The sequence below is a fragment of the Blastococcus jejuensis genome (genome assembly GCF_039534705.1).
Classification (GTDB): domain Bacteria; phylum Actinomycetota; class Actinomycetes; order Mycobacteriales; family Geodermatophilaceae; genus Blastococcus_B; species Blastococcus_B jejuensis.
This window is the reverse complement of record NZ_BAAAVV010000008.1, coordinates 1-55502: the sequence shown is the minus strand read 5'-3', so window position 1 is coordinate 55502 and position 55502 is coordinate 1. Positions and strand designations below refer to the sequence as shown.

Sequence of the window (55502 nt, the reverse complement as noted above, 5' to 3'; positions counted from 1 at the left end):
AGCGCCGGCTGGCCAAGCGCCGGTCGGGGCGCATCTGGGCAGGTATCGCGGGGGTGCTGTGGCTGGGCGTCGTGCTGGCCGTCGTCCTCGCGCAGGACCCGGGCGTCAACTTCGGCGCGGGGTTGCTGGCGATGGCGGCCATCCCCGCGAGCATCGTCGCCCTCGCCGAGTTCTCGGAGTCCCGCTACGCGGATCTGAACCGGTACCGGCAGGGCCCGCCGCCCGTCTCCTGACCCCGGCGGCCCCGGTCAGCGGGCCTGCTGCTCAGAGATAGAGGCCGGTCGATTCCTCGATGCGCTCCGCGGCGACGGCGTGCACGTCGCGCTCGCGCAGGATGATCAGGTCCTCGCCGTGCACCTCGACCTCGTGCTGGTCCTCGGGGGAGAAGAGAACCTGGTCGCCGACCTTCACCTGCCGGCAGCTCGCCCCGACCCCGCGGGCCTCGCCCCACACCAGTCGCTTGGCGACCTGCGCCGTCGCGGGGATCAGGATGCCGCCGGTCGAGCGGCGGTCGCCGTCCTCCTTGCGCAGCGCCACCAGGATCCGGTCGTGCAGCATCTTGATGGGTAGCCCGCTGGTGCGGGACGGCTCCGCGGCGATGTTCTCCGGCACGATGATCAAGTTACCCGTGGCCTAGGCCCAGCCGAGCTCGTGCAGGCGGTCGTCGTCGATGCCGAAGTGGTGGGCGATCTCGTGGACGACGGTGATCGTGACCTCGTCCACCACGTCCTCCTCGGTCTCGCAGATGTCGCAGATCGCCTCGCGGTAGATCATGATCCGGTCCGGCAGCGCACCGCCGTAGTGCCAGCCGCGCTCGGTCAGGGCGTAGCCCTCGTAGAGCCCGAGCAGGTCCGGCTCCTCGGGATTGCGGTCCTCCACCAGGACGACGACGTTGTCGAGCAGCTCCATCAGCTCGCTCGGCACCTCGTCGAGGGCGTCGGCGACCAGCTCCTCGAACCGCTCGGGCGGCAGCGCTTTCACCGGCCGGCCTTCACCAGCTGGTCGGCTGCGGCCGGCCCTCCTCGTAGCCCGCCGCGCTCTGCACCCCCAGCACCGCGCGGTCGTGCAGCTCGTCGACCGTGCGCGCCCCGGCGTAGGTGCACGCCGAGCGGACGCCGGCGACGATGCCGTCGATCAGGTCCTCCACGCCCGGCCGGACCGGGTCCAGGTACATCCGCGAGGAGGAGATGCCCTCCTCGAACAGCCCGGCGCGGGCCCGCTCGAAGTTCGACTGCGTCGACGTCCGCGCCTTGACCGCGCGCGCCGAGGCCATGCCGAACGACTCCTTGTAGAGCCGGCCCTGGCCGTCGTCGTGGATGTCGCCCGCCGACTCGTAGGTGCCCGCGAACCAGGAGCCGACCATCACGTTCGCCGCACCCGCGGCCAGCGCCAGCGCGATGTCGCGGGGGTGGCGCACCCCGCCGTCGGCCCACACGTGCTTGCCGAAGGCGCGGGCCTCGTCCGCGCACTCCTCGACCGCGGAGAACTGCGGGCGCCCGACGCCGGTCATCATGCGGGTGGTGCACATGGCGCCCGGGCCGACGCCGACCTTGACGACGTCGGCACCGGCCTCGATCAGCTCGCGGGTGCCCGCGGCGGTGACCACGTTGCCGGCGACGACCGGGATCTCGTGCCGGCCCGAGCCGACGACCGAGCGGACGGCCTGCAGCGCCTCGATCGCCTTCTCCTGGTGCCCGTGTGCGGTGTCGACGACCAGCACGTCGACGCCGTGCTCGAGCAGGGCCGCGGTCTTGCCCGCGACGTCGCCGTTGATGCCGACCGCGGCCGACGTGAGCAGCTCGCCCCGCGCGTTCATGGCCGGCTGGTAGAGCGCGGAGCGCAGCGCGCCCTTGCGCGTGATGACGCCAACCAACCGGTCACCCTCGACGACGGGCGCGGCGCTCACGCGGGCCTCGGTGAGGACGTCGAAGATCTTGGGCAGGTCGGTACCGGCCGGGACGGTCAGCGGGTCGGGGGCCATCACCTGCGACAGCTGGGTGAAGCGGTCGACGTCCTGGCACGCGCCGTCGGTGACGACGCCGATCGGTGCGCCGTCCTCGACCACGATCACGATCCCGTGCGCCCGCTTGGTCAGCAGGGCCAGCGCCTCGCCCACGGTCGAGGTCGGCAGGAGCGTGATCGGGGTGTCGTAGACGGGGTGCCGCGCCTTGATCCACCGGACGACCTCGCCGACGACGTCGGTCGGGATGTCCTGCGGCAGGACGGCGAGGCCGCCCCGGCGGGCCACCGTCTCGGCCATGCGCCGGCCGGAGATCGCCGTCATGTTCGCGACGACGATGGGAATGGTCGTGCCGACGGCGTCCGGCGTGGTCAGGTCGACCTCGAGCCGGGATCCCACCGACGAGCGGTTGGGGACCATGAACACGTCGGAGTACGTGAGGTCGTGGGCCGGGCGTGCGTCACCGAGGAAGCGCATGGGTCCAGTGTCCCGCACCGACGGTGCAGGCCGTCAGAACGGCACCGGGTGCGCGAGCAGGCCGGCGCCCGGCGCGCGGCCCGAGACGGTCCGGCAGAACTCGACGGCGTCGAGCGCCATTTCCTCGCCCCCGACGCCGGCGGACCACGTGCCGCCCGCCGGCCCGGTGAGGGTCAGGCGGTGCGGCTGCCGGTGCGCCCGCGCCCACTCGCCGACCACGTCGGCGACGATCCGGCCGTCGTGCGCCGCGGTCAGCGCGAGTGCGCGCCCGGTGGCGCGGGCGATGTCGATCCGGTGCATCCAGGCGTCCCGGGTGTAGATCCGGTCCGTGAGGTAGCCGAGCGGGCGCGTGCCGAGGGGCGGTCCGAAGGGGATCGGCAGGGCGCGCAGCAGGCCGGGGAGCCGGCGGCGGGCGCGCACGCCGCGCGTTCCGGCGTCGACCAGGTCGAGGCGCAGCTGCTCGGGCGTCGCGTCGGCGCGCTCGCGCACCTGGACGGCGTTCATCCCGTCGACGTCCGCTTCGCCGGGGCGCAGTGCGCGGCCGAGCTTCTGCTGGCGGCGGAGCTCGCGGACGCTCGCGGTGCTTTCCGCCGCACCCACGAGGTGGGCCACCACCTCGCGGACGTCCCACTCGGAGCAGTCGGTGGGCCGCGCCCAGTCGGCGGCGTCGAGCTCGGCCAGGAGCGCCCCGAGCCGGCGGTACTCCTCCTCGGCGGCGGCCATCCAGTCGCGGTGGCGCATCGACCGATCCTCCTGCGCGCCGGCCGGTGCGGTGCGGGTGCTCATCATCGTCTCCCGGATGTCGACTTTCCTAACGGCGTTAGGAGAATGCTCCCGGGACAGATCGAACGTCAAGAGGTATTCCTAATGACGTTAGGATGCGGGGCGTGACCGATCGCCGCGCCGCCCGGTACGCCGCCACCCGGGCCGAGATCCTCGCCGCCGCCTGGCGGCTGGCCCGCGAGCGCGGGCTGGGCGGCTGGGCGCTGCGCGACGTCGCCGAGGCCGTGGGCATGCGCACGCCCTCGCTCTACGTCTACGTCGCCGGCAAGAACGATCTCTACGACGCGATGTTCGCCGACGGCAATGCCGAACTGCTCCGCAGGGTCGAGGCCGCGGAGGCCGACGTGGCGGCCCGGGAGCTGCCTGCCGCTGAGGTCCTCCGGGTCGCCGCCCGGCTGTACGTGGACTTCTGCGTCGAGGACCCGGCCCGCTACGAGTTGCTGTTCCTGCGGACGATCCCCGGGTTCGAGCCGTCGGAGCCCTCGTACGCCCTCGCCCGCGAGGTGCTGGACCGGATGGTGCCCGTCCTGGCTGCTGCGGGGGCGGGCGCACCGGAGCAGGTCGACCTGTGGACGGCGCTGGTCGGTGGCCTGGCGGCACAGCAGGTGAGCAACGACCCCGGTGGCGACCGCTGGCGCCGCCTGGTCGACCGCGCCGTCGACATGTTCGCGGCGGCGGAACTGCCGCCCAGGGGCTGATCGGACCGCCGCACCGGCTTTCCCGCGCCGGATCCCGCCGCGCAGGCTTGTCCTGCGGATGCTTGTGCTCTGCCCTCCGTGGTGGGCAGAGCACAAGCATGCAAAGAAACCTTTGCATGCAACGCTAGTGCTCTGCCCCGCTGGGTGGGCAGAGCACTAGGTTCCGAGGTGGCAGGGTCGGCTCGCCGGGCGCGCCCGGAGCCGCCGGGTGCCTCCGTACGATCGGGACGTGATCGACCTCCGACTCGTGCGCGAGCACCCCGACGTCGTCCGAGCCAGCCAGCGCGCGCGGGGGCACGACGAGTCGCTGGTCGACGCGCTGCTGGCCGCCGACGCGGAGCGCCGCGAGGTCGTCACCCGAGCCGACCACCTGCGGGCCGAGCAGAAGACCGTCTCGCAGTCGGTCAAGAAGGCCGGCCCCGAGGAGCGTCCCGCCGTCCTGGAGCGGGCGAAGGCGCTGTCCGCGGAGGTCAAGGACGCCGAGGAGGCGCAGCGGGCCGCCGATGCCGCGCTGCGCGCGGCGCACCTGAAGATCCCCAACGTCGTCGCCCCCGAGGTCCCGCCCGGCGGTGAGGACGACGCGGTGACGCTGCGCACGGTCGGCACCGTGCCGGCGTACGACTTCGCCGTCCGCGACCACATCGAGATCGGCGAGGCGCTCGGCGCCATTGACATGGAGCGCGGCGCGAAGGTCTCCGGCGCCCGCTTCTACTTCCTCACCGGCCCCGGCGCGCTGCTCGAGTTCGCCCTCGCCCAGCTCGCGATCAGCCGGGCCGTCGCCGCCGGGTTCACCCCCGTCGTCGCCCCCGCGCTGGTCAAACCCGAGGCGATGGAGGGCACCGGCTTCCTCGGCGAGCACGACGAGGAGGTCTACCGCATCGAGCGCGACGACCTGTACCTCGTCGGCACCTCCGAAGTGGCGCTGGCCGGCATGCACGCCAGGGAGGTGCTCGACCTGTCGGCCGGGCCGCGGCGCTACGCGGGCTGGTCGTCCTGCTTCCGCCGCGAGGCCGGGTCCTACGGCAAGGACACCCGCGGCATCATCCGGGTGCACTGGTTCGACAAGGTCGAGATGTTCAGCTTCTGCCGCCCCGAGGAGACCGAGGCCGAGCACCTGCGCCTGCTGCAGTGGGAGGAGGAGTTCCTCCAGGCCCTCGAGCTGCCCTACCGCGTCGTCGACATCGCCGCCGGCGACCTCGGCACCAGCGCCACCCGCAAGTACGACATCGAGGCCTGGTTCCCCAGCCAGGGCACCTACCGCGAGCTGACCAGCACCTCGGACTGCACCACCTTCCAGGCCCGGCGCCTGAACATCCGATACCGCGACGCCGACGGAAAGCCGCAGACCGCGGCCACGCTGAACGGCACGCTCTGCGCCATCGCCCGCACCATCGCCTGCCTGCTCGAGGTGCACCAGCGTTCCGACGGGTCGGTGCACGTCCCGGTCGCCCTGCGGCCGTGGCTCGGCGGCGTCGAGGTGCTCACCCCCGGGATGACGCTGGCCGCGCCCGTCCCGCCGCCAACCGCATGACCGCTCGCCGGCCGAAGGCGCTCAAGGCCTACGGCGTCCTGCCCGATGCAGACCGTGTGATCGAACTCGGCGACCGCGACCCGGGCTCGTGGCGGCCGAAGCTCGTCGCCACCGACCTCGACGGCACCCTGCTCAACGGGGCCGGCGAGGTCAGCCCCCGCACCCGCGAGGCGCTGACGGCCTGCTGGGACGCCGGCATCCCGGTGGTCGGCGTCACCGGGCGTGGCCCGCGGCTGCTCGACAGCGTCCGCGACGCGCTCGACGGCCGCGGCATCGCCGTCCTCGCGCAGGGCGGCTACGTCGTCCACCTGGAGCGCGACGAGGTGCTGCGCACCGTCGGGCTGCCCCGCGACATCGCCTCGGCCGTCATCGAGCGGATCGAGGCCGTCGCCGGCGACCTGATCGTCGCCGTCGAGGACGCCGCCGAACAGGCCGAGGCGTTCACCGCGCTGCGCGTCCAGCACGGCTTCGACTGGCCCTACCCCGAGCCCGCGCACCTGCTGCCGCGCCACGAGGTGCTCCCCGTGGGCGCGGTGCTCAAGGTCTTCCTGCGGTCCTCGCACATCGGGCAGGACGACCTGCTGGCCCTGGCGCGCACCGTCGTCGACCGGGCCGAGGCCGAGCTCACCCACGCCGGCCTGGGGTTCATCGAGGTCCTGCCGCCGGGGGTCACCAAGGCGACCGGCCTGGCCGTGGCCCTCCGGCACCACGACGTGCACCCCGGTGAGGTGCTCGTGTTCGGCGACATGCCCAACGACCTGCCGATGATCGAGTGGGTGCGCGCCGAGGGCGGCCGCGCCGTCGCCGTCGCCAACGCGCACCCGTCGGTGCGGGCGGCCACGCCCGAGGTGACCAGCGGCCACGAGGCCGACGGCGTCGCGCAGTACCTGGAGCGGGTGCTCGGTGTCTGACTGGCGACCGAAGCTCATCGCGAGCGACATGGACGGCACGCTGCTGCACTGGGACGAGACGGTCAGCGCGGCGACCGTGGCCGAGCTCGAGCGCTGGCGGGCCGCCGACGTCCCGTTCGTGCTGGCCACCGGCCGCCCGCCGCGCTGGATGCGCGGCATCCGCGAGGTGCTCGGCTGGGGCACGGCGGTCTGCTGCAACGGCGCCGTCCTGCTCGACCTCGAGCGCTTCGAGGTGCTCGACGAGGACCTGCTCTCCCCGGAGATCCTGCGCGGGGTCACCGCCGAGCTGCGCGCGCAGCAGCCCGAGACGTGGTTCGCCGTCGAGTACGGCCTGGAGTTCCGCCACGAGCCGGTCTACCGGCCGCGCTGGGACGTCGACGCCCCCGGTGTCGAGGTCGCGACCCTCGAGGAGATGGTGCAGGCGCCGGTCGCCAAGCTGCTGGCCCGCCACGAACGGCTCGACCGCGACGAGTTCGTCGCCGTCGTCGGGGCGGTCGTCGGCGACCGGGCGACGGTGACCCACTCCTCGTCCGACGCGCTCGCCGAGATCTCGGCCGCGGGGGTCACGAAGGCCAGCGGGCTGGCCAAGATCGCCGCCCGGCACGGGGTGGGGCCGGAGGACGTCGTCGTCTTCGGGGACATGCCCAACGACATCGCCGCGTTCGAGTGGGTGCGCGACGGCGGCGGCCGCGCCGTCGCGATGGCGCACGCCCATCCCGACCTGCTGGCCGTGGCCACCGACGTCACCGGCACCAACGACGACGACGGCGTCGCCGACTTCCTGCGGAGCCTCTGACTACAGGTACTGACCCCCGCCGGGCCGCTGGTCGCCGGGCGCGGGGGCGTGCCCGCCGGGCAGGGCCTTGCGGCGCATCTCCTCGAGCTGGGCGCGCGCGGCCATCTGCTGGGCGAACAGCGCGGTCTGGATGCCGTGGAAGACGCCCTCCAGCCAGCCGACCAGCTGGGCCTGGGCGATCCGGAGCTCGGCGTCGGACGGGGTCTCGCCCTCGTTGAACGGCAGCGTGATCCGCTCCAGCTCCTCGCGCAGCTCGGGGGCCAGGCCCTGCTCCAGCTCCCGGATGGACGCGGCGTGCACGTCGCGCAGCCGGTTGCGGCTGGCCTCGTCGAGGGGCGCGGCCCGCACCTCCTCGAGGAGCTGCTTGATCATGGTGCCGATCCGCATGACCTTGGCGGGCTGCTCGACCATCTCGTTGACCTCGAGGGTGGCGTCGGAGTCGTCGTCCTGGGCCGGCAGCGGCATCGCTCCGACCGGCCGGCCGTCGGGCCCCACGACGACGACCTGCTGTGGACGCTCGCTGCCGTTCCCGGGTGCAGTCATGCCCCCATCCTGCCCCGTCGGTGTGACGGGTGGACGCCAGGGAGGAAGGGCGGGGGAAGGCGCTGGACAACTAGGGTGATCGGGCATGGGGGAGGGGCTCGACGTCGCTCGGGTCCGCGGCCTGTTCCCCGCCCTCGCCGACGGATTCGTGCACGCCGACGGGCCGGCCGGGTCGCTCGTGCCGGAGTCGGTCGCCCACGCCGTCGGGGCCGCGATGCGCATGCCGGTCGCCGAGCGCGGTGGCGTCTTCCCCGCCTCGGGGCGCAGCGAGGCCCTGGTCTCGGGAGCGCGGGCGGCGGTCGCCGACCTGGTCGGCGGGGTGCCGGCCGGCGTCGTCCTCGGGCCGAACATGACCTCCCTGACCTGGACGTTCGCCCGCGCCCTCGCCCGCACGTGGCGCCCCGGCGACGACATCGTGCTCAGCCGGCTCGACCACGACGCCAACATCCGCCCCTGGGCGCAGCTCGCCGAGGCGCACGGGGTGCTCGTGCGCTGGGCCGAGGTGGACATCGAGACCGGGGAGCTCCCCGCGTGGCAGTACGACGAGCTGCTGACCCGCCGCACCCGCCTGGTGGCGCTGACCGCGGCGAGCAACGCCATCGGCACGTGCCCCGACGTCGCGGCGATCAGCGCCCGCGCCCACGACGCCGGTGCGCTGACCTACGTCGACGCCGTCCAGGCCGCCCCGCACCTGTTCCTCGACCAGGCGCGGCTCGGCGCGGACTTCCTGGCGGTCTCGGCCTACAAGTGGTGCGGGCCGCACGTGGGCGCGGTCTCGGCGCACCCCCAGCTGCTGGCCCAGCTCACCCCGGACAAGCTCGTGCCCGCCCCCGACCGGGTGCCCGACCGCTTCGAGTCCGGCTCCCACGCCGTCGAGCTGCTGGCCGGTGTGCCCGCCGCCGTCGACCATCTGGCGGGGCTCTGCGGCGGCGACGAGGGCACCCGGCGCGCACGGTTGCACCGGTCGATGGACGCGGTGGCCCGCTACGAGCGGGAGCTGTTCGGCCAGCTCACCGGGGGGCTGCACTCGATGGCGCACGTGCAGGTGCTCGGCTCGCCGATCCGCTCGACCCCCACGGTCTCGTTCACGGTGCCCCGGATGCGGCCCCGCCAGGTGGCGGCGGAGCTGGCGCGCCACGGCGTCTGCGCCTGGGACGGCGACCACTACGCGCGGGAGCTGTTCGACGCGATCGGCGTCAACGACGACGGCGGGGCGGTGCGGCTGGGCCTGCTGCACTACAACACCGTCGAGGAGGTCGACCGGCTGCTCGACGCGATCGCCGCCCTGGCCCGCCCCCGCTGAACGGTTCACCGGCCGGCCCCGTGGTGGGGGGTGCCGGACCGATACTGGGCAGTCGAGGAGGCTCGATGAGCGCGCGCGGGGACGCAGGCTGGGAGGCGAGCCTGCGCGCGCTCTACGACGGGCACGCGCCGGTCCTGCTGGCCTACGCGCTGCGGCTCACCGGCGGCGACCGCGGCCGGGCCGAGGACATCGTCCAGGAGACGCTCCTGCGGGCCTGGCGCAACCTCGACCGGCTGGCGCAGGACACCGGCCCCGTCCGGCCGTGGCTGTTCACCGTGGCCCAGCGGCTGGCCATCGACGCGCACCGCGCCCGCCGGGCCCGGCCGACCGAGGTCGGCGACGCCGCACTGGCCTCGGTGCCGGGGCTGGACGAGCTCGAGCCGACGCTGAACCGCATCGTCGTCACCGATGCCCTGGACTCGCTGTCCCGGGAGCACCGCGCGGTGATCGTGGAGACCTACTACCGGGGGCGCAGCGTCGCGGAGGCGGCGCGCGTGCTCGGCGTGCCGGAGGGCACCGTGAAGTCCCGCTGCTACTACGCGCTGCGGGCGCTGAAGCTGGCCCTGGCCGAGCGGGGGGTGACCACGTGACCTGCCCCGAGGCGGCCCCCGGCCTGGGCGCCTACGTGCTCGGCGCGCTCGACCCGCAGGAGCGGCGGCGCTTCGAGGAGCACCTGGACCGGTGCCCGCTGTGCGCGGCCGAGCTGGCCGAGTTCGCGGCCCTGCCCGGGCTGCTGGACATGCTGGGTCCGGAGGACCTGCAGCCGGTCGCGGTCACGCCGTCGCCCGAGCTGTTCGACCGCGTCGCCGCGGCAGCCCGGCCGCGCCCCGCGCACACCCGGCGGTGGCTGCTGGTCGCCGCGGCGGTGCTGGCCGTGCTCGGCGCCGGGGCCGGCGTCGTCGTGTGGGCCACCGGTTCGGACAGCGAGACCGTCACCGCCACGGCCGGCCCGGTCCGGGCCACCGTCGTCGCGGCCGAGGCCTCCGACGGCAGCTCCCTCGACGTGCGGGTGGCCGGCCTGCAGCCCGGCGAGACCTGCCGCATCGTCGCCGTCGACGAGGACGGCGGCCGGCACCCCGCGGGCGAGTGGCCGGCCTCGGCCGAGGGGGACGGGCAGTGGCGCGGCTGGACCGAGGTCGACCGGGGGGCCCTGCAGGAGGTCGTGCTGATCGGCGACGGCGGCCGCGAACTCGTCCGCCTCGACTTCTAGACCCTGCCGTTCAGTCCTCGGGCAGCAGCAGGACCTTGCCGATGTGCTCGCTGGCCTCCACGACCCGGTGCGCCTCGGCGGCGCGGGACATCGGCAGCCGGCGGTCGACGATCGGCCGGACGACGCCGCGCTCCACGTCGGGCCAGACGTCGTGCAGCACCGCGGCGACGATCTCGGCCTTGCCGCCGTGCCCCGTCGGCGGCCGGGAGCGCAGCGTCGTCGCGTGCACCGACGCCCGCTTGCGCATCAGCTTGCCGAGGTCGATCTCGGCCGTGGTGCCGCCCTGCATGCCGATGCTGACCAGCCGCCCGCCGACGGCCAGGGCGTCGATGTTGCGGGCCAGGTACTTGGCGCCCATGTTGTCGAGGATCACGTCGACGCCGGCGCCGTCGGTGGCCTCCTTCACCCGTTCGACGAAGTCCTCGTCGCGGTAGTTGATCGTGACGTCGGCGCCCAGCTCCCGGCAGACGGCGAGCTTGGCGGCGGTGCCGGCGGTCGTGAACACGCGGGCGCCGGCGCGTGCCGCCAGCTGGATGGCCATCGTGCCGATGCCGCTGGAGCCGCCGTGCACGAGGAACCGGTCGCCGCGGCGCAGCCCGGCGAGCATGAACACGTTCGACCAGACCGTGCAGGTCACCTCGGGCAGGGCCGCGGCGGTGGCCAGCTCGACCCCGGCGGGGCGGGGCAGCAGCTGCCCCGCGGGGACGGCGACCCGCTCGGCGTAGCCGCCGCCGGCCAGCAGCGCGCAGACCTCGTCGCCGTCGGACCAGCCGGTGACGCCCTCGCCGACCTCGCTGATCACCCCGCTGCACTCCAGGCCGAGGATGTCGCTGGCCCCCGGCGGCGGCGGGTAGAAGCCCTGCCGCTGCAGCAGGTCGGCGCGGTTCACCGCGGTCGCCGCGACGTCGACGATCACCTCGCCCGGGCCGCAGACCGGGTCGGGCACCTCCTCCCAGCCGAGCACCTCGGGACCGCCGGGCTCGCTCACCGTGACCGCGCGCATGCCCCGACCCTAGGCACCGTGGCGCTGTTCCCGGGAGCGGGTTCCTGTGCGGATCGCTGACGGAGCGCGGCGGCGCGCCGTCGGGGGAGCGCGCCGCCCGCTCGGCACGGCGTCCGCACCGACGGGTCACCGGCCCGGTGCCACCCTCGAGGGGACCGCCGACCAGCGTCGCGGCACCCGCGGCCCCGGTGGTCGCCTGGAGGTATCCCATGACCGCCGCGCCACAACCCACGTGGACCCCCGCCCCCCGGTGGGGTGCCGGCCGCATCGTCGCCCTCGTGATCGGCGTCCTCCTCCTGCTGCCCGCGCTCGGCCTGCTGCTGGGCGGTGGTGTCCTGCTGTGGGCGGACGGGAGCCAGCGCACCGACGGGTTCGTCTTCTCCGACACCGACGACTTCGCCACGTCCGGGTACGCCCTGGCCAGCGAGCGCATCGACGTGGCCGCCGGCGCCGACTGGGTGCCGTTGTCGGCCGCGCTGGGCACCGCCCGCGCCGAGGTCGCCTCGCGTGACGCCGGCGGCGAGGTCTTCATCGGCATCGCCCCGGTACGCGAGGGGGCGGCCTACCTCGACGGCGTCGAGCACAGCGTCATCGACGACCTCGGTACGACGGCGGTCGACGAGCGGTCGGTGCCCGGGGGCCCGCCGTCCGGACCGCCCGCCGACCAGGACTTCTGGGTCGCCCAGGCCAGTGGGTCGGGCACGCAGCAGCTGGACTGGGAGCCGGCGGAGGGCGACTGGCTGTTCGTGGTCATGAACGCCGACGCGTCCGCGGGGGTCTCGATCGACGCGCGCATCGGGGCGACCGTCCCAGCACTCGGCGGCCTGGCGTGGGGCCTGCTCGGGGTCGGTGCGCTCTTCCTGCTGATCGGGGTGCTCGTGATGGTGCTGGCGATCCGGCGTCGTCCCGCCGTCTACGCCGGCCCGCCGCAGGCGCCGTGGACGCCGCCCGCTCCGGTCGACCGGACCACCGCCGCGGACGCGCAGCCGAGCGCCGAACGCGCCGTCCCGCCAGGACCGCCGGGGCCACCGGCCGGCTGACGGGGCCGCTGGGACGCCGCCCCAGCGGCGTCCCGGTGGACCGCAAGTCGCGTGCAAGCGGCTTCCCAGTACCGACCGGCACCGTTCCGGTCATGACGACGACGTTGCCCGCGCCCGGCCGGTTCTCCACCCCCGCGCCGACCCGCCCCGCGCTCCCGCCCGTGCCCCCGGCGGCCCCGGCGGTCTGCCCGGTCGAGCGGTGGGCCCTGCGGTCGGCGGCCCACGACCTCGCCGCCGCGCTCACCGGCGTCGCGTTCGACGAGCCGTGCCGCCCCGAGCGCCAGCGGGCGCTGCTGGTGTTCTCCGCGGGCGTGCTGCGCGGGGTGCGCGGGCTGGCCGAGGCCCCCGGCCTGCCGGCCGCGTGCGACGCCGTCGAGGCCGCGACCCCGCTGTTCGCCTCGGACATCAGCGCCGGCGCCCCGCGGCTGGCCGGCGCCTGGACCCTGGTCGCGGACCTGCTCGCCGGCGCCGCGGGGGAGCCGCACGAGCACGAGGACCTCGCGCAGTGCGAGCGCCGGTTCCGGGCCGCGGCGGGGACCGCCGGGTTCGTCGTCCCGTGGTTCCTCGACGCGTGCTCGCCCCGCGAGCGGGTCGAGCTGGTGCGCACGGCGCCCCGCCGCGTCCGCCTGGCCCTGCGGCTGGCCGAGGACGGGTGGCTGGCGCTGCGGGACGCCGTCCGCGGCGTCTAGTTGCGGGCCTTCAGGTCCTTGCGCAGGATCTTGCCGGCCGCCGACTTGGGCACCGCGTCGATGAACTCGACGAGCCGGATCTTCTTGTGCGGGGCCACCCGCCCGGCCATGAAGTCCATGACCGACTCCTCGGAGAGCTCCGAGCCCGGCGCCCGCACCACGTAGGCCTTGGGCAGCTCCTCGCCGGTCTCCTTCTCGGGCACGCCGATGACGGCGGCGTCGACGATCTCCGGGTGGTTGAGCAGCACGGCCTCGAGCTCGGCCGGAGCCACCTGGTAGCCCTTGTACTTGATCAGTTCCTTGACCCGGTCGACGACGGTGTAGCAGCCGTTCTCGTCGACGACGGCGACGTCGCCGGTGTGCAGCCAGCCCTCGGGGTCGATGGTGGCCGCGGTGGCCTCGGCGTTGTTGAGGTAGCCCTTCATCACCTGCGGGCCGCGGATCCACAGCTCGCCCCGGTCGCCCGCCGCGGCGTCCTCCCCGGTGGCCGGGTCGACCAGGCGGCACTCGGTGTTCGGGATGGCGTAGCCGACCGAGCCCTTGGGCACCTCGCCGGTGACGCCGGGCGGCTCGAGGCCCTCGTCGGGGGTGGTGTGGGAGACCGGCGACAGCTCGGTCATCCCGTAGCCCTGGGCCACGGTCACGCCGGTGTCGGCGCCCTTGCGCAGCCGCTGCTCCACGGCGAGGGCCAGCGACTCGTCGAGCGGGGCGGCGCCCGACAGGATCGAGGTCAGCGACGACAGGTCGTACTGGTCGACCAGCGGGTGCTTGGCCAGCGCCACCAGGATCGGCGGGGCCACGAACGCCCGGGTGATCTTGTGGTCCTGGATGGTGCGGAGGAAGTCCTCCAGGTCGAACCGGGGCAGGGTCACCACGGTGCCGCCCCACGCCAGGCCCTGGTTCATCAGCACGGTCAGGCCGTAGATGTGGAAGAACGGCAGGACGGCGATGATCCGTTCCTCGCTCTGCAGCGCGATCAGCGGCCGGGTCTGGGCGACGTTGGCCACCAGGTTGCGGTGGCTCAGCATCACGCCCTTGGGCAGGCCGGTGGTGCCGCTGGAGTACGGCAGCGTGACCAGGTCGTTCGCCGGGTCGATGTCGACCTGCGGCGAGGGAGCCTGGCTGCCGAGCAGGTCGAGCAGGTTCGCGTGCCCCTCCATGCCGTCCAGGACGACGATCTCGTCGACCGGCGACTTCTCCACGGCCGCGCCGGCGCGGTCCATGAACAGCGAGATGGTGATCAGCATCTTCGCGCCCGAGTCGCGCAGCTGGAACGCGATCTCCTCGGGCGTGTAGAGCGAGTTGATCGGGCTCATCACGCAGCCGGCGGCGGCGATGCCGTGGAACACCACGGGGTACCAGGGGGTGTTCGGGCAGAAGACGGCGACGACGTCGCCCTTGCGCAGCCCCTTCTCGTGCAGCGCGGCGGCGACCCGGTCGACGTAGGCGGCCAGCTGGCCGTGGGTGATCGTGTCGCCCTTCAGGCCGTCGATCAGCGCCGGCGCGTCGGGACGGTCCCGCCCTGCGGCCAGGACGAACTCCGGCACGGAGACGTCCGGGATCTCGACATCGGGATACGGGCTGGCCAGGACCACGGGGGCTCCTCCTCGACGAGCTGGTGTGGCGCCAGTCTCACACTGCCCGTGGCGCCCGCCACAAGGGGGTTACCCGCGAGTTCTGTTCTGGGCGAGATCTGCACACTCGCCCCGTTCAGCCGCCTGACGTGGGCCAGTGTGCAGATCTCGCCCCTCAGCGGGGCCAGAGCACCGACTGGGTGCAGCGGAACAGCGCGATGGTCCGGCCCGTGCCGGGTGCGGTCACGACGGCGTCCCAGACCTGCGTCGTCCGCCCGGCGTGGGCGTTGGTCGCCACGACCTCGATCCGGCCGTCGCGCGCCGTCCCGAGGAAGTTGGACTTCAGCTCGATGGTGGTGAAGCCGCTCGACCCCTCCGGCAGCAGCGCCCGGGTGGCCAGGCCGCACGCGGTGTCGGCGAGCCCGACCACGGTGGCCGCGTGCAGGTAGCCGTTGGGCGCGAGCAGGTCGGGCCGGATGTCGAGGGCGGCGGTGAGCCGGCCCGGCTCGTGCGCGGTGATGGTGAGCCCGAGCAGGCCCGGCAGCGTCCCGGGCAGCAGGGCGTTGAGCTCGTCGGCGGTGTGGAACCCGGTGGCGGCCATGCCGAAAACCTAACGTCGCTGCTGGCCGCGAGGAGCGGGGCCCGCAGGGTCCCCGACGAGTCGGCGGTGGGGCTCAGCCGATGTCGGGGACGGCACGTGGCCGCGGTGTCGGCCGGTAGGTCGACGATGTCATCGCGCGGTCTGCCAGAGGCCGATGACGTTGCCCTCGGAGTCCTTGGCGTAGGCCGAGAAGCCCATGTCGCCGACCGGCAGCTTGGCCTGCACCGTGGAGCCGCCCAGCGACCCGATCTTCTCCAGCGCTGCCTCGATGTCCTCGACGTCGACGACGACGACCGTGGCCCCGGCCAGGCTCTCGGAGCGGCTCATCAGCCCGCCGTTGATGAAGCCGGTCTCGCTCGGCCCCTCCTCGCCACCGGGGCCGGTGGTGACCAGCGTGTAGTCCATCTCCGGCATGTGCTGGATCTGCCAGCCGAATGCTTCCTTGTAGAAGCTGCGCGCGCGGTCCCCGTCGTCCACGGGGATCTCGAAGTGCACGACCCGTCCGCTCATCTGGCGCCTCCTGGCTGGGGCTGGATGTCGACGCGGCGCACGCTAGACCCGGCCTCCCGCGCTCACCAGAGCCTTCGGCTCTGGGCGAGGCTGATCACCATCACGCCAGGCCGCGGACGGTGCGCACCGGGGGACGGTCGCCGCGGATCGACGCGACCATGTCCAGCGTCTGCCGGGTCGCGGCGACGTCGTGCGCCCGGAACACCCGTGCCCCCAGCCAGGCGCTCACGGCCGTCGCGGCGAGGGTGCCGGTGAGCCGCTCTTCCAGGGGGACGTCGAGCGTCTCGCCCACGAAGTCCTTGTTCGACAGCGCCACCAGCACCGGCCACCCGGTCGCGACCAGCTCGTCGAGCCGCCGAGTGGCCTCCAGGGAGTGCCGGGTGTTCTTCCCGAAGTCGTGCCCGGGGTCGACCAGCACGCGCTCCCGGTCGACGCCTGCGGCGACGGCGGCCGACGCCAACGCCGTCGTCCTGGCGACGATGTCGGCGACGACGTCGTCGTAGGTCACCCGGTGCGGCCGGGTCCGCGGCGGCAGCCCGCCCGCGTGCGTGCACACCAGGCCGGCGCCGGCGGCCGCCGCCACCTCCGCGAGTTCCGGATCCACCCCGCCCCACGCGTCGTTGATGACGTCGGCCCCCGCGGCCAGCGCCTCCCGCGCCACCGACGCCCGCCAGGTGTCGATCGAGATCGGCAGGGTCGGGTGCGCGGCGCGGATCGCGGCGACCAGGTCGACGGTCCGCCGCACCTCCTCCGCGGGGGACACCTCGTCGCCGGGCGCCGCCTTCACGCCGCCGACGTCGACCATGTCCGCGCCCTCGGACACGACCCGGTCCACCCGGTCCACCGCCGCGGCCAGCTCGTAGGTGGCGCCGCGGTCGTAGAACGAATCCGGCGTCCGGTTGACGATCGCCATCACCACGAAGGCGCCGTCCGGCACGTCGAGGGCACCCAGCCGCAGCAACCCGTTCCCCCGTCCCGACGCGCGTGTGGTGAGGTCAGCCAACGTAGTCGAGCAGGAGGGGACATCCATGGCGCAGACCACCGTCGACGGCGTCGAGGGCGTGCAGGGCCTGGTCGGGCAGCACCTCGGTTCCAGCGACTGGGTGGAGATCACCCAGGAGATGGTGAACCGGTTCGCCGAGGCGACCGGGGACCACCAGTGGATCCACGTCGACCCCGAGCGCGCGGCGACGGAGAGCCCGTTCGGCGGGCCCATCGCGCACGGCTACCTCACGCTGAGCCTGCTGCCGATGCTGCTGCCGCAGATCGTCGAGATCACCGGCTTCAAGCTCACCGTCAACTACGGCACGGAGAAGGTGCGCTTCCCAGCGCCGGTGCCGGTGGGCAGCCGGGTGCGCGCCTCGGCGGTGTGCGACTCGGTGACCCCGATCGAGGGCGGCGTCCAGATGCTGGTCACCGTCACCGTGGAGGTCGAGGGCGGCAGCAAGCCCGCGATGGTCGCGACCAGCGTCTCCCGCCGCTACGTCTGAACCGACCCGGACTTTCTGTACAGAAAGTCCGGTTAGTCGACGAGGGCCTGGTTGACCAGCTGGCGCAGGTGGTTGCGGATCGGCAGCGTGCTGGAGGGCAGCAGCTGCGTGTAGAAGGTGACGGTGGTGTCCTCGACGGGGTCCACGTAGAACGCCGTCGACGCAGCCCCGCCCCAGCTGTAGTCGCCGAGGCTGGCGACGACGCCGTAGCGCGCCGGATCGATCACCATCGAGAAGCCCAGGCCGAACCCCACCCCGCGCAGCGGCGTCTCGGCGAACAGCGGGCGCCCGAACGTCTCCAGGTCGGAGTTCCCGGGCAGGTGGTTGCGGACCATGTGCGCGATCGTCCGCGGGCCGAGCAGCCGCCCGCCGTCGTAGGACCCGCCCCGGCGGAGCAGCTCCACGAAGCGCAGGTAGTCACCGGCCGTCGAGACCAGCCCGCCCCCGCCGGAGAGGAACGCGGGCTTGCTGTGCGCGGCGGCGCCGAACGCCTCGAGCAGCGCGTACCCGGTGGCCGGGCCGCCCGGCGGGCCGGGGACGGCGCCGTACAGGCGGGCGAGGGATTCGGGGTCGTCGCCGTCCCGGAGCCCGAAGGACGTGTCGGTCATGCCCAGCGGCGCGAAGATGCGCTCGGCGAAGAACTCGTCGAGCGGCTGCCCGGAGAGCACCTCCACGAGCCGGCCGAGGACGTCGGTGGAGACGCCGTAGTTCCACTCGCTGCCCGGCTGGAAGACCAGCGGCATCGACGCCCACTGGCGGCAGACCTCGGCGGAGTCGGCGCCCGGCGGCGTGCCCCACTCGTGGCCGGCGGCCCGGTACATCGCGTCGACGGGGTGGGCGTGGTGGAAGCCGTAGGTCAGCCCGGACGTGTGGCTGAGCAGGTGCCACACCCGGACCGGCTCCATCAGCGGCGCCGTCACGGGCTTGAGGGCGGACCCGGCGACGTACACGCGGGTCTCGGCGAACTCGGGCAGCCACTTCGCGATCGGGTCGGAGAGCTCGAAGGCGCCCTCCTCGTAGAGCATCATCGCCGCGACCGAGGTGACCGGCTTGGTCATCGAGAAGATGCGCCAGCGGGTGCCGTCCTCGACCGGCAGGCCGTTCTCGACGTCCCGCAGCCCGTGCCTGCCCACGTGCACCAGCTGCCCGTGGCGGGCGACGGTGACCAGGAACCCGGGCAGCTGCCCGTCGTCGACCCAGCGGGCCAGCCGGCGGTCGAGCCGCTGCAGCCGCGCCGCGTCGAGGCCCACCTCGGCCGGGTCGGTGCTGATCGTCAGGTCGGACATGGCCCCTCCGTCACCGGGCGTCGAGCCGGCGAGATCGGCGATCTCATCCGCTTTCGGCGCTGAAAGCGGGCGAGACCGCCGATCTCGCCGAAGAGGTCGATCAGACCGGCACGCTGCTGGCGGCCTTCTTCAGGTTCGACCCGGCGGTCACCTTGACCGTGTTGGCCGCGGGGATGTCGATCGACTCCCCGGTCTGCGGGTTGCGGCCGGTGCGCGCGGAGCGCTGGGTGCGCTCGACGGTGAGCAGGCCCGAGACGGCGACCTTCTCGCCGCGGGTGATGGCGTCGACGAGCTCGTCCTGCAGGCCGGCGAGGACCGAGTCGACGGTCGAGGCCGGGACGTCGGCGCGCTTGGCGATGGCGGAGACCAGTTCGCTCTTGTTCACAGGGTTCCTCTCGTATGCGGTGGCAGATGTCCGGGCCCGGCGCGGGCCGGGCCCTCCCCGGTCTCGGCGTCGCCGGCGGGGGCCACCCGGGGCCGCCGCGCGGAGGGCGCCGACCCGGGTGCATCCGGAATTCTGCGGTTTCCGGACCCCGGGCACCGTGCCATGCCGGGCCGGGGTCTGGCCAGGCGGGGGGCCGGAGAGCGCCCGTGACGACTCCCGAGCCACACCTGTCCCACCCGCGACCTAGCGTGGGGCCATGGCGCAGCTTCCCCGCACCGACCTGCACGTCAGCGACCTCTGCCTGGGCGGCAACGTCTTCGGGTGGACGGCGGACGCGCCGACGTCCGTCGCCGTCCTGGACCGGTTCCTCGACGCGGCGGGCCCGCAGCCGGCGTTCGTCGACACCGCGGAGTCCTACCGCGACGGCGCCTCGGAGGCGATCCTCGGCGACTGGATGGCGGCGCGGGGGGTGCGCGACCGCGTCGTCGTCGCCACCAAGGCTTCCCGCGGCGCCAAGGAGCACCCGCTGGCCGCGGGCGAGATCGTCGCGGCGGCCGAGCGGTCGCTGCGCAACCTGCAGACCGACCGGATCGACCTCTACTACGCGCACTACGACGACGAGACGACGCCGCTGGAGGAGACCCTCACCGCGTTCGACGACCTGGTGCGGGCCGGGAAGGTCCGCCACGTGGCGGCGTCGAACTACTCCGCCGCCCGGCTGACCGAGGCGCTGGCGACGGCCGACCGGCTGGGCGTGCCCGGGTACGTCGCGCTGCAGACCCACTACAACCTGATGGAGCGGCCGGTCTTCGAGGACGAGCTGCTGGCGACGGCGGAGGCGCGGGGGATCGGCGTGCTGCCCTACTACGGCCTGGCCAAGGGCTTCCTCACCGGCAAGTACCGGGCCGGGCAGCGGGTCGAGTCACCCCGCGCGGAGAAGGCCGCGGCGTACGCGGGGGAGAGGGGCGATCGGGTGCTCGACGCGCTGGGCGAGGTCGCGGCGGCGCACGGGGTGCCGGTGCCGGCGGTCGCGCTGCGCTGGCTGGCCGACCGGCCCACGGTCGTGGCGCCGATCGCCAGCGCGCGGTCGGTGGAGCAGCTGGCCGAGCTGCTGCCGATGCTCGATCTGGTGCTCACCGACGCCGAGCGGCAGCTCCTCGACGTCGCCAGCGGCGGTCAGCCGGGCTGACCGCCGCCGGCATGGCTCAGATGCTGACGATGCGGTCGCGGACCGCCTGCACCAGCTCGGGGGTGATGTCGGTGACGCCGTGGTCGGCCGCCGCGTGACCGGCGACCTGGGCGAAGATGCCGCCCTCGTCGGCCGCCGAGAAGCGGGCGCTGCACCCGGGGATGACGTCGCCGCAGGCGAAGGTCTTCATGGGGACTCCTTGTCGGTGGTGGTGCGGTCGGTGGTGGTGCGGTCGGTGGTGGTGCGGTCGGGGGTGGTGCGGCCGAGCCGCCCGGGTGGGCGGTCGGAGCTCGGGGCCGTCACGTCGGACGGCGGGCCGTGGTGAGGTCCTCGATCCGCAGCAGCCCCAGGACGGCGCCGGTCGGGTCGGTGCACAGCACGGGGTCGAAGCGCTGCGCGGGCGGGCGGGTCAGCGCCCGCCGGAGGGTCTCGTCGACCCCGGCCGAGGGGTGCACCCGCAGCGACACCGGCGCCCGGTAGACCTCCCCGGTGCGGGCGTCGCGCAGCAGCATGGCCAGCGGCTCGCCGAGGGGCCCGACCACGACGGCGGGCGGCGGCACGGTCGCGTCGTCGTCGTCCTCGTACTGGCGGACCGGGCGGAGCAGGCTGGCGACGCTCTCGGTGAGCCGCACGCGGGCCGCCTGCGCGGTGACGAGGCGGACCACCTCGGGGGCCAGCGGCGCGAAGCCGGCCGACGGCCGGCCGAGCACCCAGCCCTGGCCCAGGGGCACGCCCAGCCGCATGAACGCGGCCAGCTCGGCCGCCGTCTCCATGCCCTCGGCGAGCAGCCAGGCATCGATCCGGCCGGCGAACTCGCCGACCATCTCGGCCAGCGCCATGCGCACGGGGTCGGTGTCGGCGTCGCTGACCAGGGCGCGGTCGAGCTTGACCACCTGGGGGCGCAGCACGGCCAGCTGCTGCAGACCGGAGTAGCCGGACCCGGCGTCGTCCAGCGCGATCAGGGCGCCGCGCTCGCGCAGGTCGAGCGTCTGGCGGCGCAGTGCGTCGAGGTCGTCGACGGGGGTGTGCTCGGTGAGCTCGACGACGACGCGCCGCAGGTCGGGGCGGGTGGCCAGGGCGTCCTGCACGGGGGCGGTGCCGAGCAGGTGCGGGCTGACGTTGACGGTCAGGAACGTGTTGTCCGGGAGCGAGGGCACGGCGGCCAGCGCCGTGTGGATCGCGAGCGCCTCGAGCTCCGCGGCGACGCCGGCCTCCGCGGCGGCGGCGAACCAGACGTCGGGGCCGCTCGTCCCGGGGAAGCGGGCGAGCGCCTCGTAGCCGGCCACCGTCGCGGCGGCGAGGTCGACGATCGGCTGGAACGCGAGCGTGAGGTCGTCGGGGTCGGCGAGCAGCGGGCGGCAGTCCGGCAGCGCTGCCGTGTGCGTCCCGAGCATGCACTGGTCATCGGTTCCGGGGGCCCCGCGCTTGACCAGGGGTGACCTGGCTCACCCGGTCGAGGGAGGGGTGAGGCCGACCCGCGGGACCCGCCGGGCGGATCCCGGCGTGACAGGATGGGCGACTGCGCGCCCGTCCGGTGCGCGCAGCCGCCGCGGGGGAGGAGGTCGGGTGTCCGTGCCCGATGCCGTGCCGTCCCCGGCGGACGCCGGCGCCGAGGACCCGCTGCGCGACGCCCACCGGATCGCCGCCGCGCGGCGGCTCCTGGTCGAGGTGGGTGGCGCGGCGGCGTTCGACCGGCTCTCCGGCCTGGCCGCGCGGCTGGTGGGCGCCGGCCACGCCAAGGTCACCCTGTTCACCGACCAGGACATCGTCGTCGGCGGCTACGGCCTGCCGCCCGGCGTGATCGGCGGGCCGGCCCTGCTCACCGGGGCGCTGTCGGCGATCGTCGTCCGCGAGGTCGCGCCGCTGAGCCTGCCCGAGGCCTCCGCCGACGCGCGGGTGGCCGCGCTGCCGGCCGTCACCTCGGGTCAGGTGCGCGCCTACCTCGGCGTGCCGCTGATCGCGGCCTCCGGTCACGCGGTCGGCGCGCTCGCGGTCTACGACCCGGAGCCGCGCGCCTGGTCCGACGACGAGACCGAACTGCTCGTGCAGCTCGCCGCGTCCGTCGTCGCGGAGCTGGAGCTCTCCGCCGCGCGGTCGGCCGTCGGCACCTCGACCGCCCGTCTCGACGTCGCCCTCGAGGCGAGCTCCATCGGCATCTGGGAGAGCGACCTGCACTCCGGCGTCATGTACTGGGACCAGCGGTGCGCGGCGCTGTTCGGCCTGGAGGGCGCCACCGAGCACCGCTCGCTCGAGGACGTGCTGACCCAGCACATGCATCCCGACGACCACGCCGGCATCCGCGACACCATGGCCGAGGCCATCGAGACCCGCGGGCAGTTCACCGCCGAGGCCCGGGCGCTGCGGCCCGACGGGTCGGTCCGGTGGGTGGTCACCCAGGGGCGCGTCGTCACCGACCCCCGCGGCGAGCCGGTCCGGGTCCTCGGCACGATCCTCGACGTCACCGACGCCCGCCGGCAGGCCGAGCAGCGGCTGGCGGCGTTCCACCGGGCGACGGCGATCGCGGAGGTCGCCGCGGAGCTGGCCAACGCGGCGCGCATCGAGGACCTCGCCGAGATCGTCCTGCGCGGCGCGCGGGTCCTGGGCGCCCAGTCCAGCGCGCTGGCCATCTTCGACCCCGGCGGTGGCCCGCTCCGGCTGCACATGACCCGCCGCCTGGCCGACGAGGTGCAGGAACACGTCGACTACCCGGTGGCGGGCGTCGAGATCGACCTCGACGACGGCCAGCCCACGCAGTACGCGGCCATGCACGGCCGCCGGGTGCTGCTGAGCAACCGCGAGGAGTTCCTCGCCCGCTTCCCCGCCTCCCGCGAGGGCCTGGACGTGCTCAACCTCAGCGCGGCGGCGGCCCTGCCGCTGCGCGTCGAGGGGCGGATCCTCGGCTCGTTCGTCGCGCTGTGGAAGGACGCCCACCCCTTCGCGTCCGACGACGTCGAGGTGCTCGAGGCCCTCGCCGCGCAGATCGCCCTGAGCGTCTCGCGCCTGCAGGCCGACGTGGAGCGTTCCGCGGCGGTCGCGGCGATGGCCGAGGCGAACCAGCGGCTGCAGCTGCTCGCCGAGACCGGTCGGGTGCTGTCGGGCACGCTGGAGATCGAGGAGCAGATCGAGCAGCTGGCCGAGCTCGTCGTCCCCGAGCTCGGCGACTGGTGCTGGCTCGTGGTCACCGACGAGCAGGGCCGGCTCTACGAGCTGGGTTCGGCGCACCGCGACCCCGCCCGCCGGGAGGAGGTCGAGGCCTACGTCCGGTCGATGGTGTCGGTGATGACCGACTCGGCCGGCGCCCGGGTGGTCACCCGGACCGGGGAGCCCCTGGTCATGGACACTGTCCCGTGGGAGTCCGTGGAGCGCGCGATCCCCGACTCCGCAGTCCGCGAGGCCCTCGCCCGGCTCGGCGCGGGATCGGCCACGGTGGTCCCGCTGACCGCCCGCGGGCACACGCTCGGCGCTCTGGGGTTGTTCAACCGCGAGGAACGCGGGGCGCTGAACAGCGACCAGGTGGAAACCGCGATCGAGATCGGCCGCCGGGCCGGCCTGGCCCTGCACCACGCGCGCCTGTTCGGTCAGCAGCGCGACCTCGCCGTCGCGTTGCAGCGCAGCATGCTCACCGACCCGCCCGAGCCCGACCACTCCGAGATCGTGGTGCGCTACGTGCCCGCCGCGGCCGGGGCCGAGATCGGCGGCGACTGGTACGACGCGTTCCTGCAGGCCGACGGCGCCACCGTGCTGGCCATCGGCGACGTCGTCGGCCACGACACCCGGGCCGCCGCGGCGATGGGTCAGGTCCGGGGGCTGCTGCGCGGCATCGGCTTCTCCAGCGGCGGCTCCCCCGCGGAGATCCTGTCCGGGCTCGACCGCGCCATGCAGGGCCTGGCCCTGGACACGATGGCCACGGCGCTGGTCGCCCGGCTCGAGCAGGACGGCGAGGACCTCCGGACGGGCATCACCCGGTTGCGCTGGTCCAGCGCCGGGCATCCCTCCCCGGCGATGCTGACCGCCGGGGGGACGGCGTCGATGCTGGCCGAGGACCCCTCGGACCTGCTGCTGGGCGTGGCGCCGCAGAGCGCGCGCACCGAGCACGTGGCCGTCATCGAGCGGGGGGCGACCGTGCTGCTGTACACCGACGGGCTGGTCGAGCGGCGCGACCGGGACCTCGACGAGGGCACCGCCGAGCTGTGCAAGGTGCTCGAGGAATGTGCCGGGCTGCCGCTGGACGAGTTGTGCGACCAGGTGCTCGAGCGCCTGTTCCTGCCCGACGCCGAGGACGACGTCGCCATCCTCGCCGTCCGCCTGCACCCCCAGGACGAGCCCCGCCCGCCGGAGGCGGGGCCGCAGCGAGTGCCCGAGAACATCGAGCCGACCCCCGCCGTCCGCCCGGAGGCCGGCAGCTCCTAGCGCCGACGGCGTCGCCGGTGCGTCAACCGGCTGCGCGTGCGCTGCGGCAGGTCGACGGCGACCGGCGCCTCCCACCCCCGCCAGACCGACAGCACCCGCAGGGCCGCCACCAGCACGATGACCGCGGCCGCGACGGGCAGCGGGTCGAGGCCGACCGGCCCGGCCAGCACGGCGAGCACGGTGGCGCCGATCAGCGCGGCGACGGCGTTGTAAGGGCCCGGCTGGATGATGTCGGCGCGCTGGGCGAGCAGCACGTCGCGGATGACCGCGCCGCCGACCGCCGTCAGCGTCCCGATGAACACCACCGCCGGGGTCGACATCCCCAGGATCTGCGCCTTCTGCGCGCCGATGACCGTGAAGAACCCGAGCGTGATCGCGTCGAGGACGACGAGCAGCCCGGTGAGCCGCGACAGCCAGCCCGAGAAGAAGAACGTGACCGCGGCGGTGATCGCGACGGTCGGCAGGTAGGCCCGGTTGGTCAGCGCCACGGGTGGCAGGTCGCCGAGCAGGACGTCGCGGATCAGCCCGCCGCCCAGCCCGCCGCTGACGGCGAGCAGCAGGACGCCGGACACGGCGAACCCCTCGCGGGCGGCCAGCAGCCCGCCGGTCAGGGCGCCGACGACGATGGCGGCGAGGTCGACCGCGGCCGGGATCCGCAGCGCCTCCGCTGCGGCCATGACGTCGACGGGGGAGACCTCCACGGGAGCATCTTCCTGGTCCCGCTCGACGACGGCTGCGGGGCGAGCCGGACGTCGCTAGCTTTCAGGGACCCCGTCGTCTCATCCCTGGAGATCCCCATGGCCGTACGCCCCCCGGACAAGGACGAGCTCGGCGCCCTCGCGCGCGGCTACGGGATGGCGCTCAGCGACGCGGACCTGGAGACCTACACGCTGCTGGTCGGCGGCAGCTTCAGTTCCTACGACGCCGTCGAGGAGCTGTACGCCGAGCTGGCCCCGAAGACCTCTGCGGCACGCGAGGCGACCCGACCCGAGGACGCCGACAACCCCCTGGGCGCCTGGTACGTGCGGACGGACATCCAGGGTGCCGACCACGGCCCGCTGGCCGGGCGGACGCTGGCCGTCAAGGACAACATCGAGGTCGCCGGCGTGCCGATGATGAACGGCTCGCACACGCTCGAGGGGTTCGTGCCGAGCCGGGACGCCACGGTGGTCAGCCGGTTGCTCGAGGCGGGGGCGTCGGTCGCGGGCAAGGCCGTCTGCGAGGACCTCTGCTTCTCCGGCGGCAGCCACACCTCGGTCACCGGGCCGGTGCGCAACCCGTGGGACCCGACCCGGACCACCGGGGGCAGCTCGAGCGGCAGCGCGGCGCTGGTCGCGTCGGGGCAGGTCGACCTCGCGCTGGGCGGCGACCAGGGTGGCTCCATCCGCATGCCGTCGGCGTTCTGCGGGATCGTGGGGCACAAGCCCACCCACGGGCTGGTGCCCTACACCGGGGCGTTCCCGATCGAGCTCACCCTCGACCACCTCGGGCCGATGACGCGGACCGTGGCCGACGCGGCGGCCATGCTCGACGCGATCGCCGGGCGGGACGGCCTCGATCCCCGCCAACCCGCGGGCCTGGCGCCCGAGCAGTACGCGGCGGCGCTCGACGGGAACGTGTCGGGGCTGCGCGTCGGCGTCCTCGGACAGGGCTTCGGGTGGGAGGAGCTCTCCGAACCGGGCGTCGACGACACCGTCCGCTCGGCCGCCGGGCGGCTGACCGAGCTGGGGATCGAGGTGGTCGACGTCGACCTGCCCTGGCACCGGCACGCGATGCACGTCTGGAACGTCATCGCCACCGACGGCGCCACCGTGCAGATGGTCGACGGCAACGGCTACGGCCACAACTGGGCCGGTCTCTACGACCCCGAGTTGATCGCCTACTACGGCCGGCAGCGGCGGCAGACCGCCGACCGGTGGTCGCCGACGGTCACCCTGGTGGCGCTGGCCGGCCGGTGGTCGATCGAGCAGGAGCAGTCGCGGCACTACGCGATGGCCCGCGACCTCGCCTTCGAGGTGCGGCGTCAGTACGACCGGGCGCTGGAGGACGTCGACCTGCTCGTGCTTCCGACGGTGCCCATGGTCGCCCCGCCGATCCCTGCCCCCGACGACCCGCTGGAGGTCCGGATCGCCCGTTCGCTGGAGATGATCGTCAACTGCGCGCCGTTCGACGTCAGCGGACACCCGGCCACCAGCGTGCCGGCCGGTCTCTCCGACGGGCTGCCGGTGGGCATGATGCTGGTCGGCAAGCGATTCGCCGACGCGACGTGCCTGCGGGTGGCGCACGCGTTCGAGCAGCTGGTCGGGGGCTTCCCGACGCCGCCTGCGTGACGGCCGCTGTCCCCGCAGTTGATCATCGGCTGCGTGCCCGGCGGGACGGCGCGCCCGACCGTGTCTCGTGCACGCAGCCGATGATCAACTCCCCCCGGCCGATCACTGGGCCGGGGCGACCTCCAGGTCGGTGGCGCTCTCCCCGGAGGCCTGGCTGCCCTCGGCCTCGGCGCGGACCTCGGCGTCGCGGGCGGCCATCGCCTCCTGGCGGCCGGGCTCCTCCTCGAGGATCTTCGCCGCCTTCCACTCGGCCGGGATCGCGAAGGCGTCGACCAGCGTGATGATGTGCGGCCGCAGCTCCCGGAGCAGCTGGTTGACCGTGCTGGTCAGCGTCTTGGCACGCGACGGCGTGAGCTGCCCGTGCTCCAGGAACCACGCCTTGTCGGCCTCGATCGTCGACAGCGCGTAGAGGTCGCACACCTTGTCCATCAGCGCCTGGGCGCCGGCGTCCTCGGTGCGGTCGACGCCGGCCACGAACGCCTCGAGGACGACGCGGTCGATGTGCGTCTGCGCCGTCTTCAGCACGTGGTCCTGCACGTCGTTGAACATGTCGAAGGGCGCCATGCCCTCGGTGGTCGAGTTCTTGCGCAGCCGCCGGATCGCGCCCTCGAGCGCGTGCTTCTCGCGGAACTCGAACATCTTGAGCTGCCAGCCGCGGTCGAGCATCGGCACCTCGTCGTCCCGGCCGGGGACGGCGTCGATCAGCCGGGCGATCAGCGCGCGTGCCGCCGTCCGCTCGAGCACGGTCTCGCGGACCATGTCGGCGATGAAGCCGACCTTGCCCCAGCCCTCGAGCGAGCCGAACGTGTCGCGGTAGCCGGTGAGCAGGCCCTTGGCCACCAGCTGCAGCAGGACGGTGTTGTCGCCCTCGAACGTGGTGAACACGTCGGTGTCGGCCTTGAGGTGGGGCAGCCGGTTCTCCTGCAGGTAGCCGGCGCCGCCGCACGCCTCGCGGCACATCTGGATCGTCCTGGTCGCGTGCGCGGTCTGGGCGACCTTGAGCCCGGCGGCCCGCGACTCCAGCTCGCGCTGGGCGTCCTCGTCGAGGACCTTGCCGTCGACGTGGGCGGCGGTCTGGACGTCGTGCATCGTGGCGACCAGCTCGTCCTGCGCGAAGTGCAGCGCGTAGGTGGTGGCCAGGGCCGGCAGCAGCTTGCGCTGGTGCACGAGGTAGTCGTTGATCACGATCTCGCGCTCCTCGCCCGGGGCGGCGAACTGCCGGCGGGCGTCGCCGTAGCGGGTGGCGATGTCGAGCGCGAGCTTGGTGGCCGACGACGCCGACCCGCCGACGCTGACCCGGCCGCGCACCAGCGTGCCCAGCATGGTGAAGAAGCGCCGGGTCTCGTTCTCGATGCTGGACGTGTAGGTGCCGTCGGCGGCGACCTGGCCGTACCGGTCGAGCAGCATGTCGCGCGGGACGCTCACGTGGTCGAAGGTCAGCCGGCCGTTGTCGACGCCGGGGAGGCCCGCCTTGGGGCCGTCGTCGCCGATGGTGACGCCGGGCATCGCGTTGCCCTGCTCGTCGCGGATCGGCACCAGCCAGGCGTGCACGCCGTGGTTCTTGCCCTGGGTGATCAGCTGGGCGAAGACCACCGCCATGCGCCCGTCCTTGGCCGCGTTGCCGATGTAGTCCTTGCGCGCGGCCTGGTGCGGGGTGTGCAGGTCGAACGTCTCGGTGGCCGGGTCGTAGGTACAGGTGGTGCGCAGCTGCTGGACGTCGGAGCCGTGCCCGGTCTCGGTCATGGCGAAGCAGCCGGGCAGGTCGAAGCTCATGACGTCGCGCAGGTACTTGTCGTGCTGCCGCTTGGTGCCCAGCAGCTGCAGGGCCCCGCCGAACAGGCCCCACTGGACGCCGGCCTTGACCATCAGCGACAGGTCGCCGAAGGCCAGCATCTCGATGGAGGTGGTGGAGCCGCCGGCGTCGTCCTGACCGCCGTAGGCCTTCGGGAAGCCGAGCCCGACGCGGCCGCTCTCGGCGAGCTTCCTCGCCGCGCGGGTCACCCGCTCGCGGGCCTCCTGCATGGTCTCGCCGTAGACCGGGAGGAAATCGGGGTCGTCGAGGTTCTCGCGGGCGTCGCGGCGCACGTGCGCCCAGCGCCCGTCGAGGACGGACTGCAGGGCCTTCGGGTCGACGGAGCTCGGCACGGTGCTGGTCACAGGTCCTTCTCCTTGCTGGTTGCGGGGCTGCGGGGAGGTGCGGATGTCACGACGCCGGACAGGCCTGCCCAGGCGAGATCGGTCAGGTGTGCGGCGAGTTCGGTGCGCAGCATGGGGCGATCGGCGCGCAGCCACCAGTCGGCGGCCGAGCGGACCAGGCCGACGACGCCGTGCCCCCAGGGGGCGGCGGCCGCCGGATCGCCCCCGGCCTGGTGCAGCGCGACGCTGATCGCGGCCGCGGCCTGCTCGCCGACGAGGTCGGACAGGTTCTGCATGGGATCGCCCTTGTCCGGGCCGAACTGGCCGTTCTGGCCCTGGGGGTGGACCACGAACCGGTACAGCTCGGGGTCGGCCTCGATGAACGCGAGGTAGGTGTCGATGGCCGCGGCCACCATCTCCCGCGGCCGGCTGCTGCTCTCGATCGCCGTGCGGAGCTTGGGCAGCAGCTGCGACGCCACCCGGTTGCAGACCGCCACGTAGAGCTCGGCGCGGTCGGCGAAGTGCCGGTAGACGACGGTCTTGCTGGTGCCCGCCTCCGCCGCGATCTCCTCCATGCCGACGCCGGCGCCGTGCTTGCCGACGGCGGCCAGGGTCGCCTGGACGAGTTGTTCGCGGCGCTCGCGCCGGTGCTCGTCCCATCTCGAGTCGCGGCGATCGCGTGTTTCAGCGATCTTGTGCGACAGATCCGTCGCAGGTTCGCCCTGCGACGAGCGTCTCACCGCTTCGGCTTTCATGTTACGAACGGTACCGCGTACTCTGAGTACCGGCCAATCCACCCGACCTCGGAGGTCCCAGTGGCTGACACCTCGAAGCCCGCGACGCGCTCGAAGCCCGCGACTCGTCAGGCGGCGATCGTCGGCGGGAACCGCATCCCGTTCGCGCGCTCCAACTCCGCCTACGCCCAGGCGTCCAACCAGGACATGCTGACCGCGACGCTCGACGGGCTCGTCGCCCGCTTCGGCCTGCAGGGCCAGCAGGTGGGCGAGGTCGTCGCCGGCGCCGTCCTCAAGCACGCGCGCGACTTCAACCTGACCCGCGAGAGCGTCCTCGGCTCGAAGCTGTCGGCCACGACGCCGGCCTACGACGTCCAGCAGGCGTGCGGCACCGGCCTCGAGGCCGCGATCCTGGTCGCCAACAAGATCGCCCTGGGGCAGATCGAGTCCGGCATCGCCGGGGGTGTCGACACCACGTCGGACGCGCCGTTGGCGGTCGGCGACGACCTGCGCCGGATCCTCATCTCGCTGAACAACGCCAAGACGCTCCAGGACCGGCTCAAGGTGCTGGCCAAGATCCGGCCGGGGCACCTCGCGCCGGAGATCCCGCGCAACGCCGAGCCGCGCACCGGCCTGGCGATGGGCGACCACGCGGCGATCACCGCGAAGGAGTGGGAGATCGGCCGCGAGGAGCAGGACGAGCTCGCCGTCCGCTCGCACCACACCATGGCCGCCGCCTACGACCGCGGCTTCTTCGACGACCTGGTCACCCCGTTCCTGGGCCTTGCCCGGGACAACAACCTGCGGCCGGACTCGTCGCTGGAGAAGCTCGCCAAGCTCAAGCCGGTCTTCGGCAAGGGTGAGGGCGCCACGATGACGGCGGGCAACTCGACGCCGCTCACCGACGGCGCCTCGGCGGTGCTGCTGGCCTCCGACGAGTGGGCGCAGGCGAAGGGCCTGCCGGTGCTCGCCCACCTGGTCGACGCGCAGACCGCCGCCGTCGACTACGTGCACGGCGGCGAGGGCCTGCTCATGGCGCCGGTCTACGCGATGCCGGTGATGCTGGCGCGCAACGGCCTGTCGCTGCAGGACTTCGACTTCTACGAGATCCACGAGGCCTTCGCCTCCACGGTGCTCTCGACCATGAAGGCCTGGGAGGACCCGGCGTTCTGCAAGGGCAAGCTCGGTCTCGACGCGCCGCTGGGCTCGATCGACCGCTCGAAGCTCAACGTCAACGGCTCGTCGCTGGCCGCGGGGCACCCGTTCGCCGCGACCGGCGGCCGGATCGTCGCCCAGCTCGCCAAGACGCTGCACGAGGCGGGCCCGGGCAAGCGCGGTCTCATCTCGATCTGCGCCGCCGGCGGCCAGGGCGTCGTCGCCATCCTCGAGTCCTGACCCCCTCCCCGTTTTCGGTACCGAAAGCTCCCGCTCAGCGGGTCGCTTTCGGTACCGAAAGCGTGAAATCCCGAAAGGACAGTCCCGTGAGTGACTGGTACCGCGACTTCGCGAACTCCGGCTTCGGCACCACCATCACCAAGCAGCTCGGCCTGCCCCGCCCCGCCGTGCTCCGCCGCTACGAGCCGGGCGAGCCGCTGCTCCCCGGCCCGGTGGTCATCGGCTCGGCGGGCGAGGGGCGGCTGCGCGAGCCGCTGACCCAGCTCCTGCACGCCGCGGGCATCCACGTGCAGTCGCCGGTGACCGCCGACGGCGCCACGGACGGCGAGAAGCCCGCCGCGGTGATCCTCGACGCGACCGGCCTGCGCACCCCCGGCGACCTGTCCAGCGCGCACGACTTCCTCGCCCCGGCGATCAAGCGGCTGCGCCCGTCGGGCCGCGTGCTGCTGCTCGCCGATCCGCCGGCCGACGCCGACTCCCCGGCGCAGGCCGCCGCCCGGCAGGCGCTGGACGGACTGGTCCGGTCCATCGGCAAGGAGCTGCTCAACGGGTCGACGGCGAACCTGCTCTACGTCGCCCCCGGTGCCGAGGGCGCGCTGGCCAGCCCGGTGCGGTTCTTCCTCTCCGGCCGGTCGGCCTACGTCGACGGCCAGGTGGTCACCGTGACGGCGGCCGGCGTGCCCGAGGGCGAGGACGACGAGACGCCGCTGGCCGGCAAGGTCGCCGTCGTCACCGGGGCCGCGCGGGGGATCGGCGCGGCCATCGCGAAGGTCATGGCCCGCGACGGCGCCCACGTCGTCGCCGTCGACATCCCCGCGGCCGGCGACAAGCTGGCCGAGGTCGCCAACGAGATCGGCGGGACGGCGCTGCAGCTCGACATCACCGCGGACGACGCGCCGCAGCGGCTGATCGAGCACCTGCGGGAGCGGCACGGCGGGGTCGACGTCGTCGTCCACAACGCCGGCATCACCCGCGACAAGCTGCTGGTCAACATGGACGCCGCCCGCTGGAACTCGGTCATGGCCGTGAACCTGCAGGCCCAGCTGGACATCACGCAGGCGCTGCTGGACGCCGACGGGGTGCTGAAGCCGGACGCGCGGATCGTCTGCGTCTCCTCGCAGTCGGGCATCGCCGGCAACCGGGGGCAGACCAACTACGCCGCGAGCAAGGCCGGCGTGATCGGGATGGTGCGCGCCTGGGCGCCGCAGTTCGCCGAGCGCGGCGCCACGATCAACGCCGTCGCGCCGGGCTTCATCGTCACCGAGATGACGGCGAAGATGCCGTTCGGCACCCGCGAGGTCGGCTCCCGGATCAACTCGCTGCAGCAGGGCGGGCTGCCGGTCGACGTCGCCGAGACGATCGCCTGGCTCGCGCAGCCGGGCAGCGCCGGGGTCAACGGCCAGACCGTGCGGGTGTGCGGCCAGTCGATGCTGGGGGCCTGATGGCGGTCCCGCAGTTCGACACCAGAGTTCTCGACGCGGCGCCCAACCTGGGTGCCCTCTACGCCAAGGCCGCTCTCACGGCGCGCGGCCGGGGCGGCGACCTGCCCGACGAGCACCTCGCGCGTCACGGCGTCAGCGTCGACCCGGCCCACCTGGCCGCGTACACGCAGGTCTGCCGGCTGCCGCTGTCCGGCGTCCTGCCCGCGACCTACCCGCACATGCTCACCTTCCCGCTGCAGATGGCGCTGATGAGCGACCGCTCCTTTCCGCTCGCCCTGCCGGGCCTGGTGCACGTGCGCAACCGGATCGAGATGCTGCGCCTGATCGGCGCCGACGCGCTGCTCGACCTCGAGGTGTGGGCGGAGCACTACGCCCAGCACCGCAGCGGTGCCGCCGTCGACCTGTGCGCGACGGTCTCCGCCGGGGGGCAGGAGGTCTGGCGGTCGCGCTCGACGTACCTGGCCCGCGGGGCGAAGGCCCCCGAGGGCGCGCCCGAGGCCGACATCGAGGTGGCCGTCGGCGAGCTCGAGCGGGTGGCCGCGACCTGGCGGATCCCCGACGACGCCGGACGGCGCTACGCCAAGGTCTCCGGCGACGTGAACCCGATCCACCTCTCCGGGCTGACCGCGAAGCTGTTCGGGTTCAAGCGGGCGATCGCGCACGGCATGTGGGTGAAGGCCCGGGTGCTGGGGGCGCTCGCGGGGCGGCTGCCCGACGCGATGGCCGTCGACGTCAGCTTCCGCAAGCCGCTCTTCCTGCCCTCGACGGTCACGCTGTCGACGGGCCAGGCCGGCGGCGGGTGGGACTTCGCCGTCCGCAACGCCACGAGCGACACCGAGCACGTGCTCGGCACGATCCGCCCGCTGTAGGTCCGTCCCTCACGATCAGACGATCGCGCCCAGCCCGGCACGCTCCTCGACCACGTAGGCGGGTCCGAGCACCCGGCGCAGCTCGTCGACGGTCATCAGGTAGTCCTCGCGGAAGGCGGCGAACCCGTCGGGCGCGAAGCGCGGCGCGCCCGGGTCGCTCGGATCGCCGGCGTACCGCGCGACGAGGTCCTGCACGTGCCTGGCCAGGGGCAGCGGCACCGGCAGGTCGAAGTGGTCGACGGGGCGGCCCCAGCGGGCCGCCGTCGCCGGGTTCGCGGCCCACAGCAGGTGCCCGGGGCGCCCGTCGAAGCCGGTCCGGAGCCGGAACCGCGGCGGGCGGACGACGACGACGGTCATGAGCGAGTCGTCCCATGCCGCGTCGGGCTCCTCGAGGCCGCGGCGCACCCGGTCCAGGACGCCGGCCAGCCCGCTCCGCTCGTCGACCCGTTCCTCCCGCGCCTCGGCCGCGATGCCGGCGACCAGCCGGGCCGTCGTCCACACCTCGTCGTCGAGGGCGCCGCTGCGGCCGGGACGCGTCGCGGCGACCAGCAGCTGCGCGGTGTCCCGCCAGCGCGCCACCCGGGCGAGCGCCAGCTGCTCGACGTCCATCCGGCCGTGCCACGGCAGGGGCGGCCCCCAGCCTCGCATCAGGATCGCGTCGAGGACCGTGCGGACCGCGGCCACGTCGAGCTCGGTCGGGCCGGCGGCGCGGCCCGGGACGAGGGCCGGGGGCACGGTCGGGCCGTCGGGGCAGGCGTCGGCGATGTCGATGGCGGCGACGAGCACGCGGTCGACGGCGGCGTCGAGGTAGCGGTCCCGGCTGCCCGGCAGGCGTGCCGACCGGCCCGGGAGCGGCAGCCGCGCGCGAGGGGGCAACGGCGGGAGGCCAGAGCCTGCGGGGACGGGGCGGTTCGGCTCCGGAGGCGGCCCAGCCGGTGGGGGAAGGGGTCCCAGCTCGGGCACGGCCGGAAGCTACTAGCGGCGCACCGGCCGCGGGCCCTTTGCCGCCGCGCCCCGGCGACATTCCTCCCGGCTTCCGGCCCGAACCGTTCTTTGCGAGAAGGTTGCGAACGAGCAACGATCCTGGACAGGACCGGTTTCGGGTGGCCGGTCACGGGGCGTCGGGTGAGGGTCGAGGACGGACCACCTGCACCCGAGCAACCGGAGGCACGCCGTGCGAGTCACCCGATCCCTGGCCGTCCTGGCCGCCGGAACCCTCGTTCTCGGCGCCTGCTCCGGCGGGGAGAGCGTCGACACCGGCGGCGGCGGGGGAGGTGGCGACGACGTCCTGGTGGCGGCGGTCAGCGCGCAGCCCGACCAGCTGGACCCGCACGTCACCAGCGCCTACCCCAGCTTCCAGGTGCTGGAGAACGTCTACGACACCCTCGTCGTCCCCAACGCCGAGGACCTCACGATGGAGCCGAGCCTCGCCACCGAGTGGGAGGTCAGCGACGACCAGCTCACCTGGACGTTCACCCTCCGCGAGGGCGTGACCTTCCACGACGGCAGCGAGTTCGACTCCGCCGACGTCGTCTATTCCTACAACCGGATCATCGACGAGGAGCTCAACAACTCCTACCGCTTCGCCAACGTCGAGTCGGTCGAGGCTGACGGCGCGCAGACCGTCGTCATCACCGTCAGCCAGCCGACCCCGAACCTGCTCGCGCTGATCGGCGCGTTCAAGGGCATGGCGATCCTGCCGGAGAACGCCGCCGAGGACCTCGACCTGACCCGCGAGGCCAACGGCACCGGACCTTTCCAGCTCGAGAGCTCCGACGCGAGCAGCACGGTGCTCACCGCCTACGAGGACTACTGGGACGGCGCGCCGAGCGTCAGCGGGGTGGAGTTCCGCTACATCACCGAGCCGGCCGCGGCCCTGACGGCGCTGCGCAACGGCGAGGTGCACTGGACCGACAACGTGCCACCGCAGCAGGTGGCTGCGCTGGCCGACGACGACGCGGTGGAGCTGGAGAGCACGCCGAGCGTGGACTACTGGTACATGTCCATGAACTTCGACCGCCCGCCCTTCGACCAGGTCGAGGTGCGGCGCGCGATCGCCTTCGCCGTGGACCGCGCGGAGGTCACCGAGGCGGCCCGGTTCGACGCGGCCCGGCCCAACCAGACCGCGATCCCCGAGGACAGCTTCTTCTACAACGACTACGCGCCGTTCGAGCGGGACGTCGCGCAGGCCGAGCAGCTGCTGGCCGACGCCGGGGTGCAGACGCCGCTCACGATGGGCCTGATGGTCACCGACGAGTTCCCCGAGACGGTCACCGCGGCGCAGGTCATCGCCAGCCAGCTCGGGGAGATCGGCGTCGAGGTCGACATCGAGACCCTGGACTTCGCCACCTGGCTGGACAGGCAGGCGCAGGGCGACTTCGACGCGTTCCTGCTCGGCTGGCTCGGCAACATCGACCCCGCGGACTTCTACGAGGCGCAGCACATCACCGACGGCGTCAGCAACTACCAGGGCTACAGCAACCCCGACGTCGACTCGCTGCTCACCGAGGCGGCCACCGAGGTCGACGAGGACGCGCGCAAGGAGCTCTACGACCAGGCCGCCGAGCAGATCGTCGACGACGTGTCCTACCTCTACCTCTACAACCCCGACGTCGTGCAGGCCTGGGCGCCGGGCCTGTCCGGCTACCAGATCCGCGCCGACAAGGCCATCAACTTCGAGAACGTCGAACTGCCCTGACCGGGTACCTGCTCCGCCGCACCGGCCAGTCCCTCGTGGTGCTGGCCGGTGTGAGCGTGCTGGTCTTCTCGCTGATCCACCTGGTCGACGGCGACCCGATCCGGCTGGCGCTCGGCACCCGGTTCTCGCAGGAGACCTACGACGCCCTGCGCGAGCGGTCGGGGCTGGACCTGCCGCTGGTCCAGCAGTTCTTCTCCTGGGCAGGGCATGCCCTGACCGGCGACCTGGGGGTGAGCTTCCGCAGCGGGGAGCCGGTCACGGCGCTGGTGGGCGAGCGGTTGCCGGCGACGCTCACCCTCGCCTTCGCGGCCATCCTGGTCGCGCTGCTCATCGCCGTGCCGCTCGGCACGATCTCTGCGCTCCGGCCGCGATCGGTCATCGACCGCCTGGCCACCGTCATCAGCCAGTTCGGCATCTCGGTGCCCGACTTCTGGATGGCGATCGTGCTCATCCTGGTCTTCGCCGGCACGCTGGGCTGGCTGCCCTCGGGCGGGTACGTGCCGCTCACCGAGGACCCGGGGGAGTGGTTCCGGCGGCTGGTGCTCCCCGCGATCACCACCGGCGTGGTCTCCGGCTCGGTCATCACCCGCTTCGTCCGGTCCAGCGTGCTCGAGGCCCTGGGCGCCGACCACGTGCGGACGGCGCAGGCCAAGGGGCTGCCCGCGCGCCAGGTGTTCACCTGGCACGTCCTGCGCAACGCGCTGCTGCCGCTGGTCACCGTCACCGGCGTGCAACTGGCCTACCTCCTCTCGGGGGTGGTCGTCGTGGAGATCGTGTTCTCCTGGCCCGGCCTCGGGCAGCTGGCGCTCCAGTCGGTCCAGGACCGTGACTACCCGGTCCTGCAGGGCGCCGTTCTCCTGTTCGCGATCGTGTTCCTCGTGATCAACCTGCTCGTGGACCTGCTGTACAGCCGCATCGACCCGAGGATCCGGCGATGACCGGCACGGGGGCTCCGGCGGCGTCCCTGCAGCCGGCCCGGCCGCGCTGGCGGGAGACGCTGGGCCTGTTGGCCCGCAACCCCACGGCGGCGTTCGCCACGGTCGTGCTGATCCTGATCGTCGTCGTGGCGCTCTTCGACGAGACGTTCGCGCCGCAGGGGCCCAACGAGCAGGACATCCCGAACCGGCTGGCCGCCCCCAGCTGGAGTCACCCGTTCGGCACCGACGACCTGGGCCGCGACATCCTCTCCCGCATCATCCTGGGCGCGTCGGTGTCGCTGAAGGTCGGCTTCCTGGCGGTCGGCTTCGCGATGGTGGTCGGCACCACGGTCGGCCTGCTGGCCGGGTACTACAGCCGGTGGATCGGCGACGTGCTCATGCGGGTGATGGACATGCTCTTCGCGTTCCCCGCCGTGCTGCTCGCCATCGCGATCCTCGCCGTCCGCGGGCCGGGCGCGGTCAACTCCGCGCTGGGGATCGGCATCGTCTACGTGCCGATCTTCGCGCGCGTGACCCGCGCCAGCGTGCTCGGCGTTCGGGAGGAGGTGTACGTGCGGGCGTCCCGATCCGTGGGGGCCTCCGACTGGCGGATCCTGACGCGGCACATCCTGCCGAACGCGGCGCCGCCGATCATCGTGCAGACCTCGATCAGCCTCGCCTTCGCCGTGCTCGCCGAGGCGGCGCTGTCCTTCCTCGGCCTGGGCACGCAGCGGCCCAACCCTTCGTGGGGGCTGATGCTGGCCGAGGGGCGCGGCTACATCGACCTGGCCTGGTGGATCGCGTTCTTCCCGGGCATGGCGATCTTCGTGACCGTGCTGTGCTTCAACCTGCTGGGCGACGGGCTGCGCGATGTCCTCGACCCGCGCCAGCGCACGCTCATGGCCGGGAGCGGGCGGTGAGGGGCGGCCGCGGGCAGCCCGCCCCGCAGCCGTTGCTGGACGTCACCGACCTGCGGGTGCGGCTGCGCACTCCGCGCGGGCCGGCACACGTGGTCAACGGGCTGTCGTACAGCGTGGGCCCGGGGGAGACGGTCGCCGTCGTCGGGGAGTCCGGCAGCGGCAAGAGCGTGTCGGTGCTCGCCCTGCTGGGTCTGCTGCCGGCCCGGACGGCGACGGTGACCGGGCAGGCCCTCCTGCAGGGCGAGGACCTCCTCCGCATGTCCCCCGAGCGGCTCCGGCAGGTCCGCGGGCCCGGCGTCGGCATGGTCTTCCAGGACCCGATGACCTCGTTGAACCCGGTGCTCACCGTCGGGCGCCAGATCGTCGAGGGCATCCGCGCGCACGGCGACGTCCCGAAGGCGCAGGCGCGGGCGCGGGCGGTGGAACTGCTTGCCGAGGTGGGGCTGCCCGACCCGGTGCGCGCGGTCGACCGGTACCCGCACGAGCTCTCCGGTGGCATGCGGCAGCGGGTGGTCATCGCGATCGCACTGTCGAACTCACCGGCGCTGCTGATCGCCGACGAGGCCACCACGGCGCTCGACGTGACCGTGCAGGCGCAGATCATCGACCTGGTGGAGAAGCTGCAGGCCGACCACGGCACCGGCGTCATCTGGATCACGCACGACCTGGGCGTCGTCGCCGGGATCGCCGACCGCGTGCTGGTCATGTACGGCGGCCGATGCGTGGAGGACGGCACGGTCGACGACGTGCTGGAGCACCCCGCCCATCCCTACACGAAGGGGCTGCTGGGCGCGCTGCCCGACCTGACGGCCATCGGTCCCGACGGCGAGATCCCCGATCTGGTGACCGTGACCGGCCTTCCCCCGGCGCCGACCGACCTGCCGGCGGGGTGCGTGTTCTGGCCGCGCTGTCCGGTGCGCGCCGACCCGCGGTGCGAGACCGAGCAGCCGCCCCTGGTGCCCGTCGCCCCGCTTCGGAATGGCCGCCTCGGCCCGGATTCCCCGCCCGCCGAGGGCCGAGATGGCCAAGTTGGCGCGGGGCGGTTGCCGCACCGGGCGGCGACGTGGTGTGCGGAGGGCCTGTCGTGAGCGACGTCCTGATCTCCGCCCGCGGGCTCGAGGTGCACTTCCCGCTGCAGGGCAAGGGCGCGGTCCGCGCCGTCGACGGCGTCGACCTCGACATCCACCGCGGGGAGACCCTCGGCCTGGTCGGGGAGTCCGGCTGCGGCAAGTCGACGCTGGGCAATGCCCTGCTGCGGCTGGTGGAGCCGACCGCGGGCACGGTCACCTTCGACGGCGCCGACATGACGGCGCTGGACCGCCGGTCGCTGCGCTCGCTGCGCCGGCGGGCGGGCATGGTCTTCCAGGACCCGTTCGCCTCGCTGGATCCGCGCCGCACGGTGGCCCAGACGGTCGCCGAGCCGCTGGAGGTGCACCGCCTGCGCTCGGGGCGGCGGGAGATCGCCGCCCGCGTCGGCGAGCTGCTGGAGCTGGTCGGCCTCGACCCGGCCGTGGCCGGCCGGTACCCGCACGAGTTCTCCGGTGGCCAGCGCCAGCGGGTCGGCATCGCCCGGGCCCTGGCCGGGGAGCCGGACTTCCTGGTGTGCGACGAGGCGATCGCCTCCCTGGACGTGAGCGTGCAGGCCCAGGTGCTGAACCTGCTCCGCCGGCTGCAGCGGCAGCTTGGTCTCACGCTGCTGTTCATCTCGCACGACCTGTCGGCCATCCGGCACATCTCCGACCGCATCGCGGTCATGTACCTGGGGCGGATCGTCGAGATCGGGCCGGCGACCGCCGTGGGCGCCGACCCGCAGATGCCCTACACGCAGGCGCTGCTGTCCGCCGTCCCGGTGCCCCATCCCGAGCTGGAGCGCACGCGGCAGCGGATCGTGCTGCGCGGCGACGTCCCCTCGCCGTCGGCCGTCCCCTCGGGGTGCCGGTTCCGCACCCGCTGCCCGCACGCCTTCGAGCCTTGTCCCGAGGTCGACCCGGCGCTGCAGGAGGTCGGTGCGCCCGGTCAGCTGGCGGCCTGCCACCTGCACGGCGTCATCGGCACCCCGATCCCCGCTTTCGGTACCGAAAGCTGAGCGGCCCCCCGCAGCTTCCGGTACAGAAAGCGGGGGAGGGGAGTCAGGCGTCGGCGCGGACCAGGCGCGGGCGCCCGGCGGCCAGGCCGGCCGCCAGCTGGGCGGCCAGCACCACCAGCAGCAGCACCAGGCCTGCCGTCCACCCGTCGGTGACGTCGTGCAGCAGGCCGACGGCGAAGGGCCCGGTGGCGGCCACCAGGTACCCCACGCTCTGCGCGGCCGCCGACAGCCGGCCGGTCTGCGCGACGTCGCGGCTGCGCAGCAGCACCAGCGTCATCGCCAGCGGGAACGCCGACCCGGTGCCCAGGCCGTAGAGGACCGCCCACAGCGTCGGCGCCGCGGCCGGCGCGACCAGGAGCCCGACGAGCGCGGCGGCGGTCGGCGCGCAGGACACGAGCACCCACCCGCCCTGGCCTCGGCTGCGGGCGGCCAGCGGGGGCACCACCAGCGAGAGCGGGGCGCCGATCACCGCACCGACGGCCAGCAGCACACCCGCGCGCACGGGCGAGACCCCGGCGTCGCTCTCCAGCACGCCGGGCAGCCAGGTCAGCATCGCGTAGAACGACAGCGACTGGAGCCCGAAGAAGGCCATGACCGACAGCGCGACGCGGTCCCGGAGGATCGCGGTGCGGCGCCCCGGTGCAGGGGGTGGGGTCGCGCGGTCGGGACGCCGGCGCACGAGCAGGGCGACCGCGATCAGCGCGGCCAGCACCGGCAGCGCCCACAGGGCCAGCCCGGCGAGGGCGCTGCCGGTCGCGTCGGCGAGCGGCTGGGCCAGGCCGGCCCCGAGGCTGGCCGACAGCGCCATGGAGCCGGTGGTGGCGCCGACGACGGCCGCGCTGCGGCGGCCGTACTCGGCGCGAGCGACGGCGGGCAGCAGGACGTTGACCACGGCGATGCCGCCGGTGAGGACGACGGTGCCCGCGAACAGTCCCACCACGCCCGCGAGCCGCAGCGCGATGCCGGCCAGGATCACCGCGACGGCGGCGAGGACCGCCCGGTGCAGGCCGAGGCGGCCGGCGAGGGTCGGGGCGAACGGGGAGACCAGGCCGAAGCAGATGAGCGGGAGCGAGGTGACGACCGCCAGCGCCGCGGTCGGCAGGGACAGCTCGTCGCCGAGGTCGTCGAGCACCGGCCCGACGGCGGCGAACGGCCCGCGCAGGCACAGCGCGGCGAGCACCAGCACGGCGGCCGGCAGGAGCGCGACGACTCCGGCCCGCCGGTCGGACTCCGTCGTCACCGGGCGGGGGCGCGGCCCAGGTCGCGCTCGATCTGGGCGACGGCGGCGAGCAGGTGCGGCACGAAGTCGTCCTCGAGCTGGCGCAGCGTCGTCCGGCTGGCGCTCACCGAGAGGTTCACCGCGGCGGTGACCACACCGTCGCGGTTGCGGATCGGGGCGCTCGCCGAGCGCAGCCCCTCCTCCAGCTCCTGGTCGGCCATGGCGTAGCCCTGGGCGCGCACGCGCTCGAGGCGGGCGGCGAGCCGGGCGCGGTCGGTGATCGTCCGGGAGGTCAGCGGCCGGAGGTCCGCGCGCGCCAGGTAGGCGTCGAGCTCGTGCTTCGGGAGGAACGCCAGCAGCACCTGGCCGAGCGAGGTGGCGTAGGCCGGGAAGCGGGTCCCGACCGTGATCATCACCGTCATGATCCGCTTGGTGTGCACGCGGGCCACGTAGACGACGTCGTCGCCGTCGAGGACCGCGACCGACGAGGACTCGTCGACCTTGGCGACCAGCGCCTCGAGGTGCGGCTGGGCGACCTCGGGCAGCGTGATGCCCGACAGGTAGGAGTAGCCGAGCTCCAGCACCCGCGGGCGCAGGGAGAACTCGCGGCCCTCGACCCGGACGTAGCCGAGCTCGACCAGCGTGAGCAGGAACCGACGGGCCGCGGCCCGGGTCAGGCCGGTGCTCCGGGCGACCTCGCTGAGCTGCAGGCGCGGGTGCTGCGCGTCGAAGGCCCGGATGACGGCCAGACCGCGGTCGAGGGACTGCACGAAGTTGCTGTTGCGGACGGGGGAGTCGGCCGAGTCGTCGGCGGCTGCCAGGTCCATATGCTCCTCTTCCGGGTCGGGGCGGCGGGGTGCCGTCCCTGGACGCGAGCGAGTGCGAGCGGGCTCGGCACCGGTCGACGGTGTCGAACGGTTGACGCGAGAGCCCCTCACCTGCAAGCGTTCACATCGCAAACACACGTTCGCAAAGCGAACGGTATTGCACAAGGACTAGTTGCGTGTTGAAGGAGTTTGGGTGCACGGGGACGACGCCGCGACAGCGACGCACACCTCCCCTGCGCGCCCCTGCTCCCGCACGCGCCCAGGAGGATGCTGACCTCGTGCCCCCCTTCCCCTCGCCCTCGCGCGCCTCTGCCGGCGCCGCCGCGGCCCCCGCCGAGCGGGTGGACCTCCCGTGAGCTCACCGGCCGTGACGGTGCCGGCCGGAGCCCCGGACGCCGGTCCGGCGAGCGCGCCGCGCCCCCGCCGGCGCCGGACGCCGCCCGCCGTCCTCGGGCTGATCGGCCTGGTGGCCCTGGTCCTGCTCGTGGAGATCCTGCCCCGCGTGGGCATCCTGCCGCGGCGCTACTTCCCGACGTCCTCGGAGATCGGGGCGGCGCTCGGGCGGCTGGTCGGCGAGTCGTCGTTCTGGGTCGCCGTCGGCGACACCCTGCAGGGCTGGGCGCTGGGCCTGGGGATCTCGGCCGTCGCCGGGGTCGTCATCGGCATCCTGATCGGGATGTCCCGGTTCACCCGCGAGCTGACGGCCTCGACGATCGAGTTCCTGCGGCCGATCCCGTCGGTGGCGCTGATCCCGATCGCGGTGCTGCTCTTCGGCTCCGACATCGAGAGCAAGCTGATGCTGGTCATCTACGCGTCGTTCTGGCAGATCCTCATCCAGGTGCTCTACGGCGTGCAGGACGTCGACCCGGTCGCCCAGGACACCGCCCGCGCCTACGGGCTGGGCCCCTGGGCGCGGGTCCGCCACGTCACCTGGCCGACGGCGCTGCCCTACGTGATGACCGGCCTGCGCCTGGCGGCCGCCGTCGCGCTGATCCTCGCGGTGACCTCCGAGCTGGTCATCGGCAACCCGGGGCTGGGCAAGCTGCTCGCCAACGCGCAGAGCAGCGGCGCGGTGACCAGCACGTACGCGATCGTCGTCGTCACCGGGATCCTCGGGGTGCTCGTGAACGTCATCTTCCGCGCCGTCGAGCGCCGTGCCCTGTCGTGGCACCCCTCCCAGCGGGCGGAGGTCCCGGCATGACCGTGCTGCGTCGCGTCGCGATGACGATCGGGCTGCCGGTCGTCCTGCTCGTCACCTGGTGGTTCGTCAGCGCCGGGAGCACCGACTTCTTCTTCCCGCCGCTGTCGAAGATCCTGGAGAGCCTGGTCGAGGAGTGGTTCGGGCCCCGGCTGCTCGACGACGTCGTCCCCAGCCTCTACCGGCTCGCGCTCGGCTACCTCCTGGCGGTGATCGTCTCGGTCGCCCTCGGCGTGCTGATCGGCCTGAACCGGACCGTCCGCGGCCTGCTGGAGCCGGTGCTGGAGTTCTTCCGCGCGATCCCGCCGCCGGTGCTGGTGCCGATCTTCATCCTGTTCTTCGGCATCGACGACACGATGAAGATCGTCGTCATCGCGTTCGGCTGCATGTGGCCGATCCTGCTCAACACCGTCGAGGGCGTGCGCGCCGTCGACGAGGTGCTCAGCGACACCGGCCGGGTGTACGGCATCACCGGTTCGGCGCGGCTGCGCTACCTGGTGCTGCCCAGCGCCAGCCCGCAGATCTTCGCCGGCCTCCGGCAGGGGCTCTCGGTCGCGATCATCCTCATGGTGATCAGCGAGCTGTTCGCCGCGACCAACGGGCTGGGCTTCGCCGTCGTCCAGGCGCAGCGCAGCTTCGCCATCGCCGAGACGTGGGCCGGGATGCTCATGCTCGGCCTGCTCGGTTTCCTGCTGGCCCTGCTGTTCCGCCTCGTCGAGAACCGGCAGCTGGCCTGGTACCACGGCCTGCGCCAGGCCCAGCGATCCTCGTGACCGTCCCCGACCGGAAGGCCCCACCCACCATGACCGACGGCCCCATGCTGGACGTCCGCGGCATCAAGAAGACCTACGAGGGCAAGGCCCGCACCGTCGAGGCGGTGCGCGACCTGACCTTCACCCTCGACGCGGGCGAGCTGGTCTGCATCGTCGGCCCGTCGGGGTCGGGCAAGACCACGCTGCTCAAGATCATGTCGGGGCTGCTCGAGCCGACCGCCGGCGAGGTGCTCATCGAGGGCAAGAAGGTCGACGGACCGCCCCCGGGCATGGCCGTGGTCTTCCAGGAGTACGGCCGCAGCCTCTTCCCGTGGATGACGGTCGCCGAGAACGTCGAGCTGCCGCTGAAGCACAAGAAGCTGTCGACCGACCGGCGCAAGCAGCTGGTCGACGAGTCGCTGGCCGCCGTCGGCCTCGCCGAGGCGCACGCCGCGATGCCCTGGCAGCTGTCCGGCGGCATGCAGCAGCGCGTCGCGATCGCCCGCGCCGTCGCCTACGAGCCCAAGGTGCTGCTCATGGACGAGCCGTTCGCCGCGGTCGACGCCCAGACCCGCGCCGACCTCGAGGACCTCATCCGCGACATCTGGCACAAGTTCCAGGTCACGACCCTGTTCGTCACCCACGACATCGACGAGGCCGTCTACCTCGGCCAGCGGGTGCTCATCCTGTCCTCGTCGCCGACGGTCGTCCGTCAGGACCTGGCGATCGACCTGCCCGACGAGCGCGACCAGCTCAGCACCCGGTCCTCCGCCCGGTTCGCCGAGCTGCGCGCGCAGGTCTACTCCCAGATCCACCGCCCGAAGGAGGGCGCGGCCGCGCCGGCCGGCGCCTCCTGAACCCCGCCGGCCGGCCCGGTCGGCCGCCGCGGAACCTTCTTCTGCCGATGCTTGTGCTCTGCCCACCCTGGTGGGCAGAGCACAAGCATCGGCAGGGGTACCCCCGGACGGTCAGTGACGGGCGAGGCGGCACCGGGCACTAGCCTCGACGGCGCCAGGAGGGCTCGCCTAGTGGCCGATGGCGGCGGTCTTGAAAACCGCTATGGGGTAACACCCATCGTGGGTTCGAATCCCACGCCCTCCGCTCGCTGACGGCGCGCGGGAGTCCCCTTCCCCCCGCGCGGAAGGGGCCTCCCGCGCGCGGTCAGCCGGCCTGCGGCAGGTGCTCGATGAGCAGTTCCCCGCCGCTGGCGGCGAACCGGGTCCGCAGGTCGAGCAGGATGTCCAGTCCGGCGCCGTCGGCGGACCGGACTCCCTGCAGATCGAGGACGACGCGGGTGTGGCCGTTGCCGCGCAGCGAGTCGGCGGTGCCGCTGATCAGATCCGCACCCTGCGAGGTCAGGTGTCCGATGGCCCGGATCCGCCCGCGGTCGCCGTCGACCATCTCGCTCAGGGACCCGTGCGAGGGCGCGTGCCCCGCGTGCTGGGGCCGGACGGGGAGAGACGTCACGAGATCCTCCGCTTCGTCCACCCCCAGGCGGCGGTGGCGAGGAACAGCACCACCCCGACCACGGTCAGCCAGAACAGGCCCTCGATCACCGCCCCCAGCACGGACACGACGACCCAGACGACGAGCAGCAGGAGTATCAGACCGAGCACGGGCACCTCCGGGGGAAGGCGGGACACGGTGGTCCCGCAGGGATGTCAGGCCGCTGTCCGGCGGGGCGGGGTCTCCATCTGCATGACGCGCCAGAGTCCGGTGCGCAGCAGCAGGTCCTCCGTCCGCTTGTTCGGGCCGCGGAGGACGACGGCGCCGCCCCGGGCCCGGCAGGTGCGGTGCGCCCACAGGAAGCTGGCCACCGCCGTGCTGGAGAGCACCTGCACGCGGGAGAGATCCACGATCAACCGGCGCGCGCCGGCCAGCAGCGCATCGTGCAGCAGCCAGCGGACATCGGCCAGCCCCTCGGCCAGCAGCGCGTCGCTGAGCAGGATGGTCACCTCGTCGCCGTCGGTCTCGAGCCCGGCGGTGCGCGTCGTCGTGCGGGTGGTCGTCGCGCGGGTGCTTGCCCGGGTCATCGCCGTCCTCCTTCCGTCGGTCGTCAGGTGTTCGTCGCCGATGACCTTGGTCTGCGAAGGTTGCGATCACCCGGGGAGCAGCATTGAGATCTCGTGACGGCCCGACCACGGCCGCGGGACCGGTCCGGGCGCGATGGCAGCATGGCGGCCGTGACGCTGCGACTGCTCGTCGTCGAGGACGACGACCACATCCGCACGGCACTGCGCTGGGCGCTGGAGGACGAGGGCTACGACGTGGCCGAGGCGGTCTCCGGTGAGGAGGCCATCGCCGCGGTCGCGGTCGCCGCGCCGGACCTGATGGTCGTCGACCTGATGCTGGGCCCCACCGACGGGTTCGCCGTCATCCGCGAGGTCCGCCGCGAGCACGACCTGCCGATCATCGTGGTCAGCGCGCGGGCCGACACCCACGACATCGTGGCCGCGCTCGAGGCCGGCGCCGACGACTACGTGACCAAGCCGTTCGAGGTCAAGGAGATCACCGCCCGGCTGCGGGCGCTGCGCCGCCGCGCCGGGTCCAACGGGACGGCGACCGGGGCGGCCGCGCCGCCGGAGGTCGTCCTCGACCGCGATCCGGGCGCCCCGCTGGTGCTGCGCGAGGAGCGGGGCACCGTGCACCGCGGCGACGAGCAGGTGCCGCTGACGCTGACGGAGTTCCGCCTGCTGTGCGAGCTCGCCGCGTCACCGGGCCGGGTGTTCAGCCGCCAGGCCCTGCTCGAGCGGGTGTGGGAGCACGGGTTCTTCGGCGACGAGCGGATCGTCGACGTCCACGTGCGCCGGCTGCGGACGAAGGTCGAGCGCGATCCGAGCGCACCGCGGCTCGTGGTCACCGTGCGCGGGCTGGGGTATCGGCTGGATCCGCAGTGAGGGGCGCGCTCGGGCCTGGCCGGCTCCGGGCGCGGGGCCTGCGGGCGCGGATCGTGCTCGGCTTCGCCGGGGTCACCCTGCTGGTGTCCGTCGTCCTCGTCGCGACGACGTTCTTCCTCGCCCGCAACTACCTGCTCGACCAGCGCGAGGCGTCCCTGACCCGCCAGGCGTTCGCCGACGCCAACGTGCTCAACAGCCGGCTGGCCACCGCCGGCACCGAGGTGGGCGACGTGCTGGGGGAGCTGGTGCCCTCGGGCGGCGCCGACGTCGTCGTGCACGCGCAGGGGTCCTGGTATTCCTCCAGCCTGGACGTCGGCGCGCGGGACGTGCCGATCGCGCTGCGCGGCATCGTCGCGGGCGGGGAGGCCGCCACCGTGCCCATCGAGACGGCAGAGGGCCCGGCGCTCATGATCGGTGTGCCGCTGCGGGCGGCCGGCGTGGAGTTCTACGAGGCCGCACCGCTGGCCGAGCTGCGCCAGGTGCTGCGGACGCTGGCCGCGGTGCTCGCGGCCGGGGCGGTGGCGGCCACCGCGGCCGGTGCCGCCTTCGGCGTGTGGGCCAGCCGCCGGACGATCCAGCCGCTGGAACAGGTCGCCGGCGCGGCCACCCGCATCGCCGGTGGCGAGCTGACCACCCGGCTCCCGGCCACCGACGATCCCGACCTGGTGGCGATCGTGGCCGGCTTCAACAGCATGGTCGACGCCCTGGCCGCCCGGATCGACCGCGACGCCCGCTTCGTCGGCGACGTCAGCCACGAGCTGCGCAGCCCGCTCACCACCCTGGTCACGAGCGTCGAGGTGCTCGCCGCCCGGCGCGACGAGCTGTCCCCGCGCGGGCAGCAGGCGCTGACAATGGTCGAGGGCGAGCTCGGCCGCTTCCGCCGCACGCTGGACGACCTGCTGCAGCTGGCCCGGATCGACGGCGACGGCGCGCTGGACCACGCGGCGCCGGTGTCGATGTCCGAGCTGGTCCGGGAGGTGCTCGCGCACACGAGCCGCCCGGACGTGCGCTTCGACGCCGCCCCCGATGCCGACACCACCGTCCGCGGTGACAAGACCAGCCTGGAGCGCGCCGTCCGCAACCTGCTCGACAACGCCGACCGGCACGCCGGCGGCTCCCGGGCCGTGCACGTGGAGCGTCGGGACGACGCCGTCGTCGTGACCGTCGACGACGAGGGGCCGGGCGTGTCGACCGAGGACCGGGAACGGATCTTCGAACGCTTCGCCCGGGGCCCGCGTGCCGCCCGCCGGTCGCTGCCCGGGGCGGGGCTCGGCCTGGCGATCGTGGCCGAGACCGCCGCCCGGCACGGCGGCGCCGCCTGGTGCTCCGACGCGCCCGGCGGCGGCGCGCGCTTCAGCCTCTCCCTGCCGGGGCTGCCCCGATGAGCGCCCGCCGCCTGATCGCCGGCCTCACCGTCGTGCTGCTCGCCGGGTGCGGTGTGCCCACCACCGGGGAGCCGGAGACCATTCCCGCCGCCGAGGTGCCCTACGGGCTCGCCTCCCCGACGCCGAGCGACCCGGGCAGCGGGCCGACCGAGACGATGATGGTCGCCACCGCCATCTACCTGCTCACCCCCGAGGACGTGCTGGTCGCCAGCGGTCGCGAGACGTCGACCGGCTCGACCGAGGACCAGCTCGACGCCCTGCTGGGCGAGCTCGCGGCCGGGCCGGACGCGAAGGAGCGGGCGCGCGAGCTGTCGACCGCGCTGCCACCGGAGGTCGAGCTCGACGCGGTCGACGTGTCCGGCGGCACGGTCACCATCGACATCGCCGGCCCGGTCGGCGCCCCGTCGGGCACGGAAGGCCGCCGGGCCGTCGGCCAGATCGTGCTGACCGCGACCAGCGTGCCGGGCGTGCGGGCGGTCCTGCTGACCCGCCAGGGCGAGCGCGTGGACGCCCCGCTCCCGGACGGGCAGCTGACGTCGGCCCCGCTGACGGCCACCGACTACGAGATCCTCCTCACCGCCCCCGCGCCGACGCCGACGGTCACGCCGGCGCCGGCCACTCCCACGGCCGCACCGAGCGTCGCGCCGCCGTCCTGATCAGCGGGGCGGCGGCTGGACCGAGATGTCGGTGACGTCGATGTCCAGCGGGGCGTCCACGATGGCGCAGACCGTCTCTGCCAGGCTCTCGGGCGAGACGAGGGCGGCCGGGTCGTAGGGCCGGCCGAACGCTCCGCGCACCGTCCGCAGCAGTTCGGTGGCGATGCCGCCGGGATAGACGCTGGTCACGCGCACTCCGTGCGCCGCCTCCTCCAGCCGCAGCGAGTCGGCCAGCTCCGTCAGCGCCGCCTTGCTGGCCGCGTACGCCGACCACCGGGCGACACCGTGGAGCCCCGCCACGGCGTTGATGAACACCACCCGGCCGCGGGCGGCGCGCAGGGCGGGCAGCAGCGCCCGCGTCAGCTCGGCCGGACCGGTCACGTTGATCGCCATCGTCCGCTGCCACAGGTCGTGCGGGGTGTCGGTCACCGACGCGACGTCGGCGATCCCGGCCGCGTGGACGAGCACCTCCACCTCGCGGAGGTCGCAAAGGGCGGCCGGCAGCCCGCCCGGTCGCTCCAGGTCCAGCGGCGCCGGGACGGCCGAGGGGACGTCGGCGCACAGCGCGTCCAGCGCCTCCGTCGGCCGGGCGACGGCCACCACGTCGTCCCCCCGGTCGGCGAACCGCCGCACCATCGCCGAGCCGATCCCCCCGGTCGCGCCGGTGACGACGACGGTCATCCGCCCAGGATCTTCGCCTTCTGCGCGGCGAACTCCTCCTCGGTGAGGATCCCGGCGTCGCGCAGCTCACCGAGCTTGCGCAGCTGCTCGACCATGTCCACCGGCGGCGCGGCCGGTGCGGGCGGGGCCGCCGGTGCGGGCGGCGGAGCGCCGAACGCCATGCCCGCCGCGGGGTTCTGCACGTGCAGGTACTGCGACTGCCGCTCGATGGTCTTCTTGGTGCGCGCCTCGCTGATCAGCGGCGCGAGGATGTCGAGCACCTGGTAGGGGTTCTCGATGTTGTCGAGCACCGTCTGACCGCTGGTCGTGCCCTCGATGGTGCCGGTCATGTTGAACATGTCCTGGTTGGCGCCGAGGGAGGGGTCCTCGAGGTTGAGGACGACGTCGCCGATGTCCTTGCCGCGCTGCCACACCGCCTGCCGCACGTCCATGTCCTTGATCGCCCAGAGCGGCACGCTCTCGGTGCGGGTGCCGAGCAGCCCGCTCTCGATCCAGACGCGGTCCTTGGTGATCCGGTAGCGCGCCTTGGAGACACCGGCCGCGCTGGTGGCGGCGTTCTTGCTCTCGCCGAACCACAGCGTGTTCGGGTCGTTGGCCCACTGCTCGGTGCGCTTCGCGTTCTGCTCGGCCAGCTTCTGCTTGCCCTGGTCGGCGATGGCCTTGCCCTGGTCGGCGACCTGCTTGAGCCGGTCCTTCCAGCTCAGCTTGCCCCCGGCGGGGCCGGCACCGGCGGCCGCGGGCTGCTCGTAGCCGGCAGCGGGGGGCTGGTAGCCCGCGGCCGGCGGGGGCTCGTAGCCCGCCGTCGGCGGGGCGGGCGGCGGCGGGGGGACGGCGACGGGCGGGGGGAAGTCGGTCGTCAGCGGGTCCTGACCCGTCGCCCCCTGGTCCGAGACGTGCTCGGTCCACGACGTCCCGTTCCAGTAGCGCAGCTCGTGCACGCCGCTCGGATCGGGCAGCCAGCTCGCGTCCGCCATTCGATTGCCTCCAGTGCCGTTCGGGTCGGGGTCGGCGGACAGGATGCCAGCGCGGACGGCGCCGTGGGGACCCTCGGTGAACGGTGCGGAACTCAGGCGGCCATCACCGGTGAGGCGTCGACCGCCTGCAGCAGGTGCACCTCGACGACCAGACCGCGCAGCGCCACGATCTCCTGCACGTCGCGCGGCGCCCGGCCCAGCGGGCCGGCGTCGGTCCGGTAGGTGAGGGACACCGGGCAGATCGCCGAGTCGGGGTGCCCGCCCGTGGGCTCGGCGGCCACGCCCGGCAGGACCCGGCGGCACACGGCGGCCCAGCCCACCGTCGTCCGGGGCACGGCGGTGACCAGCGCCAGGTCCCCGAGCCAGCCGGGGGTCTGCCGGTCGAGCAGCAGGCGGCCGCCGGTGCGGGGCCAGGGGATCGCCGGCGGCACCACCCGGACCCGCACGCCGAGCGCGGTGAGCACCCGGGCCGCGCCGCACACCTGGAGGCGCTGCCGGCGGCGGGTGGCGTGCGGCGGCACGAGCGCGGTGCGCACGTGCAGGCCGGCCAGCGTCGCGGCCAGCGCGAGGCGGCGGCGCTGCTGGGTGGCGGCATCGACGGTGGGGACGGGCGGGGAAGACGTCACGCGACGAGGCTCCCGGCCGCGCGTGACGGGGAGGTGGACCGCGGCGTTACGTCCGATGACGACCGGCCGAAGCCCGCCAGGGAACGGCGTCGGGAAGCGGAACGGCAGGTGAACGTTCCGCCCGGGCGCGTAACCGGAGCCGACCTCGGTCAATGAGCAGCCCGTGAATCCGCTGTCCCGCCGCACCGCCCTCCAGCTGGCCGCCGTCACCGGCACCGGACTGGCGGCGGCCTCCGTCGCCGGGCCCGCCGCCGCGGCGCCGTCGTCGTCCCGCCGGATGTTCGGGCATGGCGTCGCCTCCGGCGACCCGCTGCCGACCGCCGTCGTCCTCTGGACCCGGGTGACGCCCACCGCGGCGTCGACGCCGGGCTCGGGGGTCGGGCCGGCCGTGACCGTCGGCTGGGAGGTGGCGACCGACCCCCGGTTCCGCCGGATCGTGCGCCGTGGGTCGGCCCGGACCGGCCCGGCCCGCGACCACACCGTCAAGGTCGACGCGGGCGGCCTGTCGCCGGCGACGACGTACTGGTACCGGTTCACCGCCGGGGGGACGACGTCGCCGGTCGGCCGGACCCGCACCGCGCCGGCGCCGTCGGCCCGGCCGGCGCGGCTGCGGATGGCGGTGGTGTCCTGCGCGAACCTGCAGGCGGGCTGGTTCACCGCCTACCGGCACCTGGCCGCGCGGCAGGACCTCGACGTCGTCGTCCACCTCGGCGACTACCTGTACGAGTACGCGCCGGGGGAGTACCAGGCGCGCGACGTCGTCGTCCGGCCGCACGACCCGGCGCACGAGATGGTGACCCTCGCCGACTACCGGCGCCGGCACGCCCAGTACAAGACCGACCCCGACCTGCAGGCACTGCACGCGCTGGCCCCGTGGGTGATCACGTGGGACGACCACGAGTCGGCCAACGACGCGTGGTCGGGCGGGGCGGAGAACCACACCGAGGGCGCCGAGGGCACGTGGGCGGCGCGCAGGGCGGCGTCCCAGCAGGCCTACGCCGAGTGGATGCCGGTGCGCTACACCGCCGGCGGCCGGCTCTACCGTCGGCTGCGGTTCGGCCGGCTGGCCAGCCTCTCGATGCTCGACCTGCGCACCTACCGCGACCGGCAGGCGTCGTCGATGGTCGACCCGGCGCTCGACGACCCCGACCGCACCCTCGCGGGCCCCGAGCAGCTGGAGTTCCTGCTCGACGGGCTCGCCGACCCCGCGGTGCAGTGGAAGCTCGTCGGCAACCCGGTGATGATCGCGCCGGTCCGGTTCCCGAGCACCCTGGACGGCGACGCGCTGCGCGGGATCGCGACGCTGCTGGACGCACCCGTCTCCCCCTCGGGCGTGCCGTACAACGTGGACCAGTGGGACGGCTACCCCGCCGAGCGCGCGCGGGTGCTGGGCCACCTGCGCGACCGCGGGATCACCGACGCGGTCTTCCTGACCGGCGACATCCACTCCGGGTGGGCCGCCGAGCTGCCCGCGGACGCGTCGACGTACCCGGCCACCGGCGACAGCGTGGGCGTCGAGCTGGTCTGCAGCTCGGTGACCAGCGACAACCTCGACGACATCCTGGGCACCCCGCCGCGGACGACGTCCCTGGCGGCGGAGACGGGGATCAGGGCGAACAACCCGCACATCAAGTACGTGGACCTCGACTCACACGGCTTCTCGGTGCTGGAGGTGACCCCGGCCGGCGTGCAGATGGACTGGTTCGTGCTGGTCGACCGCACGCACCCGGATTCGGGGGCGGTCTGGTCGACGTCGTTCCGCGTGCCGGCCGGCTCGGGTCGCGTCGAGCCGGCGCCGCGGCGGCTGGCGTGAGCGGGAGCGCGCTCGACCGGCGCACGTTCCTGAAGGCGACGGCGGCCGGCGGGCTGACCGTCGTCCTGTCCTCGGCGCTGGGGGCGCCCACGGCGCGGGCGGCCGACCGGCTGCGGGTGTACGTGGTGGTCGTCGACGGCACGCGGCCGGACGAGGTCGTGCCGGCGCTGATGCCGAACCTGGCGGGCCTGCGGGCCCGGGGGGCGTGGTTCCCGTCGGCCCGGTCGCTGCCGGTGATGGAGACCATCCCCAACCACGTGATGATGATGACCGGGGTGCGGCCGGACCGGTCCGGGGTGCCGGCGAACGCGGTGTACGACCGGGCCGAGGGCGTCGTGCGCGACCTCGACCGGCCCTCCGACCTGCGCTTCCCGACCCTGCTGGAATGGCTGAACGCGACCGGCCGGACGACGGGCACGGTGCTGTCCAAGGAGTACCTGTTCGGCATCTTCGGCGAACGCGCCACCCACCGCTGGGAGCCGTTCCCGGTGGTCCCCGGCTCCGGGCACGCACCCGACGTGTTCACCGGGGACGCGCTGGTGGCGATGGTCGACTCGTTCGACCCGGACCTCGTGTTCGTCAACTTCGGCGACACCGACCGGGTCGGGCACAGCGACCTGACCGGGACGACGCTGCGCGCGGCCCGGCGGGCCGCGCTGGCGAACACCGACCTGCAGATCGGGCGCTTCGTCACCCACCTGCAGCAGACCGGGCGGTGGTCGAGCAGCGTGCTGCTGGTGCTGGCCGACCACTCGATGGACTGGTCGTTGCCCGACCGCTTCATCTCGGTCGACGCGATCCTGCGGGCTCGCCCGGACCTGCGCTCCTCGATCCAGATCGCCCAGAACGGTGGCGCGGACCTCCTGTACTGGACCGGTCCGTCCGGAGCGCGCTCCGCCGGGCTGGCCGAGGTGCGCCGGCTGGTCGCGGCCCACCCGGGCGTGCTGTCGGTGCAGGTCCCGGCCGACCTGCGGCTGGGTCCGGAGGCCGGGGACCTGGTGGCCTACTGCCGGGCCGGGTGGCGGTTCACCGACCCGACGCCGGTGTCCAACCCGATCCCCGGCAACCACGGCCACCCGGTCACCGAGCCGATCCCGTTCCTGGTGGCCGGTGGGCACCCAGCGGTGCGCCGGGGCGTGGTGCTGAGCGCCCCGGCCCGGACCGTCGACGTCGCCCCGACCGTGGGCGCGCTGTTCGGGCTCGGGGCGCCGCCCGGCGGGTACGACGGCACCGCCCGGACCGGCGCCTTCCGCCCCTGAACCAGCTTTCTGTACCGAAAGCTGAGGTTCCCCGTCCAGCTTTCTGTACCGAAAGCTCAGCGGAGGGCGCGGACGGCGGCGGCGAGGGTTCGGGCGGTCAGCCGCCCGTCGGCCAGCCCGAGGTGGACGACGTCGTCGAAGATCCGCTGGTCCTGCCCGGCGGCGCGGAAAGCGGCGTCCATCAGCCGCGGCCAGCGGCTGAGCCCGGCGGCGAGCGACGAGTGCGCCAGGTGCCGGCCCAGCCGCGCTCGCAGCGCGCGCCGGTAGGCCGCCCCCGCGGTCGCGCCCCGCACCGCCGCGCGCCCGGCGAGCATCCCGGAGAGCACCGCGTAGAAGATGCCCTCCCCGGTCAGCGGGTTGATCAGCGAGGCGGCGTCGCCGGCCAGGAGCAGCCGGCCGTCGGGCTGCCGCGGTCGGCCGTTCGACAGCGGTAGCCGGTGCCCCTTCACCCCGACGGGCGCGACGCCGGGCAGCAGCCGTTCGAGGCCGGCGAGCAGGCCGCCGCGGGTGATCCCCGACGAGACCAGCTCGCCGTAGCCGACGTTGGCCGTGCCGTCGCCGAGGGGGAAGGACCAGGCGTAGGCGGGCCAGCGCTGCGCGGTGGTCGTGATCAGCTGGACGCCGGTGCCCTGGGCCGGCTCCGGTGCATACCCCCGGATCGCGATCGCCGTGCGCGTCGGGCGGTTCCGCGGGATGCCCGCCATCCGGCGGACGACGGACTCCGCACCGTCGGCACCGACCACGACCGTGGCCTCCAGCACGCCGTCGACGTCGACGTGCGTCGGGTGGACGTCGAGACGGCGCACGGTGTGCCGGCGGAACTCCGCCCCCGAGGTGAGCGCCGCGGTGAGCAGCCGCTCGTCGAGGACCACCCGCGGCACGACGTGCGCGGGCCGGTGCATCGCCCGCTCCACCGACGCCCCGCCGGGACCGCGCAGCCGCAGCCGCTCGACCGCCGGGTATCCCGCGGTGAGGACGGCGCGGTCGATGCCGAGCCCCTCGAGGACGTCGAAGGCCTCGGGTGCGATGCCGTCGCCGCAGACCTTGTCGCGCGGGAAGTGGGCCCGGTCGAGCACCAGCACCCGGGCGGCCGGGTCGGCCTGCCGGGCGGCCGCCGCGCAGGCCGCCCCGGCGGGCCCGCCCCCGACCACGACGACGTCCCAGCGCTCCACGGGTTGCTCCTATGTCAAGCCGCCTGCGGCAGGGAGGCCGCGGCGGTCTGGTCGGTGGGTCGGAGGAGGTTGAAGACGATGCGGGCGAGGCGTCGTTTGAGGGCGCGCAAGGCCTCCATCGTGGTGT

Annotated in this window: 57 protein-coding genes and 1 tRNA gene (1 of these 58 running past the window's edge); 31 read left to right on the top strand and 27 right to left on the bottom strand. The window is 74.0% G+C overall.

The annotated features are described in order from the left end of the window. A protein-coding gene (locus tag ABD644_RS16505; RefSeq protein ID WP_344690078.1) for a hypothetical protein crosses the window boundary here: on the top strand, positions 1–233 show its 3' portion. Its footprint begins 22 nt before the window's first position; the window shows 233 of its 255 coding nt (coding positions 23–255); the start codon falls outside the window, past its left edge; it ends in the stop codon at positions 231–233. Positions 234–264: 31 nt separating this feature from the next. On the opposite strand, the gene ABD644_RS16500 is transcribed toward ABD644_RS16505, so the two are convergent. From ABD644_RS16500 to ABD644_RS16485, 4 genes are read right to left on the bottom strand one after another with little or no spacing between them, the layout of a single operon-like run. Continuing rightward, the gene (locus tag ABD644_RS16500) at positions 265–612 is read right to left on the bottom strand and encodes a GroES family chaperonin (RefSeq protein WP_344690077.1); all 348 of its coding nucleotides are present in this window, start codon (positions 610–612) and stop codon (positions 265–267) included. A gap of 21 nt (positions 613–633) precedes the next feature. Next, on the bottom strand, positions 634–981 hold the full coding sequence (locus ABD644_RS16495; RefSeq protein ID WP_344690076.1) for a metallopeptidase family protein: 348 nt from the start codon (positions 979–981) through the stop codon (positions 634–636). Positions 982–991: 10 nt separating this feature from the next. Beyond that, positions 992–2437, bottom strand: coding sequence for a GuaB1 family IMP dehydrogenase-related protein (locus ABD644_RS16490; RefSeq protein WP_344690075.1), 1446 nt, complete (start codon positions 2435–2437; stop codon positions 992–994). A gap of 33 nt (positions 2438–2470) precedes the next feature. Then, entirely contained in the window at positions 2471–3223 is a 753-nt protein-coding gene (locus ABD644_RS16485) for a maleylpyruvate isomerase family mycothiol-dependent enzyme (RefSeq protein ID WP_344690074.1), read from the bottom strand. A 101-nt stretch (positions 3224–3324) separates the two neighbouring features. Between ABD644_RS16485 and ABD644_RS16480 the strand changes: the two genes are divergently transcribed. The 4 genes from ABD644_RS16480 (at position 3325) to ABD644_RS16465 (ending at position 7156) form a co-directional block, all read left to right on the top strand. Continuing rightward, positions 3325–3918, top strand: a complete 594-nt coding sequence (locus ABD644_RS16480; RefSeq protein ID WP_344690073.1) for a TetR/AcrR family transcriptional regulator — start codon at positions 3325–3327, stop codon at positions 3916–3918. Between the two features lie 229 nt (positions 3919–4147). Next, entirely contained in the window at positions 4148–5449 is a 1302-nt protein-coding gene (serS, locus tag ABD644_RS16475; RefSeq protein ID WP_344690072.1) for a serine--tRNA ligase, read from the top strand. Continuing rightward, positions 5446–6360: an HAD family hydrolase gene (locus ABD644_RS16470; protein ID WP_344690071.1), complete on the top strand. Its 915-nt coding sequence runs from the start codon at positions 5446–5448 to the stop codon at positions 6358–6360. Before serS ends, ABD644_RS16470 begins: the two co-directional genes overlap by 4 nt. Next, entirely contained in the window at positions 6353–7156 is an 804-nt protein-coding gene (locus tag ABD644_RS16465) for an HAD family hydrolase (RefSeq protein ID WP_344690070.1), read from the top strand. The genes ABD644_RS16470 and ABD644_RS16465 overlap by 8 nt, the downstream gene beginning before the upstream one ends. Here ABD644_RS16465 and ABD644_RS16460 read toward each other — a convergent pair whose 3' ends face one another. Further along, a complete protein-coding gene (locus tag ABD644_RS16460; RefSeq protein WP_344690069.1) occupies positions 7157–7699 on the bottom strand; it encodes a bacterial proteasome activator family protein in 543 nt (180 codons plus the stop codon). It lies immediately after the preceding gene. Between the two features lie 85 nt (positions 7700–7784). Here ABD644_RS16460 and ABD644_RS16455 point away from each other — a divergent pair, with 85 nt between their 5' ends. The 3 genes from ABD644_RS16455 (at position 7785) to ABD644_RS16445 (ending at position 10212) form a co-directional block, all read left to right on the top strand. Then, complete coding sequence (locus tag ABD644_RS16455; RefSeq protein ID WP_344690068.1) at positions 7785–9002, top strand: cysteine desulfurase-like protein; 1218 nt, start codon at positions 7785–7787, stop codon at positions 9000–9002. Between the two features lie 65 nt (positions 9003–9067). Beyond that, a complete protein-coding gene (locus ABD644_RS16450) occupies positions 9068–9592 on the top strand; it encodes a sigma-70 family RNA polymerase sigma factor (protein ID WP_344690067.1) in 525 nt (174 codons plus the stop codon). Beyond that, positions 9589–10212: an anti-sigma factor gene (locus ABD644_RS16445; RefSeq protein ID WP_344690066.1), complete on the top strand. Its 624-nt coding sequence runs from the start codon at positions 9589–9591 to the stop codon at positions 10210–10212. The genes ABD644_RS16450 and ABD644_RS16445 overlap by 4 nt, the downstream gene beginning before the upstream one ends. Before the next feature lie 10 nt (positions 10213–10222). Here the strand turns inward: ABD644_RS16445 and ABD644_RS16440 are convergent, their stop codons facing one another. Next, positions 10223–11215 (bottom strand): NAD(P)H-quinone oxidoreductase, encoded by a 993-nt coding sequence (locus ABD644_RS16440; RefSeq protein WP_344690065.1) that lies wholly within the window; start codon positions 11213–11215, stop codon positions 10223–10225. A gap of 209 nt (positions 11216–11424) precedes the next feature. On the opposite strand from ABD644_RS16440, the gene ABD644_RS16435 reads away from it, so the two are divergent. Then, positions 11425–12255 (top strand): hypothetical protein, encoded by an 831-nt coding sequence (locus ABD644_RS16435; RefSeq protein ID WP_344690064.1) that lies wholly within the window; start codon positions 11425–11427, stop codon positions 12253–12255. Between the two features lie 92 nt (positions 12256–12347). After that, a complete protein-coding gene (locus ABD644_RS16430) occupies positions 12348–12944 on the top strand; it encodes a hypothetical protein (protein WP_344690063.1) in 597 nt (198 codons plus the stop codon). On the opposite strand, the gene ABD644_RS16425 is transcribed toward ABD644_RS16430, so the two are convergent. The 4 genes from ABD644_RS16425 to folP all read right to left on the bottom strand — a co-directional run bounded on the left by ABD644_RS16425 (position 12941) and on the right by folP (position 16566). Continuing rightward, positions 12941–14539 carry a 4-coumarate--CoA ligase family protein gene (locus ABD644_RS16425; protein WP_344690062.1) on the bottom strand — a complete coding sequence of 533 codons (1599 nt, stop codon included), beginning with the start codon at positions 14537–14539 and terminating at the stop codon, positions 12941–12943. The two genes, ABD644_RS16430 and ABD644_RS16425, sit on opposite strands and share 4 nt — an antisense overlap. A 154-nt stretch (positions 14540–14693) precedes the next feature. Then, on the bottom strand, positions 14694–15119 hold the full coding sequence (locus ABD644_RS16420; RefSeq protein ID WP_344690061.1) for a PaaI family thioesterase: 426 nt from the start codon (positions 15117–15119) through the stop codon (positions 14694–14696). 129 nt (positions 15120–15248) lie between these two features. Beyond that, a complete protein-coding gene (locus ABD644_RS16415; protein ID WP_344690060.1) occupies positions 15249–15629 on the bottom strand; it encodes a VOC family protein in 381 nt (126 codons plus the stop codon). A gap of 100 nt (positions 15630–15729) precedes the next feature. Next, a complete protein-coding gene (folP, locus tag ABD644_RS16410; RefSeq protein ID WP_344690058.1) occupies positions 15730–16566 on the bottom strand; it encodes a dihydropteroate synthase in 837 nt (278 codons plus the stop codon). A 91-nt stretch (positions 16567–16657) separates the two neighbouring features. On the opposite strand from folP, the gene ABD644_RS16405 reads away from it, so the two are divergent. Beyond that, positions 16658–17119, top strand: a complete 462-nt coding sequence (locus ABD644_RS16405; RefSeq protein WP_344690057.1) for a MaoC family dehydratase — start codon at positions 16658–16660, stop codon at positions 17117–17119. Between the two features lie 32 nt (positions 17120–17151). Here the strand turns inward: ABD644_RS16405 and ABD644_RS16400 are convergent, their stop codons facing one another. Next, positions 17152–18405 carry a serine hydrolase domain-containing protein gene (locus ABD644_RS16400; RefSeq protein ID WP_344690056.1) on the bottom strand — a complete coding sequence of 418 codons (1254 nt, stop codon included), beginning with the start codon at positions 18403–18405 and terminating at the stop codon, positions 17152–17154. Positions 18406–18505: 100 nt separating this feature from the next. Then, positions 18506–18946: an HU family DNA-binding protein gene (locus tag ABD644_RS16395; protein ID WP_344690055.1), complete on the bottom strand. Its 441-nt coding sequence runs from the start codon at positions 18944–18946 to the stop codon at positions 18506–18508. A 100-nt stretch (positions 18947–19046) separates the two neighbouring features. Between ABD644_RS16395 and ABD644_RS16390 the strand changes: the two genes are divergently transcribed. Beyond that, positions 19047–19979 carry an aldo/keto reductase gene (locus tag ABD644_RS16390; RefSeq protein ID WP_344690054.1) on the top strand — a complete coding sequence of 311 codons (933 nt, stop codon included), beginning with the start codon at positions 19047–19049 and terminating at the stop codon, positions 19977–19979. A 16-nt stretch (positions 19980–19995) separates the two neighbouring features. Here the strand turns inward: ABD644_RS16390 and ABD644_RS16385 are convergent, their stop codons facing one another. Next, entirely contained in the window at positions 19996–20169 is a 174-nt protein-coding gene (locus ABD644_RS16385) for a DUF1059 domain-containing protein (protein WP_344690053.1), read from the bottom strand. A gap of 109 nt (positions 20170–20278) precedes the next feature. Then, positions 20279–21373, bottom strand: a complete 1095-nt coding sequence (locus ABD644_RS16380; RefSeq protein WP_344690052.1) for an EAL domain-containing protein — start codon at positions 21371–21373, stop codon at positions 20279–20281. 172 nt (positions 21374–21545) lie between these two features. Here ABD644_RS16380 and ABD644_RS16375 point away from each other — a divergent pair, with 172 nt between their 5' ends. Further along, on the top strand, positions 21546–24389 hold the full coding sequence (locus tag ABD644_RS16375) for a SpoIIE family protein phosphatase (protein WP_344690051.1): 2844 nt from the start codon (positions 21546–21548) through the stop codon (positions 24387–24389). On the opposite strand, the gene ABD644_RS16370 is transcribed toward ABD644_RS16375, so the two are convergent. After that, the gene (locus ABD644_RS16370) at positions 24386–25090 is read right to left on the bottom strand and encodes a trimeric intracellular cation channel family protein (protein WP_344690050.1); all 705 of its coding nucleotides are present in this window, start codon (positions 25088–25090) and stop codon (positions 24386–24388) included. The genes ABD644_RS16375 and ABD644_RS16370 overlap by 4 nt on opposite strands. 96 nt (positions 25091–25186) lie before the next feature. Here ABD644_RS16370 and ABD644_RS16365 point away from each other — a divergent pair, with 96 nt between their 5' ends. After that, the gene (locus ABD644_RS16365) at positions 25187–26719 is read left to right on the top strand and encodes an amidase (RefSeq protein WP_344690049.1); all 1533 of its coding nucleotides are present in this window, start codon (positions 25187–25189) and stop codon (positions 26717–26719) included. Positions 26720–26821: 102 nt separating this feature from the next. Here the strand turns inward: ABD644_RS16365 and ABD644_RS16360 are convergent, their stop codons facing one another. Together ABD644_RS16360 and ABD644_RS16355 are read right to left on the bottom strand one after the other, a co-directional pair. Then, positions 26822–28876, bottom strand: a complete 2055-nt coding sequence (locus tag ABD644_RS16360) for an acyl-CoA dehydrogenase family protein (RefSeq protein WP_344690048.1) — start codon at positions 28874–28876, stop codon at positions 26822–26824. After that, the gene (locus ABD644_RS16355; protein WP_344690047.1) at positions 28873–29610 is read right to left on the bottom strand and encodes a TetR family transcriptional regulator; all 738 of its coding nucleotides are present in this window, start codon (positions 29608–29610) and stop codon (positions 28873–28875) included. Before ABD644_RS16355 ends, ABD644_RS16360 begins: the two co-directional genes overlap by 4 nt. Positions 29611–29670: 60 nt before the next feature. On the opposite strand from ABD644_RS16355, the gene ABD644_RS16350 reads away from it, so the two are divergent. From ABD644_RS16350 to ABD644_RS16340, 3 genes are all read left to right on the top strand, one after another. After that, positions 29671–30984: an acetyl-CoA C-acetyltransferase gene (locus tag ABD644_RS16350; protein WP_344690046.1), complete on the top strand. Its 1314-nt coding sequence runs from the start codon at positions 29671–29673 to the stop codon at positions 30982–30984. A gap of 86 nt (positions 30985–31070) precedes the next feature. Continuing rightward, positions 31071–32426 (top strand): 3-oxoacyl-ACP reductase, encoded by a 1356-nt coding sequence (locus tag ABD644_RS16345; protein ID WP_344690045.1) that lies wholly within the window; start codon positions 31071–31073, stop codon positions 32424–32426. Beyond that, entirely contained in the window at positions 32426–33295 is an 870-nt protein-coding gene (locus ABD644_RS16340) for a MaoC family dehydratase (protein ID WP_344690044.1), read from the top strand. The genes ABD644_RS16345 and ABD644_RS16340 overlap by 1 nt, the downstream gene beginning before the upstream one ends. A gap of 15 nt (positions 33296–33310) precedes the next feature. Here ABD644_RS16340 and ABD644_RS16335 read toward each other — a convergent pair whose 3' ends face one another. Further along, positions 33311–34171 (bottom strand): hypothetical protein, encoded by an 861-nt coding sequence (locus ABD644_RS16335; protein WP_344690043.1) that lies wholly within the window; start codon positions 34169–34171, stop codon positions 33311–33313. A 298-nt stretch (positions 34172–34469) separates the two neighbouring features. Here ABD644_RS16335 and ABD644_RS16330 point away from each other — a divergent pair, with 298 nt between their 5' ends. The 5 genes from ABD644_RS16330 to ABD644_RS16310 are packed head-to-tail and all read left to right on the top strand — an operon-like array spanning position 34470 to position 39916. Next, the gene (locus ABD644_RS16330) at positions 34470–35993 is read left to right on the top strand and encodes an ABC transporter substrate-binding protein (protein WP_344690041.1); all 1524 of its coding nucleotides are present in this window, start codon (positions 34470–34472) and stop codon (positions 35991–35993) included. Then, positions 35990–36931 (top strand): ABC transporter permease, encoded by a 942-nt coding sequence (locus ABD644_RS16325; RefSeq protein ID WP_344690161.1) that lies wholly within the window; start codon positions 35990–35992, stop codon positions 36929–36931. Before ABD644_RS16330 ends, ABD644_RS16325 begins: the two co-directional genes overlap by 4 nt. After that, entirely contained in the window at positions 36928–37830 is a 903-nt protein-coding gene (locus ABD644_RS16320; RefSeq protein WP_344690039.1) for an ABC transporter permease, read from the top strand. Before ABD644_RS16325 ends, ABD644_RS16320 begins: the two co-directional genes overlap by 4 nt. Then, entirely contained in the window at positions 37827–38918 is a 1092-nt protein-coding gene (locus ABD644_RS16315; RefSeq protein WP_344690037.1) for an ABC transporter ATP-binding protein, read from the top strand. The genes ABD644_RS16320 and ABD644_RS16315 overlap by 4 nt, the downstream gene beginning before the upstream one ends. Further along, positions 38915–39916 (top strand): ABC transporter ATP-binding protein, encoded by a 1002-nt coding sequence (locus tag ABD644_RS16310; protein ID WP_344690035.1) that lies wholly within the window; start codon positions 38915–38917, stop codon positions 39914–39916. The genes ABD644_RS16315 and ABD644_RS16310 overlap by 4 nt, the downstream gene beginning before the upstream one ends. A gap of 43 nt (positions 39917–39959) precedes the next feature. Here ABD644_RS16310 and ABD644_RS16305 read toward each other — a convergent pair whose 3' ends face one another. Together ABD644_RS16305 and ABD644_RS16300 are read right to left on the bottom strand one after the other, a co-directional pair. Continuing rightward, complete coding sequence (locus ABD644_RS16305; RefSeq protein WP_344690034.1) at positions 39960–41156, bottom strand: MFS transporter; 1197 nt, start codon at positions 41154–41156, stop codon at positions 39960–39962. Next, positions 41153–41962: an IclR family transcriptional regulator domain-containing protein gene (locus tag ABD644_RS16300; protein WP_344690032.1), complete on the bottom strand. Its 810-nt coding sequence runs from the start codon at positions 41960–41962 to the stop codon at positions 41153–41155. Before ABD644_RS16300 ends, ABD644_RS16305 begins: the two co-directional genes overlap by 4 nt. A gap of 352 nt (positions 41963–42314) precedes the next feature. On the opposite strand from ABD644_RS16300, the gene ABD644_RS16295 reads away from it, so the two are divergent. From ABD644_RS16295 to ABD644_RS16280, 4 genes are all read left to right on the top strand, one after another. Continuing rightward, complete coding sequence (locus tag ABD644_RS16295) at positions 42315–43163, top strand: ABC transporter permease (protein WP_344690030.1); 849 nt, start codon at positions 42315–42317, stop codon at positions 43161–43163. Then, positions 43160–43933, top strand: a complete 774-nt coding sequence (locus ABD644_RS16290) for an ABC transporter permease (protein WP_344690028.1) — start codon at positions 43160–43162, stop codon at positions 43931–43933. The genes ABD644_RS16295 and ABD644_RS16290 overlap by 4 nt, the downstream gene beginning before the upstream one ends. 29 nt (positions 43934–43962) lie before the next feature. Then, the gene (locus ABD644_RS16285; protein ID WP_344690027.1) at positions 43963–44769 is read left to right on the top strand and encodes an ABC transporter ATP-binding protein; all 807 of its coding nucleotides are present in this window, start codon (positions 43963–43965) and stop codon (positions 44767–44769) included. 157 nt (positions 44770–44926) lie between these two features. Then, positions 44927–45013 (top strand) — tRNA-Ser (locus ABD644_RS16280). 60 nt (positions 45014–45073) lie between these two features. Here the strand turns inward: ABD644_RS16280 and ABD644_RS16275 are convergent. Genes ABD644_RS16275 through ABD644_RS16265 form a run of 3 tightly spaced genes read right to left on the bottom strand, consistent with a single transcriptional unit; the run spans position 45074 to position 45945 of the window. After that, positions 45074–45379 (bottom strand): STAS domain-containing protein, encoded by a 306-nt coding sequence (locus ABD644_RS16275; RefSeq protein WP_344690026.1) that lies wholly within the window; start codon positions 45377–45379, stop codon positions 45074–45076. Continuing rightward, positions 45376–45528, bottom strand: a complete 153-nt coding sequence (locus ABD644_RS16270; protein ID WP_344690025.1) for a hypothetical protein — start codon at positions 45526–45528, stop codon at positions 45376–45378. Before ABD644_RS16270 ends, ABD644_RS16275 begins: the two co-directional genes overlap by 4 nt. Positions 45529–45573: 45 nt before the next feature. After that, positions 45574–45945: an STAS domain-containing protein gene (locus ABD644_RS16265; protein ID WP_344690023.1), complete on the bottom strand. Its 372-nt coding sequence runs from the start codon at positions 45943–45945 to the stop codon at positions 45574–45576. A 141-nt stretch (positions 45946–46086) separates the two neighbouring features. Between ABD644_RS16265 and ABD644_RS16260 the strand changes: the two genes are divergently transcribed. From ABD644_RS16260 to ABD644_RS16250, 3 genes are read left to right on the top strand one after another with little or no spacing between them, the layout of a single operon-like run. Further along, positions 46087–46809: a response regulator gene (locus tag ABD644_RS16260; RefSeq protein WP_344690021.1), complete on the top strand. Its 723-nt coding sequence runs from the start codon at positions 46087–46089 to the stop codon at positions 46807–46809. Then, on the top strand, positions 46806–48194 hold the full coding sequence (locus tag ABD644_RS16255) for a sensor histidine kinase (protein ID WP_344690020.1): 1389 nt from the start codon (positions 46806–46808) through the stop codon (positions 48192–48194). Before ABD644_RS16260 ends, ABD644_RS16255 begins: the two co-directional genes overlap by 4 nt. Then, a complete protein-coding gene (locus ABD644_RS16250; RefSeq protein WP_344690019.1) occupies positions 48191–48850 on the top strand; it encodes a GerMN domain-containing protein in 660 nt (219 codons plus the stop codon). Before ABD644_RS16255 ends, ABD644_RS16250 begins: the two co-directional genes overlap by 4 nt. Here the strand turns inward: ABD644_RS16250 and ABD644_RS16245 are convergent, their stop codons facing one another. The 3 genes from ABD644_RS16245 to ABD644_RS16235 all read right to left on the bottom strand — a co-directional run bounded on the left by ABD644_RS16245 (position 48851) and on the right by ABD644_RS16235 (position 51131). Beyond that, positions 48851–49531 carry an SDR family oxidoreductase gene (locus ABD644_RS16245; RefSeq protein WP_344690018.1) on the bottom strand — a complete coding sequence of 227 codons (681 nt, stop codon included), beginning with the start codon at positions 49529–49531 and terminating at the stop codon, positions 48851–48853. Then, positions 49528–50505, bottom strand: a complete 978-nt coding sequence (locus ABD644_RS16240) for a PH domain-containing protein (RefSeq protein WP_344690017.1) — start codon at positions 50503–50505, stop codon at positions 49528–49530. Before ABD644_RS16240 ends, ABD644_RS16245 begins: the two co-directional genes overlap by 4 nt. A 92-nt stretch (positions 50506–50597) precedes the next feature. After that, positions 50598–51131: a hypothetical protein gene (locus ABD644_RS16235; protein ID WP_344690016.1), complete on the bottom strand. Its 534-nt coding sequence runs from the start codon at positions 51129–51131 to the stop codon at positions 50598–50600. A gap of 163 nt (positions 51132–51294) precedes the next feature. Here ABD644_RS16235 and ABD644_RS16230 point away from each other — a divergent pair, with 163 nt between their 5' ends. After that, positions 51295–52944, top strand: a complete 1650-nt coding sequence (locus tag ABD644_RS16230) for an alkaline phosphatase D family protein (RefSeq protein WP_344690015.1) — start codon at positions 51295–51297, stop codon at positions 52942–52944. After that, positions 52941–54203 (top strand): alkaline phosphatase family protein, encoded by a 1263-nt coding sequence (locus tag ABD644_RS16225; protein WP_344690014.1) that lies wholly within the window; start codon positions 52941–52943, stop codon positions 54201–54203. Before ABD644_RS16230 ends, ABD644_RS16225 begins: the two co-directional genes overlap by 4 nt. Positions 54204–54259: 56 nt before the next feature. On the opposite strand, the gene ABD644_RS16220 is transcribed toward ABD644_RS16225, so the two are convergent. Then, entirely contained in the window at positions 54260–55375 is a 1116-nt protein-coding gene (locus ABD644_RS16220; protein WP_344690013.1) for an NAD(P)/FAD-dependent oxidoreductase, read from the bottom strand. Positions 55376–55502 lie beyond the last annotated feature (127 nt).

Excerpts from the sequence above, each read along its gene's own strand:
- ABD644_RS16490 (WP_344690075.1), bottom strand. The coding sequence starts at position 2,437 with ATGCGCTTCCTCGGTGACGCACGCCCGGCCCACGACCTCACGTACTCC.
- ABD644_RS16485 (WP_344690074.1), bottom strand. The coding sequence starts at position 3,223 with ATGAGCACCCGCACCGCACCGGCCGGCGCGCAGGAGGATCGGTCGATG.
- ABD644_RS16470 (WP_344690071.1), top strand. The coding sequence starts at position 5,446 with ATGACCGCTCGCCGGCCGAAGGCGCTCAAGGCCTACGGCGTCCTGCCC.
- ABD644_RS16460 (WP_344690069.1), bottom strand. The coding sequence starts at position 7,699 with ATGACTGCACCCGGGAACGGCAGCGAGCGTCCACAGCAGGTCGTCGTC.
- ABD644_RS16455 (WP_344690068.1), top strand. The coding sequence starts at position 7,785 with ATGGGGGAGGGGCTCGACGTCGCTCGGGTCCGCGGCCTGTTCCCCGCC.
- ABD644_RS16450 (WP_344690067.1), top strand. The coding sequence starts at position 9,068 with ATGAGCGCGCGCGGGGACGCAGGCTGGGAGGCGAGCCTGCGCGCGCTC.
- ABD644_RS16440 (WP_344690065.1), bottom strand. The coding sequence starts at position 11,215 with ATGCGCGCGGTCACGGTGAGCGAGCCCGGCGGTCCCGAGGTGCTCGGC.
- ABD644_RS16435 (WP_344690064.1), top strand. The coding sequence starts at position 11,425 with ATGACCGCCGCGCCACAACCCACGTGGACCCCCGCCCCCCGGTGGGGT.
- ABD644_RS16430 (WP_344690063.1), top strand. The coding sequence starts at position 12,348 with ATGACGACGACGTTGCCCGCGCCCGGCCGGTTCTCCACCCCCGCGCCG.
- ABD644_RS16420 (WP_344690061.1), bottom strand. The coding sequence starts at position 15,119 with ATGGCCGCCACCGGGTTCCACACCGCCGACGAGCTCAACGCCCTGCTG.
- ABD644_RS16415 (WP_344690060.1), bottom strand. The coding sequence starts at position 15,629 with ATGAGCGGACGGGTCGTGCACTTCGAGATCCCCGTGGACGACGGGGAC.
- ABD644_RS16405 (WP_344690057.1), top strand. The coding sequence starts at position 16,658 with ATGGCGCAGACCACCGTCGACGGCGTCGAGGGCGTGCAGGGCCTGGTC.
- ABD644_RS16400 (WP_344690056.1), bottom strand. The coding sequence starts at position 18,405 with ATGTCCGACCTGACGATCAGCACCGACCCGGCCGAGGTGGGCCTCGAC.
- ABD644_RS16390 (WP_344690054.1), top strand. The coding sequence starts at position 19,047 with ATGGCGCAGCTTCCCCGCACCGACCTGCACGTCAGCGACCTCTGCCTG.
- ABD644_RS16385 (WP_344690053.1), bottom strand. The coding sequence starts at position 20,169 with ATGAAGACCTTCGCCTGCGGCGACGTCATCCCCGGGTGCAGCGCCCGC.
- ABD644_RS16380 (WP_344690052.1), bottom strand. The coding sequence starts at position 21,373 with ATGCTCGGGACGCACACGGCAGCGCTGCCGGACTGCCGCCCGCTGCTC.
- ABD644_RS16365 (WP_344690049.1), top strand. The coding sequence starts at position 25,187 with ATGGCCGTACGCCCCCCGGACAAGGACGAGCTCGGCGCCCTCGCGCGC.
- ABD644_RS16355 (WP_344690047.1), bottom strand. The coding sequence starts at position 29,610 with ATGAAAGCCGAAGCGGTGAGACGCTCGTCGCAGGGCGAACCTGCGACG.
- ABD644_RS16340 (WP_344690044.1), top strand. The coding sequence starts at position 32,426 with ATGGCGGTCCCGCAGTTCGACACCAGAGTTCTCGACGCGGCGCCCAAC.
- ABD644_RS16320 (WP_344690039.1), top strand. The coding sequence starts at position 36,928 with ATGACCGGCACGGGGGCTCCGGCGGCGTCCCTGCAGCCGGCCCGGCCG.
- ABD644_RS16300 (WP_344690032.1), bottom strand. The coding sequence starts at position 41,962 with ATGGACCTGGCAGCCGCCGACGACTCGGCCGACTCCCCCGTCCGCAAC.
- ABD644_RS16290 (WP_344690028.1), top strand. The coding sequence starts at position 43,160 with ATGACCGTGCTGCGTCGCGTCGCGATGACGATCGGGCTGCCGGTCGTC.
- ABD644_RS16285 (WP_344690027.1), top strand. The coding sequence starts at position 43,963 with ATGACCGACGGCCCCATGCTGGACGTCCGCGGCATCAAGAAGACCTAC.
- ABD644_RS16265 (WP_344690023.1), bottom strand. The coding sequence starts at position 45,945 with ATGACCCGGGCAAGCACCCGCGCGACGACCACCCGCACGACGACGCGC.
- ABD644_RS16260 (WP_344690021.1), top strand. The coding sequence starts at position 46,087 with ATGGCGGCCGTGACGCTGCGACTGCTCGTCGTCGAGGACGACGACCAC.
- ABD644_RS16250 (WP_344690019.1), top strand. The coding sequence starts at position 48,191 with ATGAGCGCCCGCCGCCTGATCGCCGGCCTCACCGTCGTGCTGCTCGCC.
- ABD644_RS16245 (WP_344690018.1), bottom strand. The coding sequence starts at position 49,531 with ATGACCGTCGTCGTCACCGGCGCGACCGGGGGGATCGGCTCGGCGATG.
- ABD644_RS16240 (WP_344690017.1), bottom strand. The coding sequence starts at position 50,505 with ATGGCGGACGCGAGCTGGCTGCCCGATCCGAGCGGCGTGCACGAGCTG.